Raw genomic sequence first — 52,531 nt, forward strand, 5'->3', positions numbered from 1 at the left:
ACGTCCCATATTCGATCAGCACCGTCCGATGCCGCCTCATCGTCAGCCTCGTCCAATCCCTCCCACGCTGCCCCTGTTGCCTGCAGCAATCCAGAGGCCCCGCTTGGAAATGACACAGTAAGACTAGCGGCGTGCCCGTAATCCCTGCATCCCGCCTCTTGGGATGCAGGCGAGCCGGGAAACGATCAGGGCAGCCCACTCGCGCATGGCCACACGCTATGCGTATCGAGGGCGTTCTCCAAGCGTGAAGTGCCGGGACGTTCGGCACGCAGCCTTGCCTTGTGGCCCACCTTAACGCGGTGCACCGGCACGGCCGGCGACACGGTTCTGGGCGGTTCTTGCATCCGGTAGGAACCTTGAAGCTGACGCGGGGCGCACCCAGAAGGAATGCGCCGGGTGCCTGTACAGGGCCCGGTGGCCGACGCCGGCCTGCGGCGCCGGCCAGATCCATGTTGCTTCGAGAGGAGGATGTGGAGATGAGAACCGAGATGGGCGTCAGTTCGCTGTTCCGGTCGGGCGTGCGGTTTGGCCGGCTGCCTGAGGCGCTGCAGCACTCCGTGGTGAATGGGGTGGAGATGGCGCCGCCGCGGCGGACCGAGGGCAGGTCGGCCAGGCTTCAGCCTGCCGCCTGACCCGATGAGCCCTGAGGCAGCGCTGATGGCGCTGCTGTTGCCAAGCAGGAGGTGACATTCATGAACGGTGTGCTTACCGGCACGGCCTCCGCGCCGTCGCGCGCGGCTGCGGCCACCGTGCCCGTTTCCCATGAGAACCTGGCCCAGGCGTTGCGCCTGGCCACATCCGCCCTGCCGCCCGGTGTCCCCGCGCGGCTCACCCGGCGTTGCGGTGCGACCGGCACGCGTGGCGGCAGGCGGGGCGAGGAATGGGTCCTGACCTTCCCGGCCCGGTGGCGTGGCCGGATCGATCCCCTCACCGGCTGGTGGGGCGGCGGCGACCCGCTGACGCCGTTGACGCTTCGCTTCCCGACCCGGCGCGCGGCCGAGGAATATGCGCGGCGCGAGGGCCTCAGCCTTGAAGTCTGCGGGACGCCGCGAGTGTCCGATGCCTGCCACAGGGCCGCTGCCTTTGCCTCGGCCCAGGATATGGCCATTCCGGCCGATCCATCGCTGCCCTGGAGTTGGGACGGCCGGGTTGCCGCCCCAGCCATGGAGACGGCTGAAGGCGAGTCCAGCGGTGGCCCTGGGGAGGTGAACATGGAACTTGCGTTGCTGAACCCGGCCGCGGTCTTCGCGGATCCGGGCGAGGTGGTGGCCCATTCCCAGCTGACGCTGGCGCAGAAGAACGAGATCCTGGCGCGCTGGGAGTATGACGCGCGGCTGATCGAAGCCGCCCAGGCGGAGGGCATGCCCGAGACGGGCGAGCCTTCACGGCTGGCGGAGGTCCTGGCGGCGCGGCACGCGCTGCGCGGTGAAGGCGCGGCAAGGCCCATGCGGGGAACAATCCCGCCCAGGGCCACCCCGTACAGGGCCGGCGCGCCCGCCGGGCCCGGTTCGGACCTGCCGCTCGCGGCCTGATCGGGCGCTGACCGGGAGGATGCCGCGATGCATTTCTACGACCCAAAGGGTTCGTGGGGGCTCGACCAGGGCAGCAGGGGCCACGGGACGCCGCAGGGCGATCCGGAGATGGATTGGCTGCTGCAGTTCGGATTGGTCGCGAGCCTCTGCCTGTTCCTGGCCTCCTTCGCGCCGTCGGCGCTTTTTCCCTTGGTCGCCGCGAGGTTCCTGGAGCTGGCTGCCCTCGGCAGCTCCCTCGAGGCCACGCTGCGCGGCGACCGGGTCTTCGATGATCGGCTGACCGCCTGGGATCAGGCCGCAGCCCTCATGGCGGCCGGGCTGCTGCTCCGGCTGCTCTTTGGATTGCCGCCGGAACTGGCGGCCGAGGGGATGCCTGCCGGGGCGGCGGTGCCGTAGGGCAGAGCGCGTCATGCTTCCCGGAACGGGCGGGCGCGGACCTCCGATCGCTTCTCTCGCGGCCTGCGATGGGATGCGGCCGGCACCTGATGCCGGCATGGGCGACATGGGAAACCCGGCTGAAGGGGTGCGCAAAAAAGGCCGGGGTACATGGTCCCCGGCCCTCCTCAGGTCGTCAGGCTTCAGGAGGTCAGGCATGGACTTGTGGCGGTGACTGGTGCCCGGCCCAGAACCCGGCCATGGCGGCCAGTGCCACCAATGCGCCGAGCACGGCATGGCTCCAGGTCGCGCCGGCTATCATGGCGAAGCCCATGACCCAGGGCGCGACGATCGCCCACAGCCCCAACACCAGGTTCATCCAGGATGCCGGGATGGTGTAGCCCCATAGCCCGGCAGCCGCGACCAGCGCGATCGCGCCGCCCGTGATCCAGGCCGTCTAGGCTGCCATCTGCTCACCGGCGAAGCCGGCCATCCAGGGGGTGAGGAACAGGACCAGCCCGAGTGCGAGCTGGCTACCGGGAACCAGGGTCTTCGAAGCATCCTCTGTCATTTCACGCACTCCTTTCAGGGGCTTCCGATTGGGTCCGGGCGGGCCGCTGCCCCTGCGGCCCGCCAGATCACCGGACAGGAGCCTCAGCCGGCACTCACCGGGATGCGCTTGGCCTTCTGCTCGGCGCGCTCGGACTTCGGGATCGTCACGTTCAGGACGCCGTTGCGGAACTCGGCGCGGATGTCGTCCTCCTTCACCTCCTGGCCGAGGGCGATGCGGCGTTCGAAGCGACCGTAGAAGCGCTCGGTGAAGCGACGCTCCTTGTCCTCCGTTTCGCTGCGCTTCTCTCCCCGGACCACGAGGCTGCCGTCGTCGAGCAGAACCTCGATGTCCTTTTCGTCGGCGCCAGGCAGTTCGAAGCTGGCGTGGATTTCCTTGTCCGTTTCCGAAACCTCGACCTGCGGCCAGCCGGTACTGAATTCGAAGCGGCCCGCCGGCATGCCGAAGCCAGCGAAGGCCTCGTCGAACAGGCGGTTCATCTCCTGCTGGAGCGCGGCAACGGGGCTGGCCGCCTCACCGCGGAAGGTGGCGGGAGAGCGCGATCCACCGCGGCTCCAGGGAACGAGGTCACGCATGATGTTCATGTGCACATCTCCTCCATGGATGTCGTGGTTCCGGGACGGCGGGCGGGTTGCCCGGCGGGCGTCCTCGCCTGCTCCGGCAGGAGGTGTGCCTAAGATGCGGAGGGGCGGTGGTGCACCGCCAAGGCCGATCCGCCGCAGACATTGCTGCCGGCAGGATCTCGTCGCTCCCTGGCCACATCCTCAAGCGAGCAACATGGGCGAGGAACGCCGGGCACCACGGCCGGCACCCGGGTGCCGGGTCCCGAGAGGGCCCCCGGCATCTTTGAAGCTAGTTTTGCCGCGGCCGACTTCAAGGGGGGCGGATGGCTTCGCTTCGACGGCGGGACATCGCTTGCGCCCGGCCCTTCAACAGAAGGCGGGGTCCGGCGGTGCGTTCGCGTCCCGGTGGGGGCCGGGGACGATGTCCCTGAGCCCGCCTGCGATGTTCCGGGCTTCTTCCAATCGTTCGGCCAGGGGCAGGGAGCTTCGGCCAGCCAGCATGGCACGCAGCCGGCGGGCCGTGGTGCCGCGGTTGGCCCAGAGGAAGAGGCTGCTCAGCAGGCCCAGCCCGGGGCAGCGGTGGAAGGGGGCGCCGGCGTCGATGTCGTAGGGGTGGCAATAGGTCCAGGCGAGGGGACCTTCGAGGCGCCGAGCGAAGCGGCGGAAGTCCCAGGCCGGGAGGTAGCGGAGATACATGCCGCCGAGGATGGGCATGCCGATGGGCCCGAGCTGGGCGATGGGGGCGGGGAGTTCGAGCAGGCCGCCGGGCCAGAGGAAGGGATGGCGGGGCGCGGCGGGGTGGCCGTGCAGGACGGCGCGGGCGGGGATGACGGAGGAGGAATAGGCGTGGCCGGTTTCGAGCAGCGTGTCGGCGGCCCATTCCGTAGCGGGGGTGAGGGAGAAGTAGGGGGCGCGGAAGCCCTGGACGGCCTGGCCGGAGAGGTCCTGCAGCGTGGCGCGGGCGCGGTGGGCTTCCTCGCGCAGCGTTGCGGGAGACAGGGCGGCGAGGGGGCGGTGGGTCTGGTTGTGGGAGGCGATCTCATGGCCGCGCGCGGCGATGTCGCAGACGAGCCAGGGGGCGGAATCCGCCACCTCGCCAAGGATGAAGAAGGTGCCGCGGGCGCCGGCTTCATCGAGCAGGTCCAGCAGGGCGGTGGTGGCGGCCAGGTGGCGGGTGCCGGTGGGGTCGCCGGGGCTGCGCTCGATATCCGCGGTGAAGGTGAGGCGGGCGGGGAGGGCCGCGCCGAAGTCGTCCGCCCCGGCATCTGTGCGGGCATCCGCGGGGGCGCGCCGGTTGCTGCCCATGGGCGGCTCCTTTAGCGTGCCGGAGCGGGGATGGCGCATGGTCACCGACATTTTTTGCAGCGCTTCACCATCCCGTGTGCTTTATCCCGAAGACGAGGCCAGGACCAGGGTGGAGACGAGTGGCGTGACGGCAACGACCGCGATGACGGCGCTGGAAGTGGAGGTGGCGACGCTGATCGTCGGTGCCCTGCAGCTTGAGGTACAGCCGCAGGAGATCGATCCTGAAGCGCCGCTCTTTGGCGAAGGACTTGGATTGGACAGCATCGATGCGCTGGAGATGGCGCTGGCGATTTCGCGCAACTATGGCTTCCAGCTGCGCTCGGATGATGAGCGGAACGGGCGGATCTTTGCCTCGCTGCGTGCCCTGACGGCGCATATCGAGAAGAACCGGGTCGGCTGAACATGCCCGTTCCGGGCAGGAACAGGTTCGAAGCGGGCGGCAGGTGGCTGTGGCGCCTTTCGGCGCTGCCGCTGCTGGCGCTTTGGTTCGTTCCGGTGGAGGCCTGGCCGGCGGGGGTCGGGGGTGCGGTGGAGCTGTTCTGGGCGCTGCTGCCGGGGCTGACCTGCACAGGGCTGGCCTTTGGCTTCGCCCGGTCGCTGCGGCGGGGGCAGGAGCCGCTGATCGCGCGCTACATCCGCTTTGACGAGCGGCGGGATCCGGCAGAATGCGCCGGCTATGCGCGCGGGCTGACCTGGTTCTGGGCGGTGGTGCTGGCGGTGGTGGCCGTGGTGGAGTTGGGGGCAGTGGCGCGGGGGGTGGATCTCGGCATGGTGCCGGATGCGCTGCTGCTGGGGCTGTTCCTGGGAGAGCATGTGGTGCGGAGCCTGTATTTCCCCGCGGGCGGGATTGCCTGGCCCCTGCAGACGCTCCGGGCAATCGTGCGGGCGGAGCGGGCGCGGCATGGCTGACATCCCTTTCCTGGACCGGGCGCCCGGCGATGTGCTGGCGCGGCGCGGGACCGTGCCGGTCACGGCGGGGCGGTATCTGGCGGATGTGGCGGCGCTGGCGGCGCAGCTGCCGGAGGCGCCCTACGCCCTGAACCTTTGCGCGGACCGGTACCTGGCGCTGGTGGGTTTCGGGGCGGCGCTGGCACGGGGGCAGGTGACGCTGCTTTCGGCGGATCGCTCGGCGCATCGGCAGCGGGAGCTGGCGGGGCGGTATGCCGGGACCTATGCGATCGCGGATGGGGTGGAGACGGTGATTCCCGCCATTGCGGCCGGGGCCTGGGGCGAGGGCCCCATGACGAATGCCGGGGCGAATTTCGGCATCCCGGCGGAGCGGGTGGCGGCGATCGGCTTCACCTCGGGCAGCACCGGGGAGCCGGCGGCGCATGCCAAGCCCTGGGCGGCGCTGGTGGCGGCCGCGCGGGCGGCGGCGGCGCGCTTCGGGCTGGATGATCCTGCGGCGCAGGCGACGGTGATTGGCACCGTGCCGGCGCAGCACATGTATGGCTTCGAGACGACCATGGTGCTGCCGCTGCGCGCGCCGATGGCCATCCATTCCGGGCCGCATTTCTATCCGGTGGAGGTGGTCGAGGCGCTGGCCGCCGCGCCGGGGCGGCGGGTGCTGGTGACGACGCCGCTGCAGATGCGGGCGCTGGTGGCGGGTGGGATTTCGGGGGTGGATACGGTGATCTCGGCCACCGCGCCGCTGGCCGTTTCCCTCGCGGCCGAGGCGGAGGCGGCCTGGGGGGCGCCGGTGCTGGAGATCTATGGCGCCACCGAGATGGGGTCCATCGCCAGCCGGCGGACGGTCGAGGGGGAGGGCTGGACCCTCTATGACGGGGTAGCGCTGCGGGCGGAGGGGGCGGATGCGGCCGCCGCCCTGGTGCCGGGGCTGCCCGAGCCGGTGCCGCTGGCGGATCTGGTCGAGATAGGGCCCGACGGGCGTTTCCGGCTGATCGGGCGGCGTGGGGACATGGTGAAGCGGGGCGGCAAGCGGGCCTCGCTGGCCGGGCTGAACCGGGTATTGGCGGAGATCGAGGGGGTGGAGGACGGGGTGTTCTTCGCGCCCGAGGACCTGGAGGCGAACCCCGCCGCGCGGCTGGCGGCCTATGTGGTGGCGCCGGGGCGGACGAGCGGAGAGATCGTGGCGGCGCTGCGCGAGCGGGTGGAGGCGGTGTTCCTGCCGCGCCCCGTGGTTCTGGTGGAGCGGCTGCCGCGCAACGAACTGGGCAAGATCACGCGGCGGAGCCTGGAGGCGCTGCGTGACGGGGTGCCGGGCGAGGGGGCGGGTTGAGCGGGGAGGGGCCCTGGGCGGCGCGCTTCGCGGTTCCGGCGGATCATCCCTGCCTGCCCGGGCATTTTCCTGGCCGTCCCGTGGTACCGGGTGTGGTGTTGCTGGATGCCGTGATGGAGGCGGCGCGGGCTGCCGGGCTGGGGGTGGCGATGCGGCTGCCTTCGGCGAAGTTCCTCCGGCCGGTGGGGCCGGAGGAGGAGGTATCGGTCGCGCTGCGGCGCACGGCGGGGGGGCGGCTGGCCTTTGCCGGGCATGTGGGTGGGGTGCTGGCGTTTCAGGGCGAGATCGAGGCCGCATGATTGCGGTGGGGCAGGAAGGTTGGGGGAAGGAATTCCCCCAAGCCCCCATCTTTTTTTTGTCTGTTGAAGCGAAGCGTCGCCATGGGCGCGCCTTAAAACTCGAAGAAGAAGCAGGGATTCCGGGGGAATGCGCTTCCCCGGCCTTGCTTGAACGGAACACCGCATGAGCTGGCTGAGGCAGCGCGAGCGCGGCGGGGTGGCCCTGCGGCTGATGGCCTGGATCGCGCGCGTGGCCGGATGGCGGTTCTCCTATGCGCTGCTCTTTCCGGTGACGGGGTATTTCATGCTCTCGGCGCCGGCGCGGCAGCGGGAGGCGATGCGGCGCTTCCAGCGGCGGGCGCTGGGGCGGGAACCGGGCTGGCGGGATCTGTGGCGACCCTATTTCGCCTTTGCCGCGACGATGCTGGACCGGGTGTATCTGCTGCAGGGGCGGACACGGGGGTTCGAGATCACCGTCTCGGGGATCGAGGCGCTGGATGCGCGGATCGCCGAGGGGCGCGGCTGCGTGCTGCTGGGGGCGCATCTGGGCAGCTTCACGGCCATGCGGGCCCTGGCGGACCGGGGCTGCCCGGTGGAGGTGATGGCCTTCATGTATGAGGGCAACGCTGCCCAGGCGAATGCCATCTTCAGCGCGCTGTCACGCGAGAAGGCGGAGCTGGTGGTGCCGCTGGGGCGGCCGGATTCGATGCTGCGGGCGAAGGAATGCCTGGAGCGCGGGGGGCTGGTGGGCATCCTGGCGGACCGGCGGCCGGCGGTGGGGGAGGACCGGGTGGTGCCGGTGCCCTTCCTGGGGGCGGCGGCGCCGTTTCCGGCGGGGCCGCATATCCTGGCGGCCGTGCTGCGGGCGCCGGTGATGCTGGCCTTCGGGATATGGAAGGGGCCGCGGCGCTACGAGATCCGCTTCGAGGAATTCGCGGAGCGGGTGGTGCTGAACCGGGCCTCGCGCGAGGTGGACCTGCGGGCGAGCGCCGCGCGCTATGCCGCGCGGCTGGAAGAGGTGGCGCGGGCTTTTCCGGGCAACTGGTTCAACTTCTACGACTTCTGGGAGGAGATGGACGATGTCTCTTCCCCTTCCCCTTCCCCTTCCCCTTCCCCTTCCCCTTCCCCTGAGGCCGGCGTGGTGGCGCGGCGGGCCGTGCTGGCGCTGCCGTTCATGGCGTTGCCGGCCTCAGGGGAAGGGGGCGGGCTGGAGGCCGTGATGGCCGCGCTAGCGGCCGTGCGGCGGAGCGAGGCGGATTTCGAGGAGAGCAAGTCCATCGCGGGGCTGGCGGATACGCTGCCGAGCCGGGGGACCTTGTTGTGGGAGGCGCCGTCCACGCTGGAGAAGCGGGTGGTGGAGCCTTTCTCGGAGCGGGTGACGGTTTCGGGCGAGCGGCTGGTCTATGAGCGCCCGGGGCAGGGGACGCGGCAGGAGGTGAATCTCGACCAGGCGCCGGAGGTGCGGGCCATGGTGGAGGCGATCCGGTCCACCCTGGCGGGGGACCTGGCGATGCTGCGGCGCTACTGGGAGGTGGGTTTCGAGGGGGCGGTCGCCGATTGGACGATCCGGCTCTCGCCGCTGTCCATGCGGGTGCGGGCGGTGGTGCAGCGGGTGGAGATTCAGGGTTCCGGCGGCGCAATTCGCCGCTTCGAGACTGTGGGCAACGAATCCTCCGTCATGCGGATCACCGCGCGCCCGTGACGGACCATTCCACGGCAGTCCCCAAAGAGGTCCGGGGATCAAAGGTCCCCGGCGGGGGGCCGGGGGCGGCGCCTCCGCTGCTTGCCTTGCTGGTCCTCACTGTTTTGGGCTTCTTCCTGTTCCGGACCATCGAGATCCGCACCGACATGGCGGATTTCCTCCCCCCCGCCGCGACGCCCGAGGCCGCCTTCCTGCTGAGCGAGCTGCGGGAGGGGGCCGCGACGACGCTGCTGCTGGTGGGGGTGGAGGGGGCGGAGGCGCCGGAGTTGGCGCGGGTGTCGCGCTCCATGGGCCAGGCGATGCGGGAGAGCGGGCATTTCGCCTTCGTGGGGAACGGGACCGCCGATCTGACGGAGGCGGAGCAGGCACTGCTGTTCCGCTATCGCTACCTGCTGTCGCCGGCCACCGGCCCGGGGATGTTCGAGGTGGCGGCACTGCGGGGGAAGCTGGAGGCGCTGCTGGATGGGTTGCGGTCCTCGATGTCGGGGATGCTGTCGCGGCTGGGCTTCGCCGATCCGCCGGGGGTGTTCCTGGAACTTCTGAAGGGATGGCTGGGCGGCAGTTCCGTGCAAATGCGGGATGGCGTGTGGTTCGCGGGCGGCGAGGGACCGCCGAGGGCGCTGATGGTGGCGAGGAGCCGGGCGCTGGGAACGGATGTGGAGGCGCAGCGGGAGGCCTCCGAGGCCGTGCGGGCGGCATTCGCGGCGGCGGAGCCGAAGGGCGCGCGGCTGCTGCTTTCGGGGCCGGGGGTTTTCGCGGCAAGCGCGGCGGCGGCGGTGAAGGCGGATGTGGAGCGGATGGCGGTGCTGTCCGGCGTGCTGCTGCTGGGCTTTCTGCTGTGGCGCTACCGGTCCCCCACGATGCTGCTGGTGGCGGGCGTGCCGCTTCTGGCCGGGGTGCTGGCCGGGGCGCTTGCGGTGGCGCTGGTGTTCGGGCGAGTGCAGGGGGCGGCGCTGGGCTTCGGGGTGACGATGCTCGGGGTGGCGGTGGATTACCCGATCCTGCTGCTGACCGGGCGCCGGCCCGGGGAGGCGTTGGGGGATGCGGCGCGGCGGATCTGGCCGGTGCTGCGGCTGGCGGCGGGGGCGGCGGCGCTGGGGCTGGTGGCGATGATGGCCTCGGGGTTCCCGGGGCTGGCGCAGCTTGGGTTGTTCGGGGCGGCGGGGCTGCTGGTGGGCGTGGCGGTGACGCGCTGGGGGCTGCCCTGGTTGTTGCCCGGCGAGGCGGTGGTGGCGCGGGCGTTGCCGGGGCCGGTCACGCGGGGGCTGGGATGGCTGAGCGGGCGTCCCTTCGTGGCGGGGGGCGTGGTGCTCCTGGCACTGGGATGGCTGGCTTTCGGGGGGCTTCCGCGCTGGGAGGACGACATCGCGCGGCTGAGCCCGGTGCCGGAGGCGGAGCGGAACCTCGACACGGAGTTGCGGGCGCAGCTGGGGGCGCCGGATGTGCGGCATCTGGTGGCGCTGCGCGGGGCGAGCGAGGAGGCGGTGCTGCGGGCCTCGGAGCGGGTGCGGGGGGCCTTGGCGCCGCTGCTGGCAGATGGGCGGCTGAGTGGGCTGGACCTGCCGAGCCGATACCTGCCGAGCCGGGAGGCGCAGGCGGCGCGGCAGGCGGCGCTGCCGGCGCGGGGTGTGCTGGAGGCGCGGCTGGCGGAGGCTAGGGCCGGGCTGCCCTTCCGGGCGGAGGCCTTCGCGCCCTTCCTGGCCTCCATCGAGGAAAGCCGGGGGTTGCCGCCGCTGGATTCCGCCAGTCTGGCCGTGGCGCCGCTGATCTCGACGCGACTTGCGCCGCTGCTGTCCCGGCATGGGAATGAATGGCGGGGGCTGGGACTGCTGGCGGGGGTGGCGGATGCCGCGACGGTGCGGGCGGCGGTGGCGGAGCTGCGCGATCCGGCCGTGCTGTTCGTGGATGTGAAGGGCGAGACGGAGGGGATGATCGCGGCCACGACGCGCGGCGCGCTGATCTGGTGCGGCGTCGGGGCGGTGGCGGTGCTGGGGCTGCTGGCAGTGGGGCTGGGCGGGTTTGTCGCGGCCCTGCGGCGGGGGGCGCCGATCGCGGGGGCGGTGGTGGTGGTGCTGGCGGTGCTTTCCGCGGCCGAGGCGCGACTGACGCCTTTTCACCTTGTGGCGCTGCTGCTGATGGCGGGGGTGGGGCTCGATTACGCGCTGTTCCTGGGGCGGCGGGAGGAGGATGCGGCGGAGGCGGCACGCACGATGGCGGCGGTGCTGACCTGCACGGTGACGACGCTGCTGACCTTCGGGATGCTGGCGCTTTGCGAGACGCCGGTGCTGCGGGGGATCGGGCTGACGGTTTCCGTGGGGGTGGCGGCGGCCTTCGGGCTGGCGCTGGCCCTGGCGCCGCGGGGCCAGGACGCTTGACGTCCGAACGCCTGATTTCCTTGAGCCTGCCCCATTCCGGACAAGTCCCCGCTCCACAGGGACGTTCCGCGATGCAATACAGCGGCGAGATGCCAGCCATGCTCCCGTCCCTTGCCATTCCGGCCTTCACCGCCGCCAGCGCCATGGGCACGGGCTTGGCCGCGATGCGGGAGGCGTTGCATGGCCGGCGGGGCGGGTTGGCGCCCTGCGACCTGCCGGGGATGCCGGAGGGCATCTGGGTGGGGCGGGTGCCCGGGCTGGAGGAGGTGGTGCTGCCGGAGGCGCTGGCGCGCTACGACTGCCGCAACCACCGGCTGGCGGAGCTGGGGCTGCGGCAGGACGGGTTCGAGGCGGCGGTGGCGGAGGCGGCCGGGCGCTTCGGGGCGCATCGGGTGGCGGTAGTGCTGGGCACCAGCACCTCGGGCATCGCGGAGACCGAGGTGGCCTATGCGCGGCGGGATGCGGATGGCGCGCTGCCGGCGGATTTCGACTTCGCGCATACGCACGACCTCTATGCGCTGCCGCGCTACGTGCGGGCGCGGCTGGGACTGCGCGGGCCGGCGGTGGCGATTTCGACCGCCTGCACCTCGGGCGCGCGGAGCTTTCTTGAGGCGCAGTCGATGATTGTGGCGGGGCTGTGCGATGCGGTGGTGGTGGGCGGGGTGGACACGCTGTGCCGGATGACGCTGCACGGGTTCAACTCGCTGGAACTGCTGTCGAAGGGTGCCTGCCGGCCCTGTGCGGTGGACCGGGACGGGATTTCAATCGGCGAGGCGGCGGGCTTCGCGCTGGTAATGCGCGTGGAGGATGCGGCGCCGGGCAGCCTGGCGCTGCTGGGGGCCGGGGCGAGCGCGGATGGGCACCACATGTCCTCGCCGCATCCGGAGGGGCTGGGCGCCATCTCCGCAATGCGCGCGGCGCTGGCGGCGGCGGGGGATGCGCCCGTGGATTACGTGAACCTGCATGGCACTGGCACGCGGGCGAATGATGCGATGGAGGGGAATGCGGTGCGCGTCCTGTTCGGGAATGGCGTGCCCTGTTCCTCTACCAAGGGCTGGACGGGGCATACGCTCGGGGCTTCCGGGGCGCTGGAGGCGGTGATCGCGGCGATCTGCGTCGCGGACGGGCTGGTGCCAGGCTGCCTGGGCGTGAAGGAGCCGGACCCGGGTTTCGGCGTGGATGTGGCGGTGGCGAACCGCGCGTTGCCGGTGCGGCGCGTGCTTTCCAATTCCTTCGGCTTCGGTGGCAGCAACTGCGCCCTCGTGATCGGCCAAGGGTGAGTCCAACCGTGAGGGTGGCCAGGTCGTGAGGTGCGGGATCGCGGGGGTGGGCGTGCTCGGGCCCGGGCTGCCGGGCTGGGAGGCGAGCCGGGCGGTGCTGGCCGGGGAGGCGCCCTGGGAGCCGGGGCCGGTGGTGCTGCCGCCCCCCGCGGCCTTGCCGGCGACGGAGCGGCGTCGGACCAGCGCGGCGGTGCGGCTTGCGCTGGTGGTTGCCGCCGAGGCGGCCGCGGCTTCGGGGCTGGCGCCGGATGCGCTGGAGACGGTGTTCGCTTCCTCCAATGGGGATGGGGCCGTCATCGGCTCGATCCTGGAGGCGCTGTCCACGCCGGGCGGGGCGATCTCGCCGACACAATTTCATAACTCGGTGCACAATGCGGCGGCGGGGTATTGGGGGATCGCGGCCGGGTCGCATTGCGCCTCGGTGAGCCTGGGCGGGCATGACGACAGCTTCGCCATCGGCCTGGTGCAGGCGGTGGCGGCGGTGGTCTCGCGCCGCGTGCCGGTGCTGTTCTGCGCCTATGACGCGCCGCTGACGCCGCCGCTGGATGCGCGGCGCCTCACCGATGCGGTGTTCGCCACCGCGCTGGTGTTGGTGCCGTCGGATGCAGGGGTGGTGCTCTCGGTGGAGATGGCGGAGCGGGCGGAGGCGAGTTCGGCGGGGGATCTGGCGCCGTTGATGGCGGGGAATCCGGCGGCACGGGCGCTGCCCTTGTTGCAGGCGCTGGCGGCGGGCGCGGCGGCGCAGGTTGGGTTGCCGCTGGTGGATGGGGGGGCGGTGGTCCTGGGGGTGGAGCCTTGTTGACGGCAGCCTGCACCTCTGCCGGGGGAGGGCGCGCGGGATGATCCCGGCGGTGCCTCATGCGGGGGCGATGCGGCTGCTCGAGCGCGTCGTGGAGCATGATGCGGATTCGATTGTCTGCGCGGCGGTGTCGCATCGGGATGCGGGCAATCCGTTGCGGCGGGACGGCATGCTGCCCGCGGTGTGCGGCGTGGAATACGCGTTGCAGGCGGTGGCGGCGCATGGGGCGCTGAGCAGCGGCGGTGAGGCGCAGAAGCCGGGCTATCTCGCCAGCCTGCGCGGCGTGGCGCTGCATGTGGCGCGGCTGGATGACGTGGCGGAGGATCTGCGCGTGGAGGCGCGGGCGCTGTCACGCGCGGCGCGCGGGTTTGTTTATTCCTTCGAGGTCTCGGCGGGCGGCGTGGCGCTGCTTTCGGGGCAGGCGGCCATCATCATCCCGGAGGACGCATGATCCGCGCACTCGTCAGCGGCGGCGGGAGCCCGATCGGTGCCGCGATTTCGCGCGCGCTGGCGCGGGACGGGCATCATGTGATCGTGCATGGCAGCGGCCATCCGGATCGGGCGCGCGGCGTGGCGGCGGAGATCGTGGCCGCAGGCGGCAGCGCGGAGGCGGTTGTTTTTGACCTGACGGATGCGGCGGCTTGCGAGGCGGCGCTGGCAAAGCTGCTGGAAGCGGGGCCGGTGCAAGCGGTGGTGCATAATGCGGGCACGCATGACGATGCGCCGATGGCGGGCATGTCGGCGCGGCAATGGCATTCGGTGGTGGATGTTTCGCTGAACGGGTTCTTCCACCTCGTGCAGCCCTTGCTGCTGCCGATGATCGGGACGCGGCGCGGGAGGATCGTGGCGATTTCCTCCGTCTCCGGGATCATGGGCAATCGTGGCCAGGCGAATTACGCGGCGGCGAAGGCGGGGCTGCATGGGGCGGTGAAGTCGCTCTCCATCGAATGCGCGCCGCGGGGCGTGACGGTGAATGCGGTGGCACCGGGCGTGATCGAAAGCCCGGCGGTGGAGGCGGCCGTCACGAAGGAGCAGATCCGCGCGATGGTTCCGGCGCGGCGTGCGGGAAGGCCGGAGGAGGTGGCGGAGCTGGTGGCCTTCCTCGCCTCCGATCGCGCGGCCTACATCACGGGGCAGGTGATTTCCATCAATGGGGGCATGGCTTGACGATCGAGACGCTTTCCACGCGCGTGGCCTATGAGAATCCCTGGACGCGCGTGCGCGAGGACATCATCCGCCGCGCGGATGGTTCCGAGGGGCTCTATGGCGTCGTGGAGCGCTCGGACTTCGTGGTGGTGGTGCCGGTGCAGGATGGGCGCGTCACGCTGGTGGAGCAGTTCCGCTATCCGGTGCAGGCGCGGATGTGGGAATTCGTGATGGGCATGTGGGAGACGCGGCCCGGGACGGATCCGGCGCAGATCGCCGCCGGGGAGTTGCGCGAGGAGACCGGGCTGATCGCCGGGCGCATGACCTATGCGGGCGAGATGTTCCAGGGCGCGGGCTACTGCAACCAGCGCGGCCATGTGTTCCTGGCGACGGAGCTGACGCGCGGCGAGACGGCGCGGGAGCAGACGGAACAGGATCTGGTGTGCCGCGAGTTCTCGCTGGTGGAGCTGGAGGCCATGCTGCGCGACGGGGTGATCCGGGACGCAATGAGCATGGCGGCGTTTGGGCTGCTGCGGCTAAAGGGGCTGGTTTAGGCGGGTCCCGGAGGCTCTGCCTCCGGACCTCCGCCGGGGTGGCAGCGGCCACCCCGGACCCCGCGTTCAGTTTTTCAGGGACAGGGCGCCGGCTTTGGCGCCGCAGGCCGATTCCCTGGATCGCGTGGGCTGCCGGGTCAGTCGCCTGAGGTCGATGACCTCAGGCGCGTCAACCAATCGCGGGGTCCGGGGGCCGCGTTCGGCCCCCGGTGGGGTACAGGGGCAAAGCCCCTGGCCTGTCTCAGCCCGTCTGCTGGACCGCCGAGAGCAGCCACGCCTCGCGCGGGCGGCGGACGAAGGTCCAGATCTCCGTGACGGTCTGGCGGGTGTTGGGATCGCCCTCCACCACCTGTCCGCTGGCGTCGCGGGTCACGTCGATCAGGCTGAAGCGCATGGCGACAGTGGCGTATTCCATGCCGTCCTCGGCCCAGGCCTCGGAGAGGTCACCGGATTCCAGGCGAACGTCACGGGTTTCGTTGCGCCAGCCGCGGGCGGCGAGGTCGCGCAGGTCCTGCTCGAAGTAGCGGGCCATCTCCGGAGTCGCGAGGCGCTGGAGGGCGCTCACGTCCTGGCGGGACCAAGCCTCGTTGATGCGGACGAGGCTGGTTTCGAAGGCCGCGAAGTCGGCCTCGCTCACCTGCACCGGGCGGGAGGCGGCGCTGCCGCCCATGCCGCCGGCCGTGGCGCCGCCCATGGCACCGCGCTGCATGCCGCCGTCCATCTCACGGGCGTAGCTGCCTGGGACGCTGCCGCGCGGGCCGATGCCGGCCATGGCGGGGTTGCCCGTGGACGCGGCCCGGCGGTTGCGCAGCATGCGGACCACCAGCCAGACGATGCCGGCGATGATGGCGATTTGGAGCAGGAAGCCCAGGAAGCCAGCGCCGCCCGACATGCCGCCGAAGGCGCCGCCGCCGAAGAGCATGCCGGCAATGCCTGCGCCGAGCAGGCCGCCCATCAGGCCGGACATGAAGCCGCCGCCGAACAGCCCGCCCCGGTTGGGGGTGGTGTAGGAGGGCGACGGGCGCGGGGCCGTCTGGCCGTAGCCGGGGGCCTGGCGCGGGGTTTCCGTGCGGTTGAAGGGCGTGGCCGTGCCAGGGGCGGTCCGGGTGCTGGGCGGCGCGCTGTAGGAGCGGCTGCCGCGGCTGCCGGAGGAGGCGCCGCCGCCCGGGCGGGCATCGGCGATGGCGGGCGCAAGCGCAAGCGCCAGGGTGGCGAAGGCGGCCAGGAGACGGGCGCGGCGGCGCATAGGGTTTGTCCTCCCGAGGGGAAATCTCACAGGGATGTAATATAGGGGAAAGGTTGCGGATTTCACGGGGGTCAGGCCGGTTCCGCAGCGCGTTCCTTCATCATCGACTGGAACGCAGGGCGGGACTGGCAGGCTGCGATCCAGGCCTGAACATTCGGGGCAGCCTCGAAGAGGGGCTTCGCGGGCTGGGCGTAGCGGATGATCTCCGCAAGGTTGATGTCGGCTACGGTAAAGCGGCCGCCGACGAGATGGCCGCCACCGGCCTTCAGCCCGGCATCCAGCACGGCGAAAGGGGCGCGCAGCCGGGCAGCGGCGGCCTCGGGCTCACGCTTCAGCATGATGGAAAGGCAGTCATCCTCGATGCCCCGGCCCCAGAGGGTCCACATGGTGGTCAGGGCTTCCTCCTTCGCATCGCGTGGGGCCAGTGGGCCGCCATGCTTGCGGACGAGATAGAGGGCGATGGCGAGGGATTCGTGAAGGATCAGGTCGTCATCCTCCAGCGTCGGGATCAGGCCATTGGGGTTGATCGCGCGGAAGGCGGGGGAGGCGGTGTTGAGCGGGGCGTCCGGGGCGGCGGGGTCGGGCAGGCGGTAGGCCTGGATGACCGGGACGATTTCGTAGTCCAGTCCCAGCTCCTTGGCGGCCCAGACAGGGCGCGTGGCGCGGGAACGCAGGCAGCCATAGATCTTCAGGGGCATCGGGCCGTTTTCCTCCGGGTTCGCGAACCGCGATAGCATGGGGCGGGCGGGGTGCGGAGTGGCCGCTGCTCGCCATGGGGAGGAACAGGCATGCGGATCGTGGCGCTGGGATCGGGCGGGGTTGGCGGCTTTTTTGGCGGGCTGATGGCCGCCGCCGGATCGGCGGAGATCGCCTTCGTGGCGCGCGGGGCGCATCTGGCGGTGATGCGGGCGCATGGGCTGACCATCGAGCGGGATGGCGGGCGGCCGCCCGTGCATGTGCCGCGGGTGGAGGCGGCGGAGGATGCGGCCTCGCTCGGACGGGCGGATCTGGTGCTGATCGGGGTGAAGCTGGCGGATACGCCGGCCGCGATCGAGGCGGCGCGGCCGCTGGTGGAGCGGGGCGCCGCCGTGCTGTCCCTGCAGAACGGGGTGACGAAGGACGATGCGCTGCGGGAGGCCTTCGGCGAGGCGGCGGTGATCGGTGGCGTGGTCTATGTGGGCAGCCATATCGCCCGGCCAGGGGTGATCGCGCAGACCGGGGCGATGCAGCGGATGGTGGTGGGGGAATACGGGCCCACCGCTTCCTCCCCGCGGGTGGAGGCGCTGGTAGCCGCGGCGCGGGCGGGCGGGATCGATGCGGAGGTGCCGCCGGATATCGCGGCGGCGATCTGGCAGAAGTTCGTCTTCCTTGCTGGTTTCTCGGGCGCGACGGCGGCCGTGCGGCTGCCGATCGGGCCGATCCGCAGCAATCCGCATGCGCGCGAATTGCTGCGCGGGCTGATCGAGGAGGCGGTGGCGGTCGGGCGCGCACGCGGCGTGGCGCTGCCGCCGGATGCGGCGGAGGCGGCGATGGCGCGGGCGGACATGGTTTCGCCGGAGATGACCTCCTCCCTGCATCACGACGTGGAGGCGGGACGGCGGCTGGAGCTGCCCTGGCTTGCGGGGGCCGTGGCGGAGATGGGGGCGGCGCTGGGGGTGGCGACGCCTTGCAGCGTGGCGGTGCGGGCGGTGCTGGGGCCGCGGGTGGATGGAGTGGCGCGGGGGTGAGGGGTGTTGGGCGGCTGAATGCAACGGCGCTGTTGAACTTCTTCGCGCCCAAGACCGAAGTGGCCGAGCGCCGACAACACTCCTGAAAGCAGACTCCCATCGCCCGGCAACCATGGGCGGTTAGGGGCCAGGGGACCTGTGCCCGGCTTTGATAAGCCACACGCCGCAGCGGCTTTGTCGAGCATGCAGGTACCGGATGCTGTGTGCCGGGCCACCCGTGCACAAGCCTCCTGCCGGGAACGTGGTTCACCGTTGCGCGGGCCCATCCCCGCCGGCGCTGGCCAGCAGGCGAAGTGCGGCTGTGGTCCTGCACGCGTCCGCGGCAGAACCGTTCTTTTCAGGATGTCCTCGCTGGCCGTTCCGGCGCTTAGCGCCCAGGCATGAGCCGCGCAGCCACGGTCTTCAGCGGCATCGCCCGTTGGCGCAGACGCAGCGCGGCACTTCGCAGCATGTCCCGAACCTGGCGCGCAGTGGCCTTCATCCTGCGGAGGCTTCGCTCCCGTGCTGCCAGCAGCGCGATGCCGAGTCCGCCATGCGATCGCAGATCGATGAGTATGTCCACCAGTTCCTGCCGCTCCGGCCAGCGCTCGGCCTGAAAGCCGACATCGCTGGCGTTGCAGGAGTCGGTTACCGCGACGGCAGGATCAGCGAGAAGCGTGCGGGTCGTATCCTCCAGCAGCAGCACGCCGGGCGAGGCGCGCCGGTGACCTTCATCGAAGGCGGTTCGCCAAGTGAAGGCGCTGGCACCGGAGTAAAGGATGATGCCCATGGCCAGCGGCTGGTCGTTCAGGCGAAGCGCATGGATCGCCACCTTCCCCTGCTTCGCCAATCCCTCAATCATGCGCCGGGTCAGCGCCGCGGTTGGCGGCTTCGAGGCCAGCGCGCTTCCGCGCCGGGCCTTCCAGCCGGAGGCCTCCAGGGAAAGGAACTCCTCGGTCTCAACCGAGATGGCCTTCGGCTCCCTCGCCACTGAAAATTCTAACTGGCCCGCTTTCGCAAGTTGCCGCCGCTGCCGTTCCAGCCCCTGCCGCCGGGTCTTAGACATCGAGGCCGCCCAGAAGGCCTTCGGGTCGGGGTGCGGCAACAGCCGAGCGCGCCAGCGTCCCCCGATCTTGGCGGTGTGCATGCGCTCCTCGCGGAGGACGGCGCGGAAATCGGGCAGGAGCTCTGCGTTCAGGTCGCAAAGCTGCACCAGGCCAGGCAGCGTGGGATCGGTGCGCGCCGCAATGAGCAGGGCGCGCAGGGCTGGCCGCAGCGCATCGCGGTCGAGGACCGGTGTGCCGAGATAGGCCAGAGGACTGACCGGGCTGATGAGCGCCTTCCGCGGCCATGCCGGGCGCGAGCGGCCCAGCAGCACGAGCCAGACGCCGACCAGACGTTGCGCCTCCGCCATCTCTGGTCCGTCCTGCCACGCGAGCAGAACGCGCAGTTGCCGGCCGGACTGCTCCGCCACAGCCAGCGCAAAGGCTGGCTCCATGAAAATGTTCGGCACTGCGGCGCGGGCGCAGAGCGCGCGCCACGGCGCCTCAAGGCTGGCAAAGGTCGGCGCGTCCACCACTTCCGCCCAGTGGCTGGTTCCGATCCCCATGGCCCCTGTGCCGAGCCCGGTGGACGTGGCGGCAACTGGCGCCATGCCCGGCGGCATGCCTGCCCGATCCAAGGTTTCGAATGTCGCGTTCATGCCGGCCACCGAGAGGGAAGGCCCAGGAGTAACCGCAGAGCGCCGCAGCCAGTATGGCGCATTGGGGCTACTTTCAATGGGATGTGCAACCGGACGCAACTCACGCGATCCAGGGACCTCCCTGCTGGGCATCGGCGCGCAACGGTATGGGTGAATGGCCACGAGCAAGGATGCCGACAACGGCGGCCGTCCGAGGGCGCACTACCGCACCCGGAACGGATGCGAGCACGATCTTGGCCTGACCATTGGTGCGCCCCGAACAACCGCACTCTTCTGAACAGGGAGAAAAGCGTCCGCGGCGGAGGGCTTCGAAGGGGCCAGCCGCTTGCTGCACTGATGTCTCTTCAATGCGCGATGCATTGCGGAGCAGCCGTTCCGCTCATGGCCACCTGCTGCCAGTTCCTGCCCTCCACCAAAGCCGCTGTTCCAGCTGGCTTCGACAAACCGGCCCGGCTGCGCGGCGTGGCAACACCGCCTGCGGCGCTCCCGCTGGTCGGCCAAACGGAAAGACTGATCGCGGGGTCCGGGGTGGCCGCTGCCACCCCGGTGGAGGTCCGGAGGCAGAGCCTCCGGCTTACGCACCCGCCATTGTCAGCCCTTCGATCCGCAGCGTTGGCGCATCAACGCCGCGGCGGAAGCGGAGGTCGTTGGCTGGCGTGATGTGCAGAAACATCTCCAGCAGGTTCCCGGCGATGGTGACGCCGGAGAAGGGCTCAGCGAGTTGGCCGTCACGGATCATAAAGCCGGAGGCGCCGCGGCTGTAGTCGCCGGTGAGGCCGTTGATGCTGCTGCCGATCATCTCGGTGACGAAGAGGCCTTCCTTGATGTCCGCCATCAGGGCTTCCGGCGTGAGCGGGCCGGGTTCGAGCCAGAGATTGGTGGTGGATGGGGAGGGCGGGCCGCCGACGGCGCGGGCGGCGCGGCCGTTGGATTGCAGGCCAAGCTGGCGGGCGGAGCGCCAGTCGAGGATCCAATGGTTGAGGATGCCGTCCTCGACGATGGCAAGCGGCGCCGTGGGCATGCCCTCGGCGTCGAAGGGGCGGGAGCGGAGGCCCCGGGGGCGGGTGGGGTCGTCCCGGATGGTCAGGCCGGGGGCCATGACGCGTTGACCCATCTTCTTCAGCAGGTAGCTGGTGCCGCGGGCGATGGCGGCGCCGTTCGCCGCGCTGGTGAGATGACCGAGGATGGAGCCGGCGACGCGCGGATCGTAGAGCACGGGCAGGCGCGCGGTGGCCGGTCGGATGGGGTTCAGGCGGCGGACGGCCCGTTCCCCGGCGTTGCGGCCGAGGGTTTCGGGATCGTCCAGGTCCGACAGGTGGGTGGCGGAGGAGTAGTCGTAGTCGCGCTCCATGCCCGTGCCTTGCCCGGCGAGGGCGGTGACGGAGAGGCTGTGGCCGCTGCGGGTATAGGTGCCGGTAAAGCCGTTGGAGGCGGCCAGGGCGATCACCGTGCGGCTCCAGCCGGCATCCGCGCCTTCGGAGTTGGTGACGCCCGGGATGGCGCGGGCGGTGTCCTCGGCGCGGCGGGCGCGAGCGGTAAGGACGGCGACGTCAGGCTCGACGCCGTCATCCATGTCCAGTGGCAGGTCGGCCAAAGCGGGCACGCGGTCGGGAAGGTAGCCGTAGGGGTCCTCCGGCACGGCGCGGGCCATGGCGACGGCGCGTTCGGCCAGGGCCGCGAAGCCCTGGGGGTCGGCGTCGGTGGTGGAGACGATGGCCTGGCGCTTTCCGAGGAAGACGCGGAGCCCGATGTCGAAGCCTTCCGAGCGCTCGACATTCTCCACCTCGCCCAGCCGCATCTGGACCGAGAGGGAGGCGCCGGCGGCGAGCATGGCATCCGCCGCATCAGCCCCCGCCGCGCGGGCGGCGGCGACGAGGGTGGCGAGGGTTTCCCGCGGGTCGGCCTTCTGGCGATCGAGCGTGGTGCTCACGCGGCGAGCCTTTCGACGACTTCCGGCAGGTGCGGCACACGGCCGGCCGGGCCGAGCGCCGCGAGGGTGGGCGGGGCGCGGAAGGCGCGCATGGCGGCCTGCTGGACCTGTTCCACGGTGACGGCGGCGATCTTGGCCTTGGTTTCCTCCACCGGGATCAGGCGGCCATGCACCTGGAGCTGGCGGGCGAGCTGCTCGCAGCGGGAGCCGGTGGATTCGAGGGACATGAGGACGGAGGCGCGGAGTTGGGCCTTGGCGCGGGCCAGTTCTTCCTCGGTCACATCATGCTGGACGCGGCGGAGTTCCTCCAGCGTCGCGGGCATGAGTTCCGCGGCCTGCTCCTCGCCGGTGCCGGCATAGATCGTGAAGAGGCCGGCATCCCGGTACGGGGAGTGGAAGGAATAGACCGAGTAGACGAGGCCGCGGCGCTCGCGGATCTCCTGGAACAGGCGGGATGACATGCCGCCGCCGAGGATCGTAGAGAGCAGCATCGTCGGGTAATGCATCGGGTCGCCATAGGCGGGGCCGGGGAAGCCGAGGAGGAGGTGGACCTGGTCGAGGTCGCGCTCCTCGCGGAACTCGCCGCCAGTGTAGCGGGCGGGCTCGGCCTGGTGCTGGTCGATGCTGGGAAGGTCGGCGAAGTGCTTCTTCGTCAGATCGACGAGCTGGTCATGGTCCACGGCGCCGGCGGCGGCGATGACCATGCGGGAAGGGCCGTAGTGGCGGCGCATGTAGCCCGTCAGCGCCTCACGCGGCAGCTTCTCGATGATGGAGGCGGGACCAAGGGTCGGGCGGCCCATGGGCTGGCCGGCATAGGCCGTGTCCTGGAAGTGGTCGAAGATGATGTCGTCGGGCGTGTCGTTCGCCTGACCGATCTCCTGCAGGATCACGCCGCGCTCGCGCTCCACCTCATCCGGGGCGAAGGAGGAGTGGGTGAGAATGTCGCCGAGGATGTCGGCGGCCAGCGGCAGGTCCTCCTTCAGGACCTTGGCGTAATAGGCGGTGGTCTCGCGCGCCGTGTAGGCGTTCAGGTGGCCGCCGACGGCCTCGATCTCGCGGGCGATGGCCTGGGCGTCGCGCTTTTCCGTGCCCTTGAAGGCCATGTGCTCGAGGAAGTGGGAGACGCCGTTCTCATGCGCTTCCTCGTCGCGCGTGCCGGTATGGGCATAGGCGCCGATGGAGGCGGTCTCCACGCGGGTCATGCTGTCGGAGACGATGGTGAGGCCATTGGAAAGGCGGGTGAGACGGACGGCGCCGCCGTTCAGCGCGGGGTCGGTGGCGGCGGCCAAAGTGTGCTCGGTCATGCGGGTGGGTTGGCTTCCGGGAACATGGGGGGCGTTTCTGGGGTGAATGTAGGGAGTTCGCGGGCGTGGTGCGAGGCACGAGGCCGGGATGGGCTCAGCGCGCGGCCTGGCGGAAGGGCTGGGGCGGCGCGGGCGGGGGTAGCGGGAGGGCCTGGGGCGCGGCGGCGCGGCGGGGTGATTCCGGCGTTTCCGGGGCCATGCGCGGGCAAAGCAGGATGAAGCCTGCGAGCACCATGGCGGGGATGGCGGGGCCGGGGAGGCGCCAGGGAGCGGACTTCTTCGGCCGGCGCGCGGGGCGGCGGCGGGCGCGGGTGGGCGGATCGGCCGGCGCGATCGCCTGGCTGGCGGGGAAGTGGAACAGGCTGTCGGCGCGCGGCAGGTCCGAGACATGCAGGAGGAGCACGCCGGTGCGGGCGGCAAGGGCATGGGCCGCGGCGGTGAAGGTGGCGTTGGAAACGACCACGGCGCCATCGGCCCCGGCATAGCCGCGGCCGGCCAAGGCTTCCTGCACCGCCTTGTTGCCGACGGGACGGCCGTAGAGCTTGCATTGCAGCACGACGCTGCGGCCGGATTTGCGGGCCAGCACGTCCACGCCCTGGTCGCCGGAGCCACGGCCGACAGTGACGGACCAGCCGCGCGCGGCCAGGGCATCGGCGCAATGCTGCTCGAACTCGCGGGGGGTGAGGCTGGGGGCGGGGGTGGCTTGCGGGGTGGGGGCGGGTGGCGCTTCGGCCAGGGCGCCATGGGCAATGACGAGGACGACGGCAAAGGCAAGGAGCGCGAGCGCGGCGAGCAGCAGCCCCATGCCCATGCCCTCCCGGCGTTCCTTGGCCACCGGCAAGCGGCCGGGCGCCTGTCCGGGGGGCTTGCGACTCGGGGCCAGATGGCCGGGCAGGCCTTTTAGGTGCCGTTCTTCACAGGGAACTTCAACATGGGGGGCTAAGAGCGCTTCGGGGTGACCCGGTGGCTCTGCCGCCGGGTCAGCGCTCGCAGCGGATGAACACCGTCGCCCGTTCCGCGATCTCGCCCACATCCGCCGCGCTGCGGTCCTGCCCGGTGCTGCTGGCTGCCGCGGGTGTGACGCCCGTCGCGCGCAGGAAGGCGGCCGCGCGGTCGCCGCGCACGGCGAAGTTGATGTTCTGCGCGATGTCGCCCGTGCGGCCCGCGACGGCCTGGGCGTTCAGCTTCGAGACAACGACGCCAACCACGTTGCCCTGCATGTCCAGCAGCGGGCCGCCGGAGTTGCCGGGCTGCACGGGGGCGCTGATCTGGATCTGGTCGGGGTTGTCGCGCAGGCCAGCGAGACCGTTGATCTCGCCGCGCGTCAGCTTCGCATCGGAGGAGAGCAGGCCGCTGAGCGGATAGCCATAGGCGACGACCCCCTCGCCCCGGCGCAGCGGCGGGTCCTGGCGGAAGGCGAGCACGGGGCCGGTGAGGCCGGGAACGGCGAGGAGGGCGAGGTCCAGCTTCGCATCGGTGCGGGCCGGGGGGACGGCGGCGTGGTTGCGGCCGTCCGGGCCGCGCACCAGCACGCGGTTGCAGGAATCGACCACGTGGCGGTTGGTCAGCACGCGCTCTCCGGCCACGAGGAAGCCGGTGCCGGTGGCGGCGCGCACGCCGGGGCGCGGCACCGCCTCGGGCGGGGTGGGGGCGTTGGGCGTCGGGCGTGGCGCCGTCCCGGCCGCGGCGACGGAGGCGGGTTCCAGCGGCACGTCGCGCTGGGCGCAGATGTCCTGCCCGCGCGAGACCGCCTCCCGCCCATCGGCGAGTACCAGCTTCACGTCGAAGCGGCAGCCGGCCTGCGGATCGGGGCGGAGGCGGTAGGCGCGCCCGTCGGCGAGGTTCCGCGGCAGGAGGTTGCCGCCCCAGTCCGGCCGGCCGCTGCGGACGGCGAAAAGGGCGGTGGCGTCCTGCCCGGTGCGGTTCAGCACGCGGAAGCCCTCCTCGGCCTGGGCTGCCGTGGGCGGCGCCGGGGTGGGGGCCTGGGCCAGGCCGGACCCGGCGAGGGCAGGGGCGAGGGCGAGGGAAAGGACGGTCGCAAGGATGGGGGCGCGCATGGACAGGCGATGTGTGGAAGCGGGGCTTCTACGTCAATGAGGCTGTGTGGGAGGGGAGGCTTCGAGATGGAGCGGGCCGTGCCTCGGGGCGGTCCCTGAGTTTTTTTGGCCGCACTTCATTTCCTACCGCAATTCCGCCGCGCAAGCCCTGGAAAAGCCCGGTGACGCGCGCTCCGTCGCGCCCTAGAAGAGCCCACCCCGGCCGCGGAACGGAATAACGGGGCCCAGACCAAGGACGAACCAGTGATCAAGACGATCCTCAAGGCCGCGTTGCTCCCGTCGCTGGCGGTGCTGGCAGCCTGCACCACGACGCCCCCGGCGCCCACCGTTGCGCCGCTGCCCGAGGAGGCTTTCCGGCCGGCCTGCGAGCAGCGCTTCCCGGGTGCGACCCCCTTTGCCATCAGCAAGTGCATGTACGAGGAACTGGACAAGTCGCGCGGCGTCACGCCGGCCAGCGCCACCACGGCACCCGAGCCCGCCCCGGCTCCCGCCCCGGCCCCGGCGCGCCGCCGCCGCTGAGGCAGGCCTGACGGTTCCGCCGCCCCGCCCGAGCGATCGGGCGGGGCGGTTGCGTTTTCAGGGGTGTGGTTCGGCGGCCTCCCGGTCGTGCGCCAAGCGGCCGGCCACATAGGTTGCGCGCACTGCGCGTTCGTCCCCGAGCGCCATCAGCGCGAAGAGCCGGTCCGCTGGATCGGAGGCGGCTTCGGTGCGCAGGGCCAGCGCAGGCGTCGCCTGCGGATCGAGCACCACCAGATCGGCCTCCATTCCCGGCGCCAGCGTGCCGATGCGGTTCTCGAGCCGCAGCGCCTCGGCCCCGCCCCGCGTGGCGAGCCAGAGGGCCTGGGCGGGGTGCAGCCGCGCGCCCCGCATCCGCGCCACCTTATAGGCATCGCCCAGGGTGCGGAGGGTGGAGAGGCCGGTGCCGCCGCCCACGTCGCTGCCGAGGCCGACGCGCAGCCCCGCCGCCTTCGCGTCATGCAGCCGGAACAGCCCGCTGCCGAGGAAGAGGTTGGAGCTGGGGCAATGCGCCACGCCGCAGCCGCTCCGCCGCAGCGCATGCAGGTCGTATTCCGTGACGTGGACGGCATGGCCCATCACCGCGCGCGGGCCTGCCAGCCCGGCGCGTGCATAGACGCCGAGATAGGAAGGGGATTCCGGAAAGAGTTCCCGCACCCAGGCGATCTCGGCCTCGGTCTCGCAGAGATGGGTCTGCACATAGGTGCCGGGGTTGTCGCACCAGAGTTGCCCCGCGGCCGCGAGCGCCGCATCCGTGCAGGCAGGGGCGAAGCGCGGGGTGATGGCGTAGAGCAGGCGGCCACGCCCGTGCCAGCGGGCGATCAGCCGTCGCGTGGCGGGGATGCCGTGGTCGGCGCCGTCCAGCAGCTCGTCCGGCGCGTTGCGGTCCATCAGCACCTTGCCGGCGATGATGCGCAAGCCGAGGCGCTCGGCCTCGGCGAAGAGCGCATCGGCCGAATGCTCGTGCACAGTGCAGTAGACGCAGGCGGTGGTGGTGCCGGCCCGCAGCAATTCGCGAAGGAAGATCCGCGCGATACGCGCGGCATGGGCGGCATCGGCGAAGCCCGCCTCAGTGGGGTAGGTGTAGCGGCGCAGCCAGTCCAGCAGCGTCTCGCCGAAGGCGCCGGTTATTTCCAGCTGCGGGTAGTGGACATGGGCATCGATGAAGCCGGGGGAGATGGTGCCCTCGGGGTAGTGGTGTACCGGCATGTCGGCGGGATGCCGGGCGCGCTCGGTGGCATGGTCGCCGAAGCCGATGATGGTCCCGCCGCGCATGACCACCAGCGCATCGGGGCAATGCAGCAGCGCCTCCCCGGCCTCGCCCTGGAAGGGATCGTGCCGGAAGGTGAAGGCTTGGCCGCGCAAACCGAGCAATCCGTCCGTCACGCGCCTCTCCGTCCTGCCGCCCGCATCATGACACCGCGCGGGGTGCGGTGAAGACTGCTTGCGGCCGGCCCGCGCCCATGCCCTGCTGCGGGCAACTTCGGGATGGAAACGACCATGCGACGCCGCCAGATCCTGCCGCTCCTCGCGGCCCCGGCCCTCATCACCCGCGCCTCGGCCCAGGGGTCGGCGCAGGGGCGGCCGATCACTCTCGTGGTGCCCTATGCGGCCGGCGGCGGCACCGACATCGTGGCGCGGGAACTCGCGCCGATCCTCATGGAGACGCTCGGCCAGAACGTCATCATCGAGAACCGCGGCGGCGCGGCAGGGCATGTCGGCACCGTCTCGGTCACGCGGGCGCGGCCGGACGGGACGACGCTGCTCTTCGCGGTTTCCACCAACATCGTGGTGAACCCGCATCTGCAGCGGAACGACCGGGTGGATCTTTCCACCGCGCTGGCGCCGGTGGCGAAGGCCAGCTCCTACCAATACCTCCTCGTCATCGATCCGAGGGTGCAGGCCAGGACGCTGCAGGAGCTGATCGCGGCCGGGAAGGCGCCGGGGGCGGGTTTCACCTATTCCTCGGCGGGCGTTGGCTCGAACAACCATCTTGCCGGGCTGCTCTTCTCCGAGGCGGCAGGGGTGCCGATGGAGCACATCTCCTATCGCGGCACCGCCCCAGCCTTGCAGGACGTGGTGGCCGGGCGGGTGACGATGAACTTCTCCTCCCCGCCGCCGGCGGTGCCGCTGGCGCGGGATGGGCGGCTGCGGCCGATCGCGGTGACGGGCGAGCGCCGGCTTCCTTCCATGCCCGAGGTGCCGACGCTGGCCGAGGCGGGGCTTCCCGGCATCGTCATTCTCGGCTGGCACGGGATTTTTGCCCCGGCGGGGGTGCCGGAGGCCGAGATGAACCGGCTGGAGGCGGCGGCCAACAAGGCGATCCGCGACCCGCGCTTCAACCGCAGCCTGGAGCGGGATGGGCTGGAGCTTGCGGCCGAGCGGCCACGCGCGGATTTCGCGCGGGAGATCAAGGAGGAATACGCCTTCTGGGGCCGCAAGGCGCGGGAGCTGGACCTGAAGGCGGAGTGACGAAAAAGGTTGACGGCGGCAAGGATTTTTCTTGACGTTGTCAACTATGAACGATGGCGTCGATGCGCTGCGGCGATTCAGCCGGCTCTATACACGGGAGGTGGGGGCACTCGGACCACTGCCGGGCGGCGACCTGCCGCTGACCGAGGCGCGGGTGCTGTTCGAGCTCGCCTCCCGCGATGGCGCGACGGCGGGGGAGTTGGGGCGCGAGCTGGGGCTGGATGCCGGGCATCTTTCCCGCATCCTCGCGCGCTTCCGCGAGCGCGGATGGCTGCTGCGGGAGCGTGACGCGGCGGATGCGCGGCGGCAGCCGCTTCAGCTAACCGGCGCGGGGCGGGAGGCCTTCGCGGGGCTGGACCAGGCGGCGCGGGAGCGGATGGCGGCGCTGCTCGGCACCTTGCCGGATGAGGGGCGGGCGCAGCTGGTGGAGGCCGTGACGGGTGTTTCGGGCCTGCTCGACCGCGCCGCGCCGGCTTCGCCCATCCTCATCCGCCACCACCGGCCGGGCGACCTGGGCTGGGTGGTGCAGCGGCATGGCGCGATCTACGCGGCCGAATACGGTTTCGACGGGCGGTTCGAGGCGCTTGTGGCGCGGGTGGCGGCGGATTTCCTGGACGGGCATGACCCGGCGCGGGAGGTGGCGCTGATCGCGGAGCGGGATGGGCTGCGCCTGGGCTCCGTGATGGTTGTGCGCGTCTCCGACGATGTGGCGAAGCTGCGGCTGCTGATCCTGGAGCCCGCCGCGCGCGGGCAGGGGCTGGGCAAGCGGCTGGTGCGGGAGGCGGAGGCCTTCGCCCGCGCGGCAGGCTATCGCCGCATGGTGCTCTGGACGCAATCCTGCCTGGTGGCGGCGCGTGGCATCTATGCCGGCTGTGGCTGGCGGCTCGTGGAGGCGACGCCGAACGAGGCCTTCGGGCAGGCGCTGGTTTCGGAAAGCTGGGAGCGGGATCTCTGAACGGAAAAGGGGGGCCTTGCGGCCCCCCTTCCCATTTTCACCTTGTGGAGGTGGTTCAGGCGGCGGCCTTGATCGCCGCCTTCTTCACGTCCTCGCTGACCGCGCCCGCGAAGGTCTCAAAGTTCTTCTCGAAGCGGGACTGCAGGTCCTTGGCGGTCTTGTCGTAGCCGGCCTTGTCCGACCAGCTGTCGCGCGGGTTCAGCACCTCGGCCGGAACGCCTTCCAGCACCTTCGGGATGGCAAGGCCGAAGAACGGCTCCTGCACGAACTCGCCCTTGGCGAGGCTGCCATCCAGCGCGGCGCGCAGCAGGGCGCGGGTGTGCTGGATGCTCATGCGCTTGCCGGTGCCATAGGCGCCGCCGGTCCAGCCGGTGTTCACCAGCCACACCTGCGCTCCGTGCTTGGAGATCAGCTGCTCCAGCATCTTGCCGTACACCTCGGGGTGGCGCGGCAGGAAGGGGGCGCCGAAGCAGGTGGAGAAGGTCGCCTGCGGCTCCTTGCCCAACCCCTTCTCCGTGCCCGCGACGCGCGCGGTGTAGCCGGAGAGGAAGTGGTACATGGCCTGCGCCGGCGTCAGCTTGCTGATCGGGGGCAGCACGCCGAAGGCATCGGCCGTCAGCATCACGACGTTCTTCGGGATGCCCGCCATGCCGCCCTGCACCGTGTTCGGGATGAACTCGATCGGGTAGCAGGAGCGCGTGTTCTCGGTGAGGGAGTTGTCCTCGAGGTCGAGATGGCCGCGCTCATCGGCGACGACATTCTCGAGCACGGCGCCGAAGCGGTGGGACGCGTCCCAGATCTGCGGCTCGGCCTCACGCGAGAGCTTGATGACCTTGGCGTAGCAGCCGCCCTCGAAGTTGAAGACGCCCGTGTCGGACCAGCCGTGCTCGTCATCGCCGATCAGCGCGCGCTCGGGATCGGAGGACAGCGTCGTCTTGCCGGTGCCGGAGAGGCCGAAGAACAGCGCGGTGTCACCGGCCTTGCCGACATTGGCCGAGCAATGCATCGGCAGCACGCCCTTGGCCGGCAGCAGCCAGTTCATGACGGTGAAGATGCTCTTCTTGATCTCGCCCGCGTAGCTGGTGCCCGCGATCGCGATGACCTTCTTCGCGAAGGACAGGCCGATCATCGTGGTGCTGCCCGCACGGCCGCCATCGGTGGCGGGGTTCGCCTCCATCTCCGGGGCGTGCAGGATCACGAAGTCGGGCTCGAAGCCCGCGAGTTCCTCCACCGGCGGGCGGATGAACATGTTGCGTGCGAACATGGCGTGCCAGGCGTTCGGCGTGACGAGGCGCACCTTGATGCGGTGCTCGGGATCGGCGCCGGCATAGAGGTCCTGCGTGAAGAGCTCGCCCTGCTGGCCAAGATATTCGCGCACGCGGGTGGTGAAGGTCTCGAACTTCGCCGGATCGAGCTTCTGGTTGACCTTGCCCCACCAGATCTCCTTCGAAACCTCGGGATCATCGGCCACGAACTTGTCCTGCACGGAGCGGCCGGTGTGCTGCCCGGTGACGGCGATGAAGGCGCCATCGGCCGAGAGGCGGCCTTCGCCCCGGCGCAGCGCATGCGAAGTCAGTCCCGGCGCGGTGAGGTTGGCATGGACGGTGTTGGGGGCGGACACGCCGGTGCCGGACAGGGCGCGGACGGTGCTGAGTTCGATCATGAGTCGGCGATAGCCTCCGGCTGGCTCGGGCCGCTGAGCGCCAGCGGCCTGTGCTTAACTATGGGCGCAGGTATAGCGGCATCCTGAGGCCGAAATACGTCAAAAGTCACTGTTTGGGCAGGTAACCGGACCGTTACTTAAGTCATCGCGGAACAGGGCTATGTTGCAGTGCACTTAACAAACCGCCCTCATCCGAAACGACTCCGGGGAATTCGAGGAAGAGGACCCGCCCTGTCTGGTGTTCCACGAGATCGTAGCCATCGGGAGAAAGGGCACCGACCTGCCATTCGCCCTCGGGACCTCCGAGTCGGCTCGCCAGGGCAGCGGGCAGCTCCGGTTCCGCCGTGAGCCTCGCGCGGATCGCCGGTTCGGCGGCGGCCAGTGCCGCCACCGCCGCCGGGTCGGGCGCCAGCTCCGCCGCGCGCAGCCGGTGCGCCCGGCCGAAGCCCAGCACCATCAGCCCGGCCTGCGGCACCACGCGCCACAGGCTGAAATCCGCGAAATCCGCATATATTTCCGCATAGGGGTGCCGCGCCAGCCAGCGGGCCTTCAGCCGGGCATCCTCCACCCGTTCCGCCTGGCCGGTGATGCTTACCCGTGGGGCGGTCTGGGGGTTGGGATCCTCCGCAGGCCCCTGGAAAAGCAGGCCGCAGCGCGGGTCCCGCGAGAGCTGACGCGTGTGCTCGGACAGGGTGGAGAGCCAGAGCAGCACCGCGCCATCGGCGGCAATGGCCGGGGTGACGAGGGAGACGAAGGGTTGCCCGCCTTCCCCGGCGGTGGCCAGGCTGGCGGAGGCCGCGCCACGCATGATGCGGCGGGCGGCGAGGCCGTGATCCGGGCGGGAATCCCCCTGTTGGGAATCTTCTGGCCGGGGATCGCCGCCTGCCGCCTCTCCCCCCTGCTGCGCTGTCATGGCATCCTCCCGCCACAATCGGGCCCGATGCTACAGCCCTGGGTCCTGTTCCGTAGTCCACCCGGACCAAGCCTTGAGGACGCCGATGCCCCATACCATCGCCCTGGTGGATGACGACCGCAACATTCTGACCTCCGTCTCCATGACGCTGGAGCAGGAGGGCTTCACCGTCCGTACCTATACGGATGGGGAAAGCGCGCTGCAGGGGCTGATGGCCCGGCCAGTGGACCTCGCGGTGCTCGACATCAAGATGCCGCGCATGGATGGGATGGAACTGCTCCAGCGCCTGCGCCAGCGCAGCGGCATGCCGGTGATCTTCCTGACCTCCAAGGATGACGAGCTGGACGAGCTGATGGGCCTGCGGCTTGGCGCCGACGACTACATCACCAAGCCCTTCTCCCAGCGCCTGTTGCTGGAGCGTATCCGTACCCTGCTGCGCCGGAACGAGGCCAGCCGCGCCGAGGGCTCCGGCACGCCCCAGGGCGGCGTCATCGCGCGCGGCGACCTGGTGCTGGACGAGACGAAGCACACCTGCACCTGGAAGGGTAAGCCGGTGCAGCTGACGGTGACGGAGTTCCTGCTGGTGAAGGCCCTGGCCGTGCGGCCCGGCATGGTGAAGAACCGGGACCAGCTGATCGACGCAGCCTATGGCGAGAACATCTATGTGGATGACCGCACGATTGACAGCCATGTGAAGCGGGTGCGCAAGAAGTTCCGCGCGACGGACGACACCTTCGGGCAGATCGAGACGCTCTACGGGATCGGGTACCGGTACAAGGAGGCCTGAGCGGCCCCCGGAGGCTCTGCCTCCGGACCTCCGCCGGGCTGGCCTGTCAGTCGCCTGAGGTCATCGACCTCAGGCGCGCCTCAAACAGATCGCGGGGTCCGGGGGCCGCGTCCGGCCCCCCGGTGGGGTCCAGAGGCAAAGCCCCTGGGAGCTACCGCCACTCCATCGCCACCGCACGGACTCACCGCCGGCCCAAAACTGGCCTAGGATGCACCCATGCCGGACGCCAGCGGCCCCGTCTCGACCGAACTTCCCCCGCCCGTTCCCTTGGAGCGGCGCGGTACGGGCCGGCGCATCTCGCCGCTTCTGCGGCGCATCCTGCTGGTCAACATGCTGCCGCCCTTCCTGCTGGGCGCCACGCTTCTCTATCTGGACCAGTACCAGGACGGGCTGCTGGCAGCCGAGGTGCAGGGACTGCGCACCCAGGCGCGCATCTATGCCAACGGCATCGCCGAGGCCGGTGTCCGCATCCAGGACGACCGCGCCACGCTGGTGCCGGAGGTGGCGCGGCCGCTGCTGCGGCGGCTGACGGAGCCGAGCACCGGCACTCAGGCGAAGTTGTTCGACAACAACGGCCTGCTGGTGGCCGACAGCCGGGTCCGCGAAGGTCCCGGCGGCGCCATCGTCACCGAGCCACTGCAGCCGCCGAGCCAGCCGGGGCCGGTTTCGGGCGTGCTCGGCCGTGCCTATGAGGCGGTGCTGGAATGGCTGCCCCGCCCCCGCGTGCATGGCCCGGCAGTGGTGGTGGACGAGACACCGGGCGCGCCTTCCTTCGATTGGCAGCCCGATCTCGGGCCCGACCGGCGGGAGGAGCTGCGGCTGGCGCTGGAGGGCGGGGTGAACCCCTATGTCCGGCGCACCTCGGACGGGCGGCTGCTGGTTTCGGTGGCGGAGCCGGCACGGCGGGCGAACCAGCCGGTGGGCATCGTTCTCCTCACGCGGGAGGCGCGGGAGGTGGACCAGCGGGTGATGGAGATCCGCGGCTCGGTGCTCGCGCTGTTCGCCATGGCGCTGGCGCTGACGGTGGCGCTCTCGCTTTATCTGGCGCGGACGCTGGCCTCGCCGATGCTGGAGCTGGCCGCCTCGGCAGCCTCGATGCGGGCGGGCAAGGGACGGGGCGGTTCGGTGCCCGCGCCGCTGATGCAGCGCCAGGACGAGATCGGCATCCTCGCCCGCGCGCTGCAGAGCGGCACCAATGCGCTCTGGGCCCGGGTGGATGCCAATGAGCGCTTCGCGGCGGATGTGGCGCATGAGCTGCGCAACCCGCTCACCTCCGTCCGCTCGGCGATCGAGACGCTGCGGCGCGTGGAGAACCCGGATCAGCAGAAGCGGCTTCTGGCCATCATCGCCGAGGATGCGGTGCGGATGGACCGGTTGATCGGCGACATCTCGGACAGCTCGCGCGTCGATGCCGAGCTGTCCCGCTCGGTCGCCGAGCCGGTGGATGTGGCGCCCATCCTTTCCACCCTGGCCGAGCTGCATGCAGCCACGCGGGGGGAGGGTGATCCGACGATGGAACTCGATGCGCCGGCGCGGCTGGTGGTGCGCGGGGTGGAGGGGCGCCTGGTGCAGGTGTTCCGTAACCTGCTGGGCAATGCGCAGTCCTTCTCACCGCCGAACGGCGTCGTCCGCGTCCGCGCGCGTCCGACGGGGGCGATGGCGGAGATCTCCATCGAGGATGAGGGGCCGGGCATCCCCGAGGCCAAGCTCGAGGGCATTTTCGACCGGTTCTATACCGAACGCCCAAGCGGCGAGCGCTTCGGCCAGCACTCCGGCCTGGGCCTCTCGATCTCCCGCCAGATCGTCGAGGGACTGGGTGGGCGCATCATGGCGGAGAACCGACGCAAGGCGGATGGTACCATTGCGGGGGCGCGCTTCGTGGTGCGGCTGCCGGTGACCTGAGGCACCCTGGTTGCCCCAGGAACCTCAGGTTCCTGGCGGAGGGGTCCGGGAAGGCAGGGCCTTCCTGGAGACCACAAGCCCGCCTTCAGTCCACCCGCGCGCCCGATGCCTTCACGATGGCCGGCCAGCGGGTTGCCTCGGCGCGGATCAGCTCCGCGAAATCTGCCCTGCTGCCCGAGGCGAGTTCGAAACCCTGGGCACGCAGGTTGTCGGAGACCTCGGGCTTGGCGAAGGCCGTGCGGGTTTCGTCGTGGAGGCGCCGCAGGATCGGCTCCGGCGTGCCGGCGGGGGCCAGCAGGCCCTGCCAGGTGACCACCTCGAAGCCCGGGAAGCCGCTTTCGGCGATGGTGGGAACGTCCGGCAGGGCCGGGCTGCGCTGGAGGCCGGTGACGGCCAGGGCGCGGATGCGGCCTTCGCGGATGTGCTCGATGGCGGCGGGCAGTGTCACCAGCAGGCTGTCGATATGGCCGGCCACCAGGTCCACCACGGCGGGGCCGCCGCCGCGATAGGGCACATGGCTCGTCTGGAAGCCCAGGGTCTGGCCCAGCAGGATGCCGCCGAGATGGCCGATGCTGCCATTGCCCTGGCTGGCGAGGGTGACCTGGCCGTTCATCTCCTGCCCGAGGCGGCGGTATTCCGAGAGGCTCTTCGCCTCGAGCCCCTTCTTCACCACCAGCACCTGCGGGGCTCGCACCAGCTCCGCGATGGCCGCGAAGTCCCGCACGGGGTCGAAGCCGATCCTGGAATAGAGGGACGGGTTGATGGTCAGCGGGTCGGAGCCGATCAGCAGGGTCAGGCCGTCCGGCTTCGCCCGCGCCACCAGGTCGAAGGCGATGTTGCTGCCGGCGCCCGTGTGGTTCTCCACCACCACGGATTGGCCGAGCGGCCCGGTCAGGGCGCGGGCCGCGGTGCGGCCGAGGATATCGAGGCTGCCGCCTGGGGCGACCGGCACGATGATGCGCAGGGAGCGGTCTGGCCAGGCCGCCTCATTGGCCTGGGCCCAGGCGGGGCGGGCGCTGGCGGGGGTGGTGCCGAGCGCCAGCGGCGCGGGGAGGGCGGCCGCGAGGGCGAGGAGGCGGCGGCGGGAGAGGTCACGCATGGGGCAGTCCGGCGCAATCGTGAGGTTGGAGGTGGATTTTCTCCTTCAGCCCGATTAGTACTGCAACATAAAGATTTCTCGGCTTTGAATGGCCTTTTTAGGAGAAGGAATTGGCCCATGGCGACTGCGCCGGAGTTGGACTTGACCGACCGCGAGATCCTCCGGCTGATCCAGCGTGACGCGACGCTTTCCCTCGCCGCCATCGCGGCCGAGGTGGGTCTTACCCCCACCCCCTGCTGGAAGCGCATCCGGCGCATGGAGAAGGAGGGAGTCATTGCCGGGCGTGTCACCCTGCTGGACCCGGCGCGGGTGGGGCTACCGCTCTCGGTTTTCGTGGCGCTCGAGATCGGGGACCATTCGGCGGGATGGATCGAGACCTTCGCCCAGGCCGTCGCGGCCATGCCGGAAGTGCTGGAATGCTGGCGGATGGGCGGGGACGTGGACTACCTGCTGCGCGTCGCGGTGGAGGACATGCCGGCCTATGACGCCTTCTACCGGCGCCTCACCGCGGCCGTTCCCGGGCTGCGCAACGTGACCAGCCGCTTCGCCATGGAGAGGGTGAAGGGGACCACGGCCCTGCCGATCTGAGCCGTCCCGGTTGAATCAACGCGTTTCCCTGAGTTGATGCCCCAATCTCACTGCCGCATAACCCCCCGCGTGACACGCGCAGCCCCCAACCCCGTCCTCATCGCCCCCTCCCTCCTGGCCGCGGATTTCACGCGGCTGGCCGAGGAGGTCGCCGCCATCGAGCTGGCCGGCGCCGACTGGCTCCATCTCGACATCATGGACGGCCATTTCGTTCCCAACATCTCCTTCGGCCCGGCCATCGTGAAAGCGCTGCGGCCGAAGAGCCGCATGCCCTTCGACGTGCATCTGATGATCGCCCCGGCCGATCCCTATCTGGCGGCCTTCGCGGAGGCGGGCGCGGACCTGATCTCCCTGCATCCGGAGGCTGGGCCGCATCTGCACCGCTCGCTCCAGACCATCCGCTCGCTGGGCAAGAAGGCGGGGGTGGTGCTCAATCCGGCCACCCCGGTGGAGAGCGTCGCCCATGTGCTGGACCTCGTGGACCTCATCCTGGTCATGACGGTGAATCCAGGCTTCGGCGGGCAATCCTTCCTGGACAGCCAGCTCGCGAAGGTGGCCACGCTGCGCCGGATGATCGATGCCACGGGCCGTGACATCCACCTTCAGATCGACGGGGGGGTGACGGCGAAGACCGCGCCCCTTTGCATCGAGGCCGGGGCCGACGTGCTGGTCGCCGGCACCGCCGTCTTCGGCGCGCAGGACCGCGCCGCCGCCATCCAGGCTATTCGGGGCCCAGTGCGCGGCCAGGGGAATGAGGGGACCGCCGGATGAGCGGCAGCTGGCTGCGCGGCGCCCGCCGCACCCTTTCTGGCCTCAAGCCGATGCGCGTGCCCGAGGCGCCCTCCCGCGCCTTCCGGGACCTGTGGCCCGGCGATGCCGCCCGTGGCCAGCGCCTGCTGGAAGGTGAGCTGGAGGTGGCGGGCACCGTCCGCCCGCTGCCGGATGATCCTTCCGCCTTCGGCCCCACCGCCGGCAGCGCGCCTTGGCGCGCCGCCCTGCATGGCTTCGCCTGGCTGCGTGACCTGCGCGCCCTGGGCACCGATGCGGCGCGGATGCACGCCCGCGACATTGCCCGCGCCTGGCTGGAGGCGCCGGCGGCCGACCCGGTGGCGACGGCGCCCGAGGTGGTCGGCGCCCGGCTTTCCGCCTGGCTCGGGCATTGGGATTTCGTGGCTGCCACGGCTGAGGACGGCTTCCGCCGCGCGATGATGGCCCGGCTGGCCGCGGATGCGCGTGGCCTGGTCGTCATCCTGCCGGCCGAGCCGCGGCATCGCGGTGCGCTGGTGGCGCTGAAGGGGGCGCTGGCCGCCGCCGTGGCGCTGGAGGAGGAGCCCTGGCTCTCCCGCTGCCTGAAGCTGCTGCCCGCCGAGATCGACCGCCAGATCCTGCCGGACGGCGCCCATGTGGAGCGCAGCCCCGGCGTGCTGCTGCTGGCGCTGCAGGACCTGATCGAGATCCGGAACCTGCTGCATGGTGCCGGCATCGAGGCGCCGCCGCATCTGGCCCATGCGCTGGACCGCGCCGCCCCGGCGCTGCGCCTGTTCCGCCATGGCGATGGCGGTCTGGCCGCCTTCAACGGCACGCGCGAGGAGGCGGCGAGCCTGCTCGACCTGGTGCTCACCCAGGCCCAGGCGCGCGGGCGCGCGCCGCTCATCCTCGGCGATGCGGGGTTCCAGCGGCTCCAGGCCGGGCGCACGCTGGTGATCGCGGATTGCGGCCCACCCCCTTCGGCCAAGGGAGGCGGCATGGCGCCGGGCGGGTTGCCACGGGGTGCCGACCGGCAGCACCATGCGGGCACCCTGTCCTTCGAGATGTCCGTCGGGCGCGACCGGCTGATCGTGAATTGCGGCGCGGCGCCGGCCGCCGAGGGCGCCTGGCGCGATGCGCTGCGCGCCACCGCCGCCCATTCCACGCTGGTCCTGGCCGATACCAATAGCAGCGAGCTGACGGAGGAGGGCCTCGGCCGTCGCCCGGAGCATGTGGAGGCCGAGCGGCACGAGGCCAGCGGGGCGCAGTGGCTGGAAGCCACGCATGACGGCTGGAAGAAGAGCCTCGGCGCCATTCATCGCCGCCGGCTGTATCTCGCGGAATCCGGCGACGACCTGCGCGGCGAGGATCTGGTGGAGGCCGAGGCGCCGCCCGCCTTCACCGTGCGCTTCCATCTCCACCACAATGTCACTGCCACGCTGCACGAGGATGGCGGCTCGGTGCTGCTGCGCCTGCCTTCCGGCGCGGCCTGGCGGCTGCGCGCCCGGGGCGGCCGGATCTCGGTGGAGGACAGCGTGCAGATGTTCGGCGAGGCGCGGCCGACCACCCAGGTGGCCGTCGCCGCCGAGGCCGGTTCCGGCACCGTGCAATGGGCGATCGGGCGCGTGGCCGCCACCGAGGGCTGAGGGTACCGGAGGCTCTGCCTCCGGACCTTCGCCGGGGGCCGAACGCGGCCCCCGGCCCCGCGATCTGCTGGAGGCGCGGCTGAGGTCGGTGACCTCAGGCAACGGGCAGGCCTGCCCGCGGCCGAAAGCATCTGCCTGCGGCGTCCCGTTTCTAAAACCGAACGCGGGGTCCGGGAGGCGGCGCCTCCCGGTGGCCATCAGCCCGCCAGACGCCGCTACTCCACCGGAGCGATGGGCGCGCCCGCTGCCTCGATGATCACGCCCGCCTCCAGCAGGATGTCCTCACGATAGCGGCCGCCGACGAGCTGGACGCCGAGGGGCGCCGGGCCGGACAGGTCGGTGGTGACGGTCAGCCCGGGCAGGCTCATCAGCGGCAGGCCGAGCTGGGGGAGGATGGCTTCGACCACGCGTTCGAAGGCCTCGGGGGATTCCAGGTCCAGCAGGTCCGGGAAGGGCGGCTCGGCCGAGACGGGCATGAGGGCGACCGGGTAGCGCTCGAGGAAGAGGCTCCATTCCCGCAGGAAGCCGGCGCGGGCCTGGAGACCGTCCTGGAAGGCGTTCATGTCCGGCTCGGGGCAGAGGCGCTCCATCTGGGCGAAGATGAAGTTGGCGTCGGGGTCGTCCTCCGCCATCAGGGCCTTCTTCATGCCGCGGCGGCTTTCGGCGAGCCAGAGCATGGCCTGCAGCCGGGCGGGCTCGCGCAGGGGCGGGATGGGGGTTTCGGCGACGGTCCAGCCGGCATCCTGCAGGCGGCGGGCGGCGTCGCGCAGGGCGGCTTCCACCTCCGGCGTGGTGGGCATGCCTTCGGGGCGGATGCAGAGGGCGGCGCGCTTGGGGAAGGCCGGGCCTTCGAGCGGGGCGGGAACCCACCAGGGGTCGCGCGGATCCGGGGCGGACATGGCCTGCAGGGCAAGGCGGATATCGGCGATGCTGCGGGCGATGGGGCCGGAGACGGCCATGAGCTGGGCGCCGATGGCGCGTTCCGCCGAGGAGGGATTCCAGGCGGGGATGCGGCCGATGGTGGGGCGCAGCCCCTGAACGCCGCAGGCATAGGCGGGGTAGCGGACCGAGCCGCCGATATCCGTGCCATGGCCGATGGCGCCGATGCCCGCCGCGACCGCCGCTGCCGCGCCGCCGGAGGACCCGCCGGGGGTGAGGGCGTGATTGCGCGGGTTCTTCGTGTGGCCGTGCAGGGAGTTGCGCGTGAACCAGTGGAGCGAGAAGGCGGGGGTGTTGGTGCGGCCGATGATGACGGCGCCGGCGCGGCGAAGATTGGAGACGACGGGATTGTCGGCCTGCGCGACCAGGTCCTTCTGGATGCGCAGCCCGTTGGTGGTGGCGTGGCCCTTCTGGTCCACATTGACCTTGGTGGTGACGGGCACCCCGGCCAGCGGGCCGGGATCCTCGCCGCGCGCGATGGCGGCGTCCACGGCGCGGGCGGCGGTCAGCGCCTCCTCGGGCATGAACTGCACGACGGCGTTGATGGCGGGGTTCGCTTGGTCCAGCCGGGCGAGGGCGTCGCGCGCCACCTCCTCGGCGGAAAGGTCACGCTTGCGGATGCGGTCCGCGATTTCGCTCGCCGTCAGGCGCCAGAGTTCCGTCATGGGGGCGCATGACATACCGGCTTGGCGCGCTTGTCCAATGCGGGGCGCCGGGATCAAGGAATGGCGGCGTCCTGCCTCAGGGGCCTGCTCCGGAGCCAGTGCACGGGGTAGCCGGCGAAGTCGGCCGCATCCAGGACCGGCGGAATGGTGATGTGCCGTCCATCGAAACGCAGGATGCGGATGGCGGGAAAGGGCCCGGTGCCGGGACCGATCCGCAGGTTCGAGGCGTGTCCGTCCTCCAGCACCACGCGGGACCAGGCCTCGCGGTCCCAGTCCTTCCGGCGGTCCTCGTCATGCTGCAGCACGCGCAGCCCGAAATCCCGCCCCAGGAACCAGATCGGCGCGACGCGATAGGACATGACGTCGGGCGTGACGAGCCGCACGCCCTCCTCGACCAGGATGACGAAGTTGAAGGGCGCTCCCGGCGGCACGCGCGCGGCCAGGGCGGCGACCTGCGCCCTCATCGCGCTCTCATGAGCCGAAGCGACGCTCTGGACGTTGTTGTAGCCGAGCGAGGCGAGAAGCAGCCACCCGGCCGCCACCCCCGTCACCGCCGCGAGCCCGAGTTTGCGGAACCGTGCCGAAAGCGGCAGCGCCGCGCAGAGCAGTGCCGCGGCACCGGTCCAGAGCAGCGGGCGCCAGCCCTGGTCCACCATCGGCCAGCGCAGCCCGACGGTCCAGGTACCGGACATGGACTCAATCAGCAGCGTCGGCAGGACCAGCCCCGCCGTGATTGCCAGCACCAGCGCTGCGTCCCGCAGCCGCGCCGGCGCCTCGCTCCGCAGAACAAGGAGTTGCAGCCCGGCCGCGGCAAGGCCGAACAGGACCGCCAGCCCGATCCCCGCCCAGCCCAGGACCGCCATCCCCCGGCCTGCGAAGGGAATGTAGCGCGTTAGCGCGACCCCCTCCCACAGCGAGGAGGGCAGGTTCCTAAGCAGCAGCGACGGGTTCAGCGCATAATACTCGGCCATGGCCGGGTTCTGCGTGGTTTTCCAGGCCAGCACGAAGGCGGCGAGCAGCAGCGGATAGGGCAGGACCTCCATCGCCGTGCCGGCGAGACGGCGCGGCAGGCTCCCCTGCGGCGCGGCGGGATGCAGCAGCGAGAGCAGGCCGATGCCGACCACGGCCCCCACCTGGAAGGTGTAGCTGCCGAAGGCCGCGAACCAAAGAAAGAGGGAGAGCCCGTACCAGCCCGGCGCGCGCCGGCCGCCATTCACCCAGGCGGCGAAGGCGGCGATCGAAAGACAGCTCAGCGAGAGCGCGCCTATGAAGTTCCAGGCGATCTGGTCGGGCGAGGTGTGCAGCACCCAGGCAGCGCTCAGCATGCCCGCCCCGAGCGCGATGCCGCGCGCCCGCCCCTGCGTGGCCGTCCAGACCATGAGATAGACGGAGACCCCGAGCAGCGGCTGCACCAGCAGCCGCGTGAGATAGGGCCCGTTCGCGCCGTTGGCATAGAGCGCGCGCAGCGGGATGTACCACCAGGGCGAGAGCGGGTTGCGGTCGTTCATCGCCCAGAAGGCCTGGGCGCGGGCCGAGGCGTTGGGCGCGGAGAGGATGAGGAGCCAGTTATAGTCCTCCCCCATCGCGCCGATCCGCAGCCCGAAGGGCAGGCCGAGGCGGCGCAGGATTGCGAAGAGCGCGACGGTCGCGACCGAGGCGAGGAGGATCAGCGCGATATCGGTCAGCACGCCGCGCCGCTGAGCGCCAAAGGTCACGCGTCGGTGCTCCCCAAGAAGAGGCCGTAATCCGCCACACGCTCCCCCGGGTCATAGGCCTCGCTCGCCAGCACTAGCAGGGCGGCGTCGGCGGTGTGGCCGTATTGCAGGGTCCATGTGCCGGGCGGCACATGCAGGCCGACGTCGGACCCGGCCAGCCGGACAGCGTGGCGGCAACGGCCGTCATCCATCGCGACCGTCACGGCACCCTGAGTGGCGATGAGGAACTGGTGGGAGCGGCGATAGGCGCCGCCGCCGCGCGCCCAGCCATCGGGGGTGCCGTCGATCACATAGAGGCGGCGTGGCGTGAAGGGCAGCGCCGCTTCCAGCGGCCAGTGGGAGAGGCGGCCCCGTGGGTCACGGTGGGAGTCGGTCACGATCACGCGGCAGGGGGCATCCTGCGGCAGGTTGCGCGGTTCCACGGCGGCTTCCACGCCGGCATAGCCGACGATCCGCGCTGGGTTTCCCACCACGACGGCATTGGCCGGCACATCGGCCGTGATCACGGTGCCCGCACCGACCATGGCGCCCTGGCCGATGGTCAGGCCCGGCAGGATGGTGGCATTCGCGCCGATGGAGACGCCGCGCTGCAAGGTGGTGGGCGGCAGCGCCTCCCGCTGCACCCGGCTGCGGGGGAACATGTCGTTGGTGAAGGTGGCGTTGGGGCCGATGAAGACGTCATCCTCCACCCGCAGCCCGTCCCAGAGCTGGACGCCGCATTTGATCGTCACGCGGTCGCCAGTGACGACGTCGTTCTCGATGAAGACGCCGTCGCAAATGTTGTTGTCGGCGCCGATCACCGCGCCGGGCAGGATATGGGCGAAGGCCCAGACGCGCGTGCCGGATCCGATGGACGTGCTCTCGCACAATGCGTTGGGGTGGATGCGGGGCAGGCTCACGCCGGGCGCTCCGCGCCGATCCGGTCCATGTCGTGGCGTGGGTCATGGCGCGGGATTGTGGCTGCGACGACGGGTGCGGCATCGTTGACCTCGCGCCGCGCGACGATCGCATTCGGACGGCCCCGCACGTTCTCGCTGATGCGCCAGACATAGATGCCGATGATGCCAAGAGAGAGCAGCGTCATGAAGCCGAAGAAGAGGACCGCGATCATGATGGGCACGTAGCCCTCCACCGGAATGTCGCGGAACAGCCAGGCAAGGAGGACCACAATGGCGGTGACGACGGAGAGTGCGCCGCCCACTGCACCGATGCCAACGAGCAGGGTGATCGGCAGGTCGGAGAAGGCGAAGACGCTGTCCACGAAGTAGCGCAGGCGCTTGGCGAAGACCCAGGCGCTGGTGCCCTTGGTGCGGGCGCGGCGGTCATAGGGCACTTCAAGCCGCCGGAATCCGACCCAGAAGAGCTGTCCGATAAGCGAGCCCGAGCGTTCGTCGAGCGCGAGAAGGGCGGTGCGCACCGCTTCGTTGCAGCCGAAGATGTCCACGCCTCCGGCCGGCACCTCGTGGATCACGAAGCGCCGGTAAAGACGCCAATAGGTCTTGGAGAGGAAGCGCGAGAATCCGGGATCCTGTCGGGAGGCGCGCACGCCGAGGCAAAGATCGGCCTGGTCATTCCGCAGCGATTCGAAGAATCGTTCCGCCAGCTCGGGCGGTTCCTGCAGATCGGCCGCCATGACGGCGAAATAGCGGCCGCGCGCGGCCGTCAGGCCTTCGCGGATGGCGGCGAAGGCGCCGAAGTTGCGCGACAGGGAAATGAGCTGCGTGGGAAAGCCGAGATTTGGCAGCGTGGCGCGCAGGATCGTCTCGCAATGATCCGGCGATGCATCCACCACCAGAACCGCTTCGAAGCCTGGAATACGCGACGCCAGCCCGGTGAGCGCCTCGATGAGGTCCGGCAGGTTTTCCTCATTCCGGTAGATCGGAACGATGAGCGAACAGGTGATCATGGAACTCGCGCCGGCGGAAGTGGCGCGCTCATAGCAGCACCCTCCCAACCGGGCAATTGCAGAACGTTTCGGGCAATGATTCCGTCAACGCCGCTTCGGATCGTGAAGCGCGTTGGATGGAGGAGAACGCGGCTAGTTCAGTCTGCGGCTGGTGATAGGCCCGCAGACCTTGCCCCGCGCCTTCCCAGCAAGGAAGCCGCGGAGCGTAAAGGTTCCCCAATCGTCAGCTCCCGGCGAACTTCGGCTCGCGCTTCTCCATGAAGGCGGCGCGGCCTTCCTTGTGGTCGTCGGAGAGGAAGAGGAGCGTCTGGAAGTGGCGTTCCGTCTCCAGCGCGGCGTCGAGCCCCGCAGCGAGCATGGACTTGGTGAGTGCCATCGGCGTCGGCGCCTGGGTGGCGAGGAAGCGCGCGCGCTCCATCGCCACCGGCAGTGCCTGGCCGCGCGGAACCACTTCTTCCACCAGGCCGATGCGCTCGGCCTCGGTCGCCGTCAGCTGCTGGTGCAGCATCAGGATCTTGCGCGCGCGGCCTGTGCCGATGCGGAGCGGCAGGGTGAAGGGCAGGCCGAGATCGCCCATCAGCCCGACCTTGCCGAAGCCCGCCATGAAGCGGCTGTCCTCGGCGGCGACGATGATGTCGCAGGCGCAGGCGAGGGACAGGCCGGCGCCGACGCACCAGCCTTCCACCGCCGCGACCACGGGCTTGGTGCCGGCGGCGAGGATGCGGATGGAGCGGTAGGCGCGGCGCAGGCGCTCGCGGCCGGCGAGCGCGTCACGCGTATCCATGCCGGAGATGTCGCCGCCCGAGCAGAACACGCCGGAGGCGCCGGTGACGACGATGGCGCGGATGGAGGCGTCGCCTTCGGTTTCCTCCAGCACCTCGGCCAGCCGCTCGCGCAGCGGCAGGGCCAGGGCGTTGCGGCGCGCCGGGTAGTCGAGGGTGATGACCAGCACCGCGCCGTCGCGCTCGGCGTGGAGGGCGATGCCTTCCGGCAGGACCGTCGCGGCGCTCATGCCGACACCTTCGCATCCTGCAGCGGCGCGGCGGTGACGCTGCGCAGATGCTCCATCGTCACGCCCGGGGCGAGGTCGCGCACGACGAAGCCTTCCTCGGTCACGTCCAGCACGGCGAGGTTGGTGTAGATGCGGGACACGGCCCTCATGGCGGTGAGCGGGTAGGAGCACTTCTCCACCAGCTTCGGGCGGCCGTCCTTCGTCGTGTGCTCCATCATCACCCAGACGCGCTTGGCGCCGGCGGCGAGGTCCATGGCGCCGCCGACGGCGGGGGCGGTGTCATTCTCGCTGGTTGCCCAGTTCGCGATGTCGCCATTGCTGGCCACCTCGAAGGCGCCGAGGACGCAAAGATCGATATGGCCGCCGCGAATCATGGCGAAGCTGTCGGCATGATGGAAGTAGGAGCCGCCGGGATGCAGCGTGACGGGCTGCTTGCCGGCATTGATGAGCCAGGCGTCCTCCTTGCCCTTCTCGGGCGCGGGGCCCATGCCGAGGATGCCGTTCTCCGAGTGCAGCACCACCTCGCGCTCGGGCGGGACATGGTCGGCCACCAGTGTTGGGATGCCGATGCCGAGATTGCAGTACCAGCCTTCGGGAATGTCGGCCGCGACGCGGCCGGCCATCTGGGTGCGGGACCAGGGTTCCATCGCTGCTTCCTCCATCAGGCCCAGGGGGCGCTGCGCTTCACGTTCAGCACGCGGTTCACGAAGATGCCCGGAGTCACCACGCGCTCGGCGTCGATTTCGCCGAGCTCGACGATATTGTGCGCCTGCACGATGGTGAGCTTGCCAGCCATCGCCATCACCGGGTTGAAGTTCCGCCCACTGCGGCGATAGGCGAGATTGCCCCAGCGGTCGGCCTCCCATGCCTCCACCAGTGCGACGTCGCCGGGCAGGGCCAGCTCCATCACATGCGGGCGGCCGTTGAACTCGCGCTGCTCCTTGCCCTGGCCGAGCTTGGTGCCCGCGGCCGTGGGGGTGAAGAAGGCGGGGATTCCGGCGCCGGCGGCGCGCATGCGCTCGGCCAGCGTGCCCTGGGGAACGATCTCAAGCTCCAGCTTGCCGGCCTTGTACAGCTCCTCGAACACGACCGATCCGGCGCTGCGCGGAAAGGAGCAGATGATCTTGCGGACGCGGCCCAGCTCCATGAGGCGCGCGAGGCCCGTGCGGCCGGTGCCGGCATTGTTGCAGACGACGGTGAGGTCGGTCGCGCCCTGCTCGATCAGGCCTTCGATCAGGTCGTCAGGCTGGCCCGCGGCGCCGAAGCCGCCGATCAGCACGGTGCTGCCGTCCTTCACGCCCTCCATGGCGGCGGCCATGTCACGGACGATCTTGTCGATCACTGCTGCTTCTCTCCCGAAGTCATGAATTGCGCGATGCGGTCATAGGGGGTGAGGGCGGCGATGGCGGGAAGGTCACCCGCCATCAGGGAACGCCCCGCCTCCAGGGCCGCGCCATAGGCGGCGCGGGCGATGGCGCCGCCGACGCTGACGCGGCGGACGCCGAGCTCGGCCAGGCGCGCGAGCGGCAGGGCGCCGCTGCGTGGGCCGATCAGCACGTTCACGGGCTTGGGTACGACGGCCTTCACCACCGCGGCGATGGCGGCCCCGTCCGGCAGGCCGGGGGCGTAGAGGCAATCGGCGCCGGCCTCGGCGAAGGCGACGAGGCGGCGGATGGTGTCCTCCAGGTCCGGGCGGCCGTGCAGGAAGTTCTCGGCGCGGGCGGTGAGGATGAAGGGGTGTGGGGCGGCGCGGGCGGCCTTCGCCGCGGCGGCGATGCGGGCGACGGAAGCGTCGAAGCCATGGATCGGGGCGGCGGGGTTCGCCGTCGTGTCCTCGATGCTGCAGCCGCAGAGGCCGGCCGCGATGGCGGCGGTGACAGTGGCGGCGGCATCCTCGGGCGCGGGGCCGAAGCCGTCCTCGAGATCGGCGGAGACGGGGAGGTCGGTCGCGGCGATCAGGGCGCTTGCATTGGCCAGCGCCTCATCCCGCGAGATGGCGGCTTCCATGTCCCGGCGGCCGAGCATGAAGGCGAGGCCGGCCGAGGTGGTGGCGACAGCCTGGAAGCCGAGCCCGGCCATGAGCTTCGCGCTGCCGGCATCCCAGGCATTGGGCAGGGCGAAGCAGCCGTCCGCGTGCAGGGCGCGGAAGCGCTCGGCCTTCTCCCCGGTCAAGCGGCCAGGGGTCATGCGGCCATCTCCTCCGTGCGGTCGTTGGTGAAGCCGTGCAGGCGCATGGGGGCGGGGGGCAGATCGTGCAGATGGCGCAGGATGTTGGCGGCGAGCCAGGCATCCTCCAGAGCGCCGTGCAGCGTGCCTTCGCGCCCCAAGCCGCAGGCGGCGGAGGCATGGGCGAGGCCGGCGCGTTCGCCTGGACGGTGCCGGCGCCAGCCGAGCATGGTGCAGAATTCGCCGGACCAGGGGCGGGGCATGTCCAGCCGGTCGAATTCAGCGCCCAGCATACGGCGGTCGAAGGAAAGGTTATGGGCGCAGCCGAGCGCGCCGCCGAAGAAATCCGCGATCTCCTCCGCATGGGCGGCGAAGGTGGGCTGTTGCGCGAGGAAGGCGTCGGAGAGCCCGTGGACGCGGTAGGCGCCGAAATGGCAGCGGATGCCGGGGGCGAAGACGAGGTGCAGCGTCGCCTCGGGCTCCAGCGCCGCGTCGAGCCGGACGGCGCCGAGGGAGACGACCCGGTCCTGGCCGGAGATGCCCGTGGTCTCGGTATCGAAGACGATGATCGGGCGGCGGGAAAGCGCGCCGGTCGGGTGCGACATGTCCTTTCCTCCGTCCCTTGCGGGCGCAACCTGCCACAGGAGGGCGGAGGCGTCTCCCCCGGGAGCCGGCTGGGGGAAAGACCGGGGGAGCGCGCGACTGGCGGGGCTTGCCGGCCATGTGGCGCAGTGGGCGCGGAGTTGCGGTGCGCGCGGCCGGTTTTGTCGCCGAACTGGCGGCGATGTCGTTCCAATCCTGACCAGGATTCGCCTACCGCATTCCGCGGTATCCGCTAGCTTTGGCGGTGGATGCTGTGGCGGGTCCAGAGGCGGACCCCGCAAGCTCGGTCCCCATGGGGTCGCTCCCCGCACGACCCGGCCATGGCAGCCTCCGTCACCGCAGGGCCGTTGCTGCCGGATGGGCTTGTGCGCGGGAGTCCAGCGGTGTCCCTCGGCCCGACGGCTGCGCTAATCCCTCGATGCCAGCTCGATCACCGCATCCGCCGCCCATGCCCCCTGGCCCTCGGGCAGGACCAGCATCGGGTTCACATCCGCCGAAGAAAGCCGCTCCCCCGCCGCCATGGCGAAGGCGGACAGGGCTGAGAGGGCGCGGGCCAGGGCAGGGACATCGGCGCGGGGCCGGCCGCGGGCGCCGTCCAGCAAGGGGAAGCCGCGGAGGGAGCGGATCATCGCCTCCGCTTCCGTGACATCCACCGGGCAGCGGCGGAGGGCGACGTCGCGCAGGATCTCGATGAAGACGCCGCCGAGGCCGACCATGACGACGGGGCCGAAGACCGGATCGCGGCTGATGCCGAGGGCGACCTCCACCGCGCCGCTGATCTGGCGGGCGATGAGAACGCCGGTGACGCGGGCGCCGGGGGCATTCTCCGCCGCGTTCCACATCAGGCGTTCGTAGCTGGCGCGGACGGCGTCCTCGTCGCCTACGTCCAGCAGGACGCCGCCGACCTCCGACTTGTGGAGGATGTCGGGGGAGAGAAGCTTCATCACCACGGGGAAGCCGATGGCGCGGGCGGCCTCGACGGCCTGTTCCATGCCGGTGGCGGTGGCTTCGGGCACGGCGGGGATGCCGGCCGCGGCGAGGAGGCGCTTGGCCTCGGCCTCGTTCGGGGTGGTGGCCGGCAGCGTGGTGGCGGGGAGCGGGACCGTGGCGCGCGGCGGGCGGGCGAAGGCGGCGCCGAAGCGGCCTTGGGCGGCCAGGGCGACGACGGCGCGGTAGGGGTCCTCGAAGACCAGATAGCCATCGGCCTCGTATTCCCGGATCCGCTCGGGGGGCGCGATGACGCTGAGGGCCCAGATGCGGTCGGGGTGGTCGACCCGCACCGCGTTCAGCTCGGCCCGCAGGCGGGGGGCGAGGGCGGGGGAGGCGCCGACATTGGTGAAGAAGGCGATCAGGCTGGTGTAGCCGCCATCCTCCACCATGCTGCGGGCGAAGGCGCCCACCATGGACATGTCGTTGAAGATCTGGGCGGTGCAGTCCACCGGGTTAGACGGGTTGCTGAAGGGGATCAGCGCGCGGAGCTTCGCCTGGGCCTCCTCCGGCATGGGCGGCATGGGCAGGACCTGCTCCTCCGCCGCGTCCGAGATCATCACGCCCGCGCCGCCGGAGATGGAGACGACGCCCAACGTGTTGGCCACCGGGTAGATGCGCGGGGTGGCGGCGTAGCAGACGTCCAGCAGCTCCTCGGTGTTGCGGGCGCGGTGGACGCCGAATTCCTCCAGCGCCACGGAGGTCACGGCGTCATCGCCGGCGATGCTGGCGGTGTGGGACTGGGCGGCATGGGCGCCGAGGGCGGAGCGGCCGACCTTCATCATCACCACCGGCTTGCGGGCGCGGCGGGCGGCCTCCAGCGCGGCGAGGAAGCGGGGGCCCTCGCGCACGCCCTCGGAATAGGCGGCGATGATCTCGATGCTGTCATCCTCGGCCAGCCAGCCAATGGCATCGCCCAGCGTCACCTCGGCCTCGTTGCCGGTGGTGATCAGGATGGGGGTGGCGATGCCGCGGTTGCGGGCGGCGCCGAACAAATGGGTGCCGTAGGCGCCGGACTGGCTGGCGATGCCGATGCGCCCGCGCCCGGCGATCGGCTCCACCGGCCAGCCGCTGTCGAAGGAGGAGGTGAAGATCGGGAAATAGCCGAGGGGAGCGTTGAACAGGCCCAGGCAGTTGGGGCCAAGCAGGCGCATGCCATGGGAGCGGGCGATGGCGACCAGGCGTTCCTGAGCCTGACGCCCGGCCTCGTCCACCTCGGCGAAGCCGGCGGTGAAGACGATGGCGGCGGGGCAGCCGCGGCGGCCCAGCGCATCCACCGCCGCCTCGGCCGCCGCGCCGGGGACGGCGACGATGGCGGCGTCCGGCGTGCCGGGCAGGGCGGCGACATCGGGGAAGGCAGGCAGGCCCTGCACCGTCTCCCGCTTCGGGTTCACCGGCCAGAGGGGGCCGGCGAAGCCGCGCTGGATCATGCTGTGGATGGGGCGGCCGCCGATGCGGGTGGGCTCGTCCGAGGCGCCGATGACGGCGACGCTGCGCGGGGCCACCATCGGGCGAAGCGAGGCGAAGTTGGTTCCCGCGCCCATGCCGCCATCTGCCATCCGACATCCTCCCTCGAGACTGGCCCTGCGGCCGGGCTGGGGAGGCTGCCCGGAGCCTCGGGCGGGGGCAAGCCTGGGGGTCAGGACGCCTCGTCGTCCTTGTCCTTCTCCTCGTCCTCGTCCTCGTCGAAGGAAACCTCGGCGCCGCCCACGACGGCGAGGCAATCGGCATAGGTGGAGAGGATCCAGTCGCGGTCCTGCTCCGCCTTGTCCTCGCTGGACTCCATGATGATGCGCAGCAGGGCGAGGGCCACCGCCGGTTCGCTGTCGCCCTCGATCTCGATTTTCGGCAGGTCGGTCATGGGGGTTCCTTTCATGGCGCCGGCCATTGGGCGGCGCGCTTCTGCTGCATGTAACGCCGCAGGGGGTGCCTGACATGGTGCAGCGCAGGCGGGAGGCAGGGGATCACGGGGAGTTGGCGGAATAACTGCAAATCGTTCTCAACCGCGTTGCATCCCCTGTGCAGGTGCGATACAGGCTGGCCTCCGACTTGCGCATCGCGGGCGCCCGGTCCGGGTTCCGCGCTGGGCACCCGCCTGGTCGGGAGAGTTGCAAGGACGCGCAGAGACATGCCCCTCGCCCGCCCCGTCTGGTTCCTGCCGATGCTGCTGCTGGCGGGGCTGGCCCAGGCTCAGACCCCCGATCCGGCACCGGACCAGCCGTCCAAGGTCTCGGTGGAGCTGAACCGGCTGGAAGCCCGGAACGAGGGCTGCCGGGTGTGGATGCGCGTCGCCAATCCCGGTGCGGCGGTCGATCCGTTGCGGCTGGATCTGGTGATCTTCGGCAAGGATTCCGTGGTCAACCGGCGCCTCGCCCTCGATCTCGGGCCGCTGCCGGCGGAGAAGACCATGGTCCGGATCTTCGATCTGGCCGGCACGCCCTGCGACGGTGTCGGCACCATCCTGCTGAATGACGTGCTGGCCTGCGGGCCGGATGCCGCGCCGGCCTGCCTGGCGCGGCTCGCGGTCAGTTCGCGCGCCCAGGGCGTGGCACTGGAGAAGTAGGCCATGAACCCTAATGCCCCTGCCGCCCCGGCGGCCAGCTCCGCCCCCGCGATGCCCGCCGCGCCCCCCATGTCGGCCGTGACGGCGGTGGACCCTGCCCTGGCGGGCGCCGCGACGCCGGCCGTGCCGGGCGCCGGATCGGCCGCGCAGGACCTGGCTCATGCAGCGGTGGGGCATGACCTTTCGCCGCTGGCGCTGTTCCTGCAGGCCGACCCGATCGTGAAGGGGGTGATGCTGCTGCTGCTGATCGCCTCCATCGCCTGCTGGGGCATCATCATCGAGAAGATGGTCGCCACCCGCCGCCTGCGGGCCGAGACGCGCCGGCTGGCCGGGGCTGCGACCGGGGCGGTGACGCCCGATACGGGTTTGGCGGCCGAGGTGATCCGCGCCGGCGCCCGGGAATGGCATGACGGGCGCGACCCGTCCGAGAGTCGCGGCGAGTATCGCGAGCGGATGGAATACGCGATGCGCGCCCCGCTGGTCGCCGCCTTCCGCGCGGCGGAGCCGGGGCTGCCGCTGCTGGCGACGATCGGCGCGGTCGGGCCCTTCATCGGGCTGTTCGGCACGGTCTGGGGCATCATGAACTCCTTCTCCGGCATCGCCAGCAGCGGCGACACCAGCCTGGCCGTGGTGGCGCCCGGCATTGCGGAGGCGCTGTTCGCCACCGCCATCGGGCTGGTCGCGGCGATCCCCTCGGTGATGGCCTACAACCGCTTCACGGTGACCTTCGCGCGGCTGCGCCAGGGGGCCATGGCCTCGATCTCGGAGCTGGCGGCGGGGATGGCACGGCGGTCGGCGCCCTCCCGGGCTGCCGCGCACGCGGCGGAGTAGCCCCGGATGGCGATGTCCGTGGGCGGGCGCGGCAGGGATGATGACGACGATGCCGCGCCGATGGGCGAGATGAACGTCGCGCCGCTGGTGGACGTGATGCTCGTGCTGCTGATCGTCTTCATGGTGGCGGCGCCGATGATGACAGTGGGCGTGCCGGTGAACCTGCCGCGCACTGCCGCCGCGCGCACCTCCTCCTCCAACCCGCCCGTGGTGCTGACGGTGGCGCCGGGCAACCGGCTGTATATCCGGCAGGAGGAGGTGACGGCGGAGCAGCTGACGCAGCGGCTGGTCGCGCTGCACGAGGCCGATCCCGAGGCGCCGGTGCATGTGCGCGGCGACCGCACCGTGCCCTATGGCGACGTGCTGCGGGTGATGGGGCGGGTTTCCCGCGCCGGGATCAGCCGCGTATCGCTGATCGCCGAAGCCGATCCCGCCGCCGCCGCGGTGCAGGCGCGCTGAGAAAGGGCGGCATGGAACACCTTCTCGCCGAGAAGCCCCGGACATTGCCGCCGATGCCGCCACTTGGGCTGCCCCTTGGGGAGCCCGCCGGGCCGCCGCCGGCGGTGCTGGCTGCCGCGATGCGCGCGGCCTTCCAGCCGCCGCCGGCGGCGCCCCGGCGCGGGTGGCGCCGTTTCCTGCGCCCGGCGGCCTGGGGGCTTTCGGCCCTGGTGCATGTCGCGCTGGTCGTGCCGCTGCTGATTCCCTCCGAGCGTGCCGGCGATGTCGCGCCGGCGCTCGAGGTGGAGACCATGGCGGCGCCCGAGCCGATGCCGGTGACGGAGCCGACCGAGGTGACGGAGCAGGCGGCCGCCCCGGCCCCGCCCGAGGCCGTGCAGCCGCCGCCACCCGACGCCGCCCAGCCCCCGCCCCCCGAATTCACGGCCCCGCCGCCTCCGGAGGCCGTGCAGCCGCCCCCGCCCGAGACCGTGGCCGCCGCGCCGCCCGTGCCGGCTCCGCCGCCGCCGCCGGACCAGGTGGCGATGGTCGAGCCTGACGAGGCGGTGCCACCCGAGCCGGACTTTTCGCCGCCGCCTGACGCGCCGCCCGTGCAGGCGGCCGAGGCGCCGCCGGTGGAGGTGGCGGAGCCCGTGCCGATGCCGCCGCCGCCGGCCCCGCCGCCGCCCCCCCTGCAGCATGCGCGCCCCGCGCCGCGCCCGACACCGCCGCAGCCGCGCCGGCAGATCGGAAGAGC

At 71.2% G+C, this 52,531-nt stretch carries 52 protein-coding genes and 1 pseudogene; 27 read left to right on the plus strand and 26 right to left on the minus strand.

The features are described from left to right. Positions 1-476: 476 nt before the first annotated feature. From GSE44_RS21115 to GSE44_RS21125, 3 genes are read left to right on the plus strand one after another with little or no spacing between them, the layout of a single operon-like run. Entirely contained in the window at positions 477-632 is a 156-nt protein-coding gene (locus tag GSE44_RS21115) for a hypothetical protein (RefSeq protein WP_159350818.1), read from the plus strand. Between the two features lie 60 nt (positions 633-692). After that, positions 693-1,532: an NADH dehydrogenase ubiquinone Fe-S protein 4 gene (locus GSE44_RS21120; RefSeq protein ID WP_159350819.1), complete on the plus strand. Its 840-nt coding sequence runs from the start codon at positions 693-695 to the stop codon at positions 1,530-1,532. Between the two features lie 27 nt (positions 1,533-1,559). Next, entirely contained in the window at positions 1,560-1,928 is a 369-nt protein-coding gene (locus GSE44_RS21125; RefSeq protein WP_159350820.1) for a hypothetical protein, read from the plus strand. Positions 1,929-2,118: 190 nt separating this feature from the next. Here GSE44_RS21125 and GSE44_RS25380 read toward each other — a convergent pair whose 3' ends face one another. The 4 genes from GSE44_RS25380 to GSE44_RS21140 form a co-directional block, all read right to left on the minus strand. Then, entirely contained in the window at positions 2,119-2,355 is a 237-nt protein-coding gene (locus GSE44_RS25380; protein WP_457852179.1) for an SPW repeat protein, read from the minus strand. Between the two features lie 9 nt (positions 2,356-2,364). Beyond that, positions 2,365-2,478 carry an SPW repeat domain-containing protein gene (locus GSE44_RS26555; RefSeq protein ID WP_408015137.1) on the minus strand — a complete coding sequence of 38 codons (114 nt, stop codon included), beginning with the start codon at positions 2,476-2,478 and terminating at the stop codon, positions 2,365-2,367. Between the two features lie 83 nt (positions 2,479-2,561). Next, positions 2,562-3,062, minus strand: a complete 501-nt coding sequence (locus tag GSE44_RS21135; protein WP_159350821.1) for an Hsp20/alpha crystallin family protein — start codon at positions 3,060-3,062, stop codon at positions 2,562-2,564. A gap of 345 nt (positions 3,063-3,407) precedes the next feature. After that, complete coding sequence (locus GSE44_RS21140; RefSeq protein WP_159350822.1) at positions 3,408-4,346, minus strand: polysaccharide deacetylase family protein; 939 nt, start codon at positions 4,344-4,346, stop codon at positions 3,408-3,410. Positions 4,347-4,470: 124 nt separating this feature from the next. Between GSE44_RS21140 and GSE44_RS21145 the strand changes: the two genes are divergently transcribed. The 11 genes from GSE44_RS21145 to GSE44_RS21195 all read left to right on the plus strand — a co-directional run bounded on the left by GSE44_RS21145 (position 4,471) and on the right by GSE44_RS21195 (position 14,719). Beyond that, a complete protein-coding gene (locus GSE44_RS21145; protein ID WP_268893679.1) occupies positions 4,471-4,746 on the plus strand; it encodes a phosphopantetheine-binding protein in 276 nt (91 codons plus the stop codon). A gap of 2 nt (positions 4,747-4,748) precedes the next feature. After that, positions 4,749-5,255, plus strand: a complete 507-nt coding sequence (locus tag GSE44_RS26315) for a hypothetical protein (protein ID WP_159350824.1) — start codon at positions 4,749-4,751, stop codon at positions 5,253-5,255. Then, entirely contained in the window at positions 5,248-6,585 is a 1,338-nt protein-coding gene (locus GSE44_RS21155; protein WP_159350825.1) for an AMP-binding protein, read from the plus strand. Before GSE44_RS26315 ends, GSE44_RS21155 begins: the two co-directional genes overlap by 8 nt. Further along, positions 6,582-6,884, plus strand: a complete 303-nt coding sequence (locus GSE44_RS21160; RefSeq protein ID WP_159350826.1) for a 3-hydroxyacyl-ACP dehydratase FabZ family protein — start codon at positions 6,582-6,584, stop codon at positions 6,882-6,884. Before GSE44_RS21155 ends, GSE44_RS21160 begins: the two co-directional genes overlap by 4 nt. Before the next feature lie 163 nt (positions 6,885-7,047). Then, positions 7,048-8,565, plus strand: a complete 1,518-nt coding sequence (locus tag GSE44_RS21165) for an LpxL/LpxP family acyltransferase (RefSeq protein ID WP_159350827.1) — start codon at positions 7,048-7,050, stop codon at positions 8,563-8,565. Positions 8,566-8,651: 86 nt separating this feature from the next. Beyond that, positions 8,652-10,940, plus strand: a complete 2,289-nt coding sequence (locus tag GSE44_RS21170) for an MMPL family transporter (RefSeq protein WP_159350828.1) — start codon at positions 8,652-8,654, stop codon at positions 10,938-10,940. A 98-nt stretch (positions 10,941-11,038) separates the two neighbouring features. After that, positions 11,039-12,220 carry a beta-ketoacyl-[acyl-carrier-protein] synthase family protein gene (locus GSE44_RS21175; protein ID WP_159350829.1) on the plus strand — a complete coding sequence of 394 codons (1,182 nt, stop codon included), beginning with the start codon at positions 11,039-11,041 and terminating at the stop codon, positions 12,218-12,220. 25 nt (positions 12,221-12,245) lie between these two features. Next, positions 12,246-13,022: a beta-ketoacyl synthase chain length factor gene (locus GSE44_RS26320; RefSeq protein WP_159350830.1), complete on the plus strand. Its 777-nt coding sequence runs from the start codon at positions 12,246-12,248 to the stop codon at positions 13,020-13,022. 37 nt (positions 13,023-13,059) lie between these two features. Next, positions 13,060-13,470: a 3-hydroxylacyl-ACP dehydratase gene (locus GSE44_RS21185; protein ID WP_159350831.1), complete on the plus strand. Its 411-nt coding sequence runs from the start codon at positions 13,060-13,062 to the stop codon at positions 13,468-13,470. Further along, complete coding sequence (gene fabG / locus GSE44_RS21190; protein WP_159350832.1) at positions 13,467-14,186, plus strand: 3-oxoacyl-ACP reductase FabG; 720 nt, start codon at positions 13,467-13,469, stop codon at positions 14,184-14,186. Before GSE44_RS21185 ends, fabG begins: the two co-directional genes overlap by 4 nt. Beyond that, entirely contained in the window at positions 14,183-14,719 is a 537-nt protein-coding gene (locus GSE44_RS21195) for an NUDIX domain-containing protein (RefSeq protein WP_159350833.1), read from the plus strand. The genes fabG and GSE44_RS21195 overlap by 4 nt, the downstream gene beginning before the upstream one ends. 241 nt (positions 14,720-14,960) lie before the next feature. On the opposite strand, the gene GSE44_RS21200 is transcribed toward GSE44_RS21195, so the two are convergent. Both GSE44_RS21200 and GSE44_RS21205 read right to left on the minus strand, forming a co-directional pair. Continuing rightward, entirely contained in the window at positions 14,961-15,965 is a 1,005-nt protein-coding gene (locus tag GSE44_RS21200) for a Tim44 domain-containing protein (RefSeq protein WP_159350834.1), read from the minus strand. Positions 15,966-16,036: 71 nt separating this feature from the next. Beyond that, entirely contained in the window at positions 16,037-16,663 is a 627-nt protein-coding gene (locus GSE44_RS21205; protein ID WP_159350835.1) for a glutathione S-transferase family protein, read from the minus strand. Positions 16,664-16,753: 90 nt separating this feature from the next. Here GSE44_RS21205 and GSE44_RS21210 point away from each other — a divergent pair, with 90 nt between their 5' ends. Continuing rightward, entirely contained in the window at positions 16,754-17,692 is a 939-nt protein-coding gene (locus GSE44_RS21210; protein WP_159350836.1) for a ketopantoate reductase family protein, read from the plus strand. 367 nt (positions 17,693-18,059) lie between these two features. Here the strand turns inward: GSE44_RS21210 and GSE44_RS21215 are convergent, their stop codons facing one another. The 5 genes from GSE44_RS21215 to GSE44_RS21235 all read right to left on the minus strand — a co-directional run bounded on the left by GSE44_RS21215 (position 18,060) and on the right by GSE44_RS21235 (position 24,664). After that, positions 18,060-19,373, minus strand: coding sequence for a GNAT family N-acetyltransferase (locus GSE44_RS21215; RefSeq protein ID WP_159350837.1), 1,314 nt, complete (start codon positions 19,371-19,373; stop codon positions 18,060-18,062). A 574-nt stretch (positions 19,374-19,947) separates the two neighbouring features. Beyond that, a complete protein-coding gene (locus GSE44_RS21220; protein ID WP_235925025.1) occupies positions 19,948-21,303 on the minus strand; it encodes a TldD/PmbA family protein in 1,356 nt (451 codons plus the stop codon). Further along, positions 21,300-22,607 (minus strand): M16 family metallopeptidase, encoded by a 1,308-nt coding sequence (locus tag GSE44_RS21225; RefSeq protein WP_159350838.1) that lies wholly within the window; start codon positions 22,605-22,607, stop codon positions 21,300-21,302. The genes GSE44_RS21220 and GSE44_RS21225 overlap by 4 nt, the downstream gene beginning before the upstream one ends. A 94-nt stretch (positions 22,608-22,701) precedes the next feature. After that, positions 22,702-23,442, minus strand: coding sequence for a restriction endonuclease (locus GSE44_RS21230; protein ID WP_235925038.1), 741 nt, complete (start codon positions 23,440-23,442; stop codon positions 22,702-22,704). A 145-nt stretch (positions 23,443-23,587) separates the two neighbouring features. Next, positions 23,588-24,664 carry a S1C family serine protease gene (locus tag GSE44_RS21235; RefSeq protein ID WP_159350840.1) on the minus strand — a complete coding sequence of 359 codons (1,077 nt, stop codon included), beginning with the start codon at positions 24,662-24,664 and terminating at the stop codon, positions 23,588-23,590. A gap of 243 nt (positions 24,665-24,907) precedes the next feature. Here GSE44_RS21235 and GSE44_RS21240 point away from each other — a divergent pair, with 243 nt between their 5' ends. Beyond that, a complete protein-coding gene (locus GSE44_RS21240) occupies positions 24,908-25,183 on the plus strand; it encodes a hypothetical protein (protein WP_159350841.1) in 276 nt (91 codons plus the stop codon). A gap of 57 nt (positions 25,184-25,240) precedes the next feature. On the opposite strand, the gene guaD is transcribed toward GSE44_RS21240, so the two are convergent. Continuing rightward, positions 25,241-26,566 carry a guanine deaminase gene (gene guaD, locus GSE44_RS21245; protein ID WP_235925026.1) on the minus strand — a complete coding sequence of 442 codons (1,326 nt, stop codon included), beginning with the start codon at positions 26,564-26,566 and terminating at the stop codon, positions 25,241-25,243. Positions 26,567-26,680: 114 nt separating this feature from the next. Between guaD and GSE44_RS21250 the strand changes: the two genes are divergently transcribed. Both GSE44_RS21250 and GSE44_RS21255 read left to right on the plus strand, forming a co-directional pair. Further along, on the plus strand, positions 26,681-27,652 hold the full coding sequence (locus tag GSE44_RS21250; RefSeq protein ID WP_235925027.1) for a Bug family tripartite tricarboxylate transporter substrate binding protein: 972 nt from the start codon (positions 26,681-26,683) through the stop codon (positions 27,650-27,652). Positions 27,653-27,683: 31 nt separating this feature from the next. Continuing rightward, a complete protein-coding gene (locus GSE44_RS21255) occupies positions 27,684-28,607 on the plus strand; it encodes a bifunctional helix-turn-helix transcriptional regulator/GNAT family N-acetyltransferase (protein WP_235925028.1) in 924 nt (307 codons plus the stop codon). 55 nt (positions 28,608-28,662) lie between these two features. Here GSE44_RS21255 and pckA read toward each other — a convergent pair whose 3' ends face one another. Both pckA and GSE44_RS21265 read right to left on the minus strand, forming a co-directional pair. Beyond that, entirely contained in the window at positions 28,663-30,270 is a 1,608-nt protein-coding gene (gene pckA / locus GSE44_RS21260; RefSeq protein WP_159350844.1) for a phosphoenolpyruvate carboxykinase (ATP), read from the minus strand. A gap of 142 nt (positions 30,271-30,412) precedes the next feature. Then, positions 30,413-31,183, minus strand: coding sequence for a HugZ family pyridoxamine 5'-phosphate oxidase (locus GSE44_RS21265; RefSeq protein WP_159350845.1), 771 nt, complete (start codon positions 31,181-31,183; stop codon positions 30,413-30,415). 85 nt (positions 31,184-31,268) lie between these two features. Between GSE44_RS21265 and GSE44_RS21270 the strand changes: the two genes are divergently transcribed. Further along, the gene (locus tag GSE44_RS21270) at positions 31,269-31,970 is read left to right on the plus strand and encodes a response regulator transcription factor (RefSeq protein WP_159350846.1); all 702 of its coding nucleotides are present in this window, start codon (positions 31,269-31,271) and stop codon (positions 31,968-31,970) included. A 216-nt stretch (positions 31,971-32,186) separates the two neighbouring features. Continuing rightward, positions 32,187-33,872 carry a stimulus-sensing domain-containing protein gene (locus tag GSE44_RS21275; RefSeq protein WP_159350847.1) on the plus strand — a complete coding sequence of 562 codons (1,686 nt, stop codon included), beginning with the start codon at positions 32,187-32,189 and terminating at the stop codon, positions 33,870-33,872. Between the two features lie 85 nt (positions 33,873-33,957). On the opposite strand, the gene GSE44_RS21280 is transcribed toward GSE44_RS21275, so the two are convergent. Then, positions 33,958-34,971, minus strand: coding sequence for a tripartite tricarboxylate transporter substrate binding protein (locus GSE44_RS21280; RefSeq protein ID WP_159350848.1), 1,014 nt, complete (start codon positions 34,969-34,971; stop codon positions 33,958-33,960). Positions 34,972-35,088: 117 nt separating this feature from the next. Between GSE44_RS21280 and GSE44_RS21285 the strand changes: the two genes are divergently transcribed. The 3 genes from GSE44_RS21285 (at position 35,089) to GSE44_RS21295 (ending at position 37,952) form a co-directional block, all read left to right on the plus strand. Continuing rightward, positions 35,089-35,559: an Lrp/AsnC family transcriptional regulator gene (locus GSE44_RS21285; RefSeq protein WP_159350849.1), complete on the plus strand. Its 471-nt coding sequence runs from the start codon at positions 35,089-35,091 to the stop codon at positions 35,557-35,559. 69 nt (positions 35,560-35,628) lie between these two features. Then, positions 35,629-36,330, plus strand: coding sequence for a ribulose-phosphate 3-epimerase (rpe, locus tag GSE44_RS21290; protein ID WP_235925029.1), 702 nt, complete (start codon positions 35,629-35,631; stop codon positions 36,328-36,330). Then, positions 36,327-37,952 carry a heparinase II/III family protein gene (locus GSE44_RS21295; protein WP_235925030.1) on the plus strand — a complete coding sequence of 542 codons (1,626 nt, stop codon included), beginning with the start codon at positions 36,327-36,329 and terminating at the stop codon, positions 37,950-37,952. The genes rpe and GSE44_RS21295 overlap by 4 nt, the downstream gene beginning before the upstream one ends. Positions 37,953-38,167: 215 nt before the next feature. Here GSE44_RS21295 and GSE44_RS21300 read toward each other — a convergent pair whose 3' ends face one another. From GSE44_RS21300 to GSE44_RS21350, 11 genes are all read right to left on the minus strand, one after another. Further along, the gene (locus GSE44_RS21300; RefSeq protein WP_159350851.1) at positions 38,168-39,556 is read right to left on the minus strand and encodes an amidase family protein; all 1,389 of its coding nucleotides are present in this window, start codon (positions 39,554-39,556) and stop codon (positions 38,168-38,170) included. A 53-nt stretch (positions 39,557-39,609) separates the two neighbouring features. Further along, the gene (locus GSE44_RS21305) at positions 39,610-41,271 is read right to left on the minus strand and encodes a hypothetical protein (RefSeq protein ID WP_159350852.1); all 1,662 of its coding nucleotides are present in this window, start codon (positions 41,269-41,271) and stop codon (positions 39,610-39,612) included. Continuing rightward, a complete protein-coding gene (locus tag GSE44_RS26425) occupies positions 41,268-42,170 on the minus strand; it encodes a WxcM-like domain-containing protein (RefSeq protein ID WP_201306166.1) in 903 nt (300 codons plus the stop codon). Before GSE44_RS26425 ends, GSE44_RS21305 begins: the two co-directional genes overlap by 4 nt. Then, complete coding sequence (locus GSE44_RS21315) at positions 42,167-43,177, minus strand: glycosyltransferase (RefSeq protein ID WP_159350853.1); 1,011 nt, start codon at positions 43,175-43,177, stop codon at positions 42,167-42,169. The genes GSE44_RS26425 and GSE44_RS21315 overlap by 4 nt, the downstream gene beginning before the upstream one ends. A 223-nt stretch (positions 43,178-43,400) precedes the next feature. Then, positions 43,401-44,189: an enoyl-CoA hydratase/isomerase family protein gene (locus GSE44_RS21320; RefSeq protein WP_159350854.1), complete on the minus strand. Its 789-nt coding sequence runs from the start codon at positions 44,187-44,189 to the stop codon at positions 43,401-43,403. Beyond that, a complete protein-coding gene (locus GSE44_RS21325) occupies positions 44,186-44,836 on the minus strand; it encodes a 3-oxoacid CoA-transferase subunit B (protein ID WP_235925031.1) in 651 nt (216 codons plus the stop codon). Before GSE44_RS21325 ends, GSE44_RS21320 begins: the two co-directional genes overlap by 4 nt. A 14-nt stretch (positions 44,837-44,850) precedes the next feature. Continuing rightward, positions 44,851-45,531, minus strand: a complete 681-nt coding sequence (locus tag GSE44_RS21330) for a 3-oxoacid CoA-transferase subunit A (RefSeq protein ID WP_159350856.1) — start codon at positions 45,529-45,531, stop codon at positions 44,851-44,853. Beyond that, positions 45,528-46,376, minus strand: a complete 849-nt coding sequence (locus tag GSE44_RS21335) for an isocitrate lyase/PEP mutase family protein (RefSeq protein WP_159350857.1) — start codon at positions 46,374-46,376, stop codon at positions 45,528-45,530. The genes GSE44_RS21330 and GSE44_RS21335 overlap by 4 nt, the downstream gene beginning before the upstream one ends. Beyond that, on the minus strand, positions 46,373-46,960 hold the full coding sequence (locus GSE44_RS21340) for a 3'-5' exonuclease (RefSeq protein WP_159350858.1): 588 nt from the start codon (positions 46,958-46,960) through the stop codon (positions 46,373-46,375). The genes GSE44_RS21335 and GSE44_RS21340 overlap by 4 nt, the downstream gene beginning before the upstream one ends. Before the next feature lie 405 nt (positions 46,961-47,365). After that, positions 47,366-49,504 (minus strand): acetate--CoA ligase family protein, encoded by a 2,139-nt coding sequence (locus GSE44_RS21345; protein WP_235925032.1) that lies wholly within the window; start codon positions 49,502-49,504, stop codon positions 47,366-47,368. Positions 49,505-49,584: 80 nt separating this feature from the next. After that, positions 49,585-49,806, minus strand: a complete 222-nt coding sequence (locus GSE44_RS21350) for a hypothetical protein (RefSeq protein ID WP_159350859.1) — start codon at positions 49,804-49,806, stop codon at positions 49,585-49,587. Between the two features lie 267 nt (positions 49,807-50,073). Between GSE44_RS21350 and GSE44_RS21355 the strand changes: the two genes are divergently transcribed. The 4 genes and pseudogenes from GSE44_RS21355 to GSE44_RS21370 all read left to right on the plus strand — a co-directional run. Next, complete coding sequence (locus GSE44_RS21355; protein WP_235925034.1) at positions 50,074-50,508, plus strand: Tat pathway signal protein; 435 nt, start codon at positions 50,074-50,076, stop codon at positions 50,506-50,508. A 3-nt stretch (positions 50,509-50,511) separates the two neighbouring features. Further along, positions 50,512-51,339, plus strand: a complete 828-nt coding sequence (locus GSE44_RS21360) for a MotA/TolQ/ExbB proton channel family protein (RefSeq protein WP_235925035.1) — start codon at positions 50,512-50,514, stop codon at positions 51,337-51,339. Between the two features lie 6 nt (positions 51,340-51,345). Further along, entirely contained in the window at positions 51,346-51,798 is a 453-nt protein-coding gene (locus GSE44_RS21365) for an ExbD/TolR family protein (protein ID WP_159350860.1), read from the plus strand. Positions 51,799-51,809: 11 nt separating this feature from the next. Further along, a pseudogene (locus GSE44_RS21370) lies at positions 51,810-52,531 on the plus strand (hypothetical protein); the annotation flags it as partial.

Origin of the sequence: Muricoccus harenae (genome assembly GCF_009848505.1) — a bacterium.
In the GTDB taxonomy this organism is placed as follows: domain Bacteria; phylum Pseudomonadota; class Alphaproteobacteria; order Acetobacterales; family Acetobacteraceae; genus Roseomonas; species Roseomonas harenae.

Coding starts and splice junctions, on each gene's coding strand:
- GSE44_RS21115 (WP_159350818.1), top strand. CDS start 477: ATGAGAACCGAGATGGGCGTCAGTTCGCTGTTCCGGTCGGGCGTGCGG.
- GSE44_RS21120 (WP_159350819.1), top strand. CDS start 693: ATGAACGGTGTGCTTACCGGCACGGCCTCCGCGCCGTCGCGCGCGGCT.
- GSE44_RS21125 (WP_159350820.1), top strand. CDS start 1,560: ATGCATTTCTACGACCCAAAGGGTTCGTGGGGGCTCGACCAGGGCAGC.
- GSE44_RS26555 (WP_408015137.1), bottom strand. CDS start 2,478: ATGACAGAGGATGCTTCGAAGACCCTGGTTCCCGGTAGCCAGCTCGCA.
- GSE44_RS21135 (WP_159350821.1), bottom strand. CDS start 3,062: ATGAACATCATGCGTGACCTCGTTCCCTGGAGCCGCGGTGGATCGCGC.
- GSE44_RS21140 (WP_159350822.1), bottom strand. CDS start 4,346: ATGGGCAGCAACCGGCGCGCCCCCGCGGATGCCCGCACAGATGCCGGG.
- GSE44_RS26315 (WP_159350824.1), top strand. CDS start 4,749: ATGCCCGTTCCGGGCAGGAACAGGTTCGAAGCGGGCGGCAGGTGGCTG.
- GSE44_RS21155 (WP_159350825.1), top strand. CDS start 5,248: ATGGCTGACATCCCTTTCCTGGACCGGGCGCCCGGCGATGTGCTGGCG.
- GSE44_RS21165 (WP_159350827.1), top strand. CDS start 7,048: ATGAGCTGGCTGAGGCAGCGCGAGCGCGGCGGGGTGGCCCTGCGGCTG.
- GSE44_RS21175 (WP_159350829.1), top strand. CDS start 11,039: ATGCTCCCGTCCCTTGCCATTCCGGCCTTCACCGCCGCCAGCGCCATG.
- GSE44_RS21185 (WP_159350831.1), top strand. CDS start 13,060: ATGATCCCGGCGGTGCCTCATGCGGGGGCGATGCGGCTGCTCGAGCGC.
- fabG (WP_159350832.1), top strand. CDS start 13,467: ATGATCCGCGCACTCGTCAGCGGCGGCGGGAGCCCGATCGGTGCCGCG.
- GSE44_RS21200 (WP_159350834.1), bottom strand. CDS start 15,965: ATGCGCCGCCGCGCCCGTCTCCTGGCCGCCTTCGCCACCCTGGCGCTT.
- GSE44_RS21205 (WP_159350835.1), bottom strand. CDS start 16,663: ATGCCCCTGAAGATCTATGGCTGCCTGCGTTCCCGCGCCACGCGCCCT.
- GSE44_RS21210 (WP_159350836.1), top strand. CDS start 16,754: ATGCGGATCGTGGCGCTGGGATCGGGCGGGGTTGGCGGCTTTTTTGGC.
- GSE44_RS21215 (WP_159350837.1), bottom strand. CDS start 19,373: ATGAACGCGACATTCGAAACCTTGGATCGGGCAGGCATGCCGCCGGGC.
- GSE44_RS21225 (WP_159350838.1), bottom strand. CDS start 22,607: ATGACCGAGCACACTTTGGCCGCCGCCACCGACCCCGCGCTGAACGGC.
- GSE44_RS21235 (WP_159350840.1), bottom strand. CDS start 24,664: ATGCGCGCCCCCATCCTTGCGACCGTCCTTTCCCTCGCCCTCGCCCCT.
- GSE44_RS21250 (WP_235925027.1), top strand. CDS start 26,681: ATGCGACGCCGCCAGATCCTGCCGCTCCTCGCGGCCCCGGCCCTCATC.
- pckA (WP_159350844.1), bottom strand. CDS start 30,270: ATGATCGAACTCAGCACCGTCCGCGCCCTGTCCGGCACCGGCGTGTCC.
- GSE44_RS21265 (WP_159350845.1), bottom strand. CDS start 31,183: ATGACAGCGCAGCAGGGGGGAGAGGCGGCAGGCGGCGATCCCCGGCCA.
- GSE44_RS21270 (WP_159350846.1), top strand. CDS start 31,269: ATGCCCCATACCATCGCCCTGGTGGATGACGACCGCAACATTCTGACC.
- GSE44_RS21275 (WP_159350847.1), top strand. CDS start 32,187: ATGCCGGACGCCAGCGGCCCCGTCTCGACCGAACTTCCCCCGCCCGTT.
- GSE44_RS21280 (WP_159350848.1), bottom strand. CDS start 34,971: ATGCGTGACCTCTCCCGCCGCCGCCTCCTCGCCCTCGCGGCCGCCCTC.
- GSE44_RS21285 (WP_159350849.1), top strand. CDS start 35,089: ATGGCGACTGCGCCGGAGTTGGACTTGACCGACCGCGAGATCCTCCGG.
- GSE44_RS21295 (WP_235925030.1), top strand. CDS start 36,327: ATGAGCGGCAGCTGGCTGCGCGGCGCCCGCCGCACCCTTTCTGGCCTC.
- GSE44_RS21300 (WP_159350851.1), bottom strand. CDS start 39,556: ATGACGGAACTCTGGCGCCTGACGGCGAGCGAAATCGCGGACCGCATC.
- GSE44_RS21315 (WP_159350853.1), bottom strand. CDS start 43,177: ATGATCACCTGTTCGCTCATCGTTCCGATCTACCGGAATGAGGAAAAC.
- GSE44_RS21320 (WP_159350854.1), bottom strand. CDS start 44,189: ATGAGCGCCGCGACGGTCCTGCCGGAAGGCATCGCCCTCCACGCCGAG.
- GSE44_RS21325 (WP_235925031.1), bottom strand. CDS start 44,836: ATGGAACCCTGGTCCCGCACCCAGATGGCCGGCCGCGTCGCGGCCGAC.
- GSE44_RS21335 (WP_159350857.1), bottom strand. CDS start 46,376: ATGACCCCTGGCCGCTTGACCGGGGAGAAGGCCGAGCGCTTCCGCGCC.
- GSE44_RS21340 (WP_159350858.1), bottom strand. CDS start 46,960: ATGTCGCACCCGACCGGCGCGCTTTCCCGCCGCCCGATCATCGTCTTC.
- GSE44_RS21345 (WP_235925032.1), bottom strand. CDS start 49,504: ATGGCAGATGGCGGCATGGGCGCGGGAACCAACTTCGCCTCGCTTCGC.
- GSE44_RS21350 (WP_159350859.1), bottom strand. CDS start 49,806: ATGACCGACCTGCCGAAAATCGAGATCGAGGGCGACAGCGAACCGGCG.
- GSE44_RS21355 (WP_235925034.1), top strand. CDS start 50,074: ATGCCCCTCGCCCGCCCCGTCTGGTTCCTGCCGATGCTGCTGCTGGCG.
- GSE44_RS21360 (WP_235925035.1), top strand. CDS start 50,512: ATGAACCCTAATGCCCCTGCCGCCCCGGCGGCCAGCTCCGCCCCCGCG.
- GSE44_RS21365 (WP_159350860.1), top strand. CDS start 51,346: ATGGCGATGTCCGTGGGCGGGCGCGGCAGGGATGATGACGACGATGCC.